Annotated in this window: 53 protein-coding genes and 1 pseudogene (1 of these 54 running past the window's edge); 17 read left to right on the forward strand and 37 right to left on the reverse strand. The window is 58.2% G+C overall.

The window, feature by feature from the left end; genetic code table 11:
• The 4 genes and pseudogenes from ACTIEN_RS08565 to katG all read right to left on the reverse strand — a co-directional run.
• Window positions 1-288 (reverse strand): annotated as a pseudogene (locus ACTIEN_RS08565) (monovalent cation/H+ antiporter subunit D); the annotation flags it as partial.
• The gene (locus ACTIEN_RS08570; protein ID WP_439522710.1) at window positions 288-641 is read right to left on the reverse strand and encodes a Na+/H+ antiporter subunit C; all 354 of its coding nucleotides are present in this window, start codon (window positions 639-641) and stop codon (window positions 288-290) included. The pseudogene ACTIEN_RS08565 and the gene ACTIEN_RS08570, both read right to left, overlap by 1 nt.
• 1 nt (window position 642) lies before the next feature.
• The gene (locus ACTIEN_RS08575; RefSeq protein WP_439522711.1) at window positions 643-3504 is read right to left on the reverse strand and encodes a monovalent cation/H+ antiporter subunit A; all 2862 of its coding nucleotides are present in this window, start codon (window positions 3502-3504) and stop codon (window positions 643-645) included.
• Between the two features lie 196 nt (window positions 3505-3700).
• Window positions 3701-5878: a catalase/peroxidase HPI gene (katG, locus tag ACTIEN_RS08580; RefSeq protein WP_439522712.1), complete on the reverse strand. Its 2178-nt coding sequence runs from the start codon at window positions 5876-5878 to the stop codon at window positions 3701-3703.
• A 116-nt stretch (window positions 5879-5994) separates the two neighbouring features.
• Between katG and ACTIEN_RS08585 the strand changes: the two genes are divergently transcribed.
• The 7 genes from ACTIEN_RS08585 (at window position 5995) to urtE (ending at window position 13899) form a co-directional block, all read left to right on the forward strand.
• Complete coding sequence (locus ACTIEN_RS08585; RefSeq protein WP_439522713.1) at window positions 5995-6894, forward strand: LysR substrate-binding domain-containing protein; 900 nt, start codon at window positions 5995-5997, stop codon at window positions 6892-6894.
• A 152-nt stretch (window positions 6895-7046) separates the two neighbouring features.
• Window positions 7047-7478: a hypothetical protein gene (locus ACTIEN_RS08590; RefSeq protein WP_439522714.1), complete on the forward strand. Its 432-nt coding sequence runs from the start codon at window positions 7047-7049 to the stop codon at window positions 7476-7478.
• A gap of 297 nt (window positions 7479-7775) precedes the next feature.
• On the forward strand, window positions 7776-9062 hold the full coding sequence (urtA, locus tag ACTIEN_RS08595; RefSeq protein ID WP_439522715.1) for an urea ABC transporter substrate-binding protein: 1287 nt from the start codon (window positions 7776-7778) through the stop codon (window positions 9060-9062).
• Between the two features lie 88 nt (window positions 9063-9150).
• Window positions 9151-11109, forward strand: a complete 1959-nt coding sequence (urtB, locus tag ACTIEN_RS08600; RefSeq protein ID WP_439522716.1) for an urea ABC transporter permease subunit UrtB — start codon at window positions 9151-9153, stop codon at window positions 11107-11109.
• Between the two features lie 99 nt (window positions 11110-11208).
• Window positions 11209-12465 (forward strand): urea ABC transporter permease subunit UrtC, encoded by a 1257-nt coding sequence (gene urtC, locus ACTIEN_RS08605; RefSeq protein WP_439522717.1) that lies wholly within the window; start codon window positions 11209-11211, stop codon window positions 12463-12465.
• Complete coding sequence (gene urtD, locus ACTIEN_RS08610; protein ID WP_439522718.1) at window positions 12462-13202, forward strand: urea ABC transporter ATP-binding protein UrtD; 741 nt, start codon at window positions 12462-12464, stop codon at window positions 13200-13202. The genes urtC and urtD overlap by 4 nt, the downstream gene beginning before the upstream one ends.
• Window positions 13192-13899 (forward strand): urea ABC transporter ATP-binding subunit UrtE, encoded by a 708-nt coding sequence (gene urtE, locus ACTIEN_RS08615; RefSeq protein ID WP_439522719.1) that lies wholly within the window; start codon window positions 13192-13194, stop codon window positions 13897-13899. The genes urtD and urtE overlap by 11 nt, the downstream gene beginning before the upstream one ends.
• 6 nt (window positions 13900-13905) lie before the next feature.
• Here the strand turns inward: urtE and ACTIEN_RS08620 are convergent, their stop codons facing one another.
• From ACTIEN_RS08620 to ACTIEN_RS08630, 3 genes are read right to left on the reverse strand one after another with little or no spacing between them, the layout of a single operon-like run.
• Window positions 13906-14643 carry an aspartate/glutamate racemase family protein gene (locus tag ACTIEN_RS08620; protein ID WP_439522720.1) on the reverse strand — a complete coding sequence of 246 codons (738 nt, stop codon included), beginning with the start codon at window positions 14641-14643 and terminating at the stop codon, window positions 13906-13908.
• Entirely contained in the window at window positions 14643-15845 is a 1203-nt protein-coding gene (locus ACTIEN_RS08625) for a DegT/DnrJ/EryC1/StrS family aminotransferase (protein WP_439522721.1), read from the reverse strand. The genes ACTIEN_RS08620 and ACTIEN_RS08625 overlap by 1 nt, the downstream gene beginning before the upstream one ends.
• Before the next feature lie 6 nt (window positions 15846-15851).
• The gene (locus ACTIEN_RS08630) at window positions 15852-16877 is read right to left on the reverse strand and encodes a D-cysteine desulfhydrase (RefSeq protein ID WP_439522722.1); all 1026 of its coding nucleotides are present in this window, start codon (window positions 16875-16877) and stop codon (window positions 15852-15854) included.
• A 105-nt stretch (window positions 16878-16982) separates the two neighbouring features.
• On the opposite strand from ACTIEN_RS08630, the gene ACTIEN_RS08635 reads away from it, so the two are divergent.
• Entirely contained in the window at window positions 16983-17876 is an 894-nt protein-coding gene (locus tag ACTIEN_RS08635) for a LysR family transcriptional regulator (RefSeq protein WP_439522723.1), read from the forward strand.
• A 115-nt stretch (window positions 17877-17991) separates the two neighbouring features.
• On the opposite strand, the gene ACTIEN_RS08640 is transcribed toward ACTIEN_RS08635, so the two are convergent.
• The 5 genes from ACTIEN_RS08640 to pip form a co-directional block, all read right to left on the reverse strand.
• The gene (locus tag ACTIEN_RS08640) at window positions 17992-19536 is read right to left on the reverse strand and encodes an ABC transporter substrate-binding protein (RefSeq protein WP_439522724.1); all 1545 of its coding nucleotides are present in this window, start codon (window positions 19534-19536) and stop codon (window positions 17992-17994) included.
• Between the two features lie 62 nt (window positions 19537-19598).
• A complete protein-coding gene (locus ACTIEN_RS08645; RefSeq protein WP_439522725.1) occupies window positions 19599-21245 on the reverse strand; it encodes an ABC transporter ATP-binding protein in 1647 nt (548 codons plus the stop codon).
• A complete protein-coding gene (locus tag ACTIEN_RS08650; protein WP_439522726.1) occupies window positions 21242-22444 on the reverse strand; it encodes an ABC transporter permease in 1203 nt (400 codons plus the stop codon). Before ACTIEN_RS08650 ends, ACTIEN_RS08645 begins: the two co-directional genes overlap by 4 nt.
• Window positions 22441-23436: an ABC transporter permease gene (locus ACTIEN_RS08655; RefSeq protein ID WP_439522727.1), complete on the reverse strand. Its 996-nt coding sequence runs from the start codon at window positions 23434-23436 to the stop codon at window positions 22441-22443. The genes ACTIEN_RS08650 and ACTIEN_RS08655 overlap by 4 nt, the downstream gene beginning before the upstream one ends.
• Before the next feature lie 83 nt (window positions 23437-23519).
• Entirely contained in the window at window positions 23520-24491 is a 972-nt protein-coding gene (gene pip, locus ACTIEN_RS08660) for a prolyl aminopeptidase (RefSeq protein ID WP_439522728.1), read from the reverse strand.
• A 50-nt stretch (window positions 24492-24541) separates the two neighbouring features.
• Here pip and ubiG point away from each other — a divergent pair, with 50 nt between their 5' ends.
• Window positions 24542-25285, forward strand: coding sequence for a bifunctional 2-polyprenyl-6-hydroxyphenol methylase/3-demethylubiquinol 3-O-methyltransferase UbiG (gene ubiG, locus ACTIEN_RS08665; RefSeq protein ID WP_439522729.1), 744 nt, complete (start codon window positions 24542-24544; stop codon window positions 25283-25285).
• 20 nt (window positions 25286-25305) lie between these two features.
• On the opposite strand, the gene ACTIEN_RS08670 is transcribed toward ubiG, so the two are convergent.
• The 4 genes from ACTIEN_RS08670 to ACTIEN_RS08685 are packed head-to-tail and all read right to left on the reverse strand — an operon-like array spanning window position 25306 to window position 27607.
• Window positions 25306-25755 (reverse strand): MarR family winged helix-turn-helix transcriptional regulator, encoded by a 450-nt coding sequence (locus ACTIEN_RS08670; RefSeq protein ID WP_439522730.1) that lies wholly within the window; start codon window positions 25753-25755, stop codon window positions 25306-25308.
• The gene (locus tag ACTIEN_RS08675) at window positions 25752-26585 is read right to left on the reverse strand and encodes a carbon-nitrogen hydrolase family protein (RefSeq protein ID WP_439522815.1); all 834 of its coding nucleotides are present in this window, start codon (window positions 26583-26585) and stop codon (window positions 25752-25754) included. The genes ACTIEN_RS08670 and ACTIEN_RS08675 overlap by 4 nt, the downstream gene beginning before the upstream one ends.
• A gap of 5 nt (window positions 26586-26590) precedes the next feature.
• Window positions 26591-26848, reverse strand: a complete 258-nt coding sequence (gene grxC, locus ACTIEN_RS08680; RefSeq protein WP_439522731.1) for a glutaredoxin 3 — start codon at window positions 26846-26848, stop codon at window positions 26591-26593.
• A gap of 30 nt (window positions 26849-26878) precedes the next feature.
• Window positions 26879-27607, reverse strand: coding sequence for a ComF family protein (locus ACTIEN_RS08685; protein ID WP_439522732.1), 729 nt, complete (start codon window positions 27605-27607; stop codon window positions 26879-26881).
• Between the two features lie 14 nt (window positions 27608-27621).
• Here ACTIEN_RS08685 and ACTIEN_RS08690 point away from each other — a divergent pair, with 14 nt between their 5' ends.
• A complete protein-coding gene (locus ACTIEN_RS08690) occupies window positions 27622-28443 on the forward strand; it encodes an SAM-dependent methyltransferase (protein WP_439522733.1) in 822 nt (273 codons plus the stop codon).
• A 56-nt stretch (window positions 28444-28499) separates the two neighbouring features.
• Complete coding sequence (gene hemH, locus ACTIEN_RS08695; RefSeq protein ID WP_439522734.1) at window positions 28500-29564, forward strand: ferrochelatase; 1065 nt, start codon at window positions 28500-28502, stop codon at window positions 29562-29564.
• A gap of 78 nt (window positions 29565-29642) precedes the next feature.
• Here the strand turns inward: hemH and ACTIEN_RS08700 are convergent, their stop codons facing one another.
• Both ACTIEN_RS08700 and ACTIEN_RS08705 read right to left on the reverse strand, forming a co-directional pair.
• Window positions 29643-29834, reverse strand: coding sequence for a ferrochelatase (locus tag ACTIEN_RS08700; protein ID WP_439522735.1), 192 nt, complete (start codon window positions 29832-29834; stop codon window positions 29643-29645).
• A 147-nt stretch (window positions 29835-29981) separates the two neighbouring features.
• Window positions 29982-30581, reverse strand: a complete 600-nt coding sequence (locus tag ACTIEN_RS08705) for a L,D-transpeptidase (RefSeq protein ID WP_439522736.1) — start codon at window positions 30579-30581, stop codon at window positions 29982-29984.
• A 173-nt stretch (window positions 30582-30754) separates the two neighbouring features.
• Between ACTIEN_RS08705 and ACTIEN_RS08710 the strand changes: the two genes are divergently transcribed.
• Entirely contained in the window at window positions 30755-31309 is a 555-nt protein-coding gene (locus ACTIEN_RS08710; RefSeq protein ID WP_439522737.1) for a CAP domain-containing protein, read from the forward strand.
• A 64-nt stretch (window positions 31310-31373) separates the two neighbouring features.
• Here the strand turns inward: ACTIEN_RS08710 and ACTIEN_RS08715 are convergent, their stop codons facing one another.
• The 9 genes from ACTIEN_RS08715 to ACTIEN_RS08755 form a co-directional block, all read right to left on the reverse strand.
• On the reverse strand, window positions 31374-31859 hold the full coding sequence (locus tag ACTIEN_RS08715) for a L,D-transpeptidase family protein (RefSeq protein WP_439522738.1): 486 nt from the start codon (window positions 31857-31859) through the stop codon (window positions 31374-31376).
• Between the two features lie 77 nt (window positions 31860-31936).
• Window positions 31937-32701 carry an ion transporter gene (locus tag ACTIEN_RS08720; RefSeq protein ID WP_439522739.1) on the reverse strand — a complete coding sequence of 255 codons (765 nt, stop codon included), beginning with the start codon at window positions 32699-32701 and terminating at the stop codon, window positions 31937-31939.
• 12 nt (window positions 32702-32713) lie between these two features.
• Window positions 32714-33934, reverse strand: a complete 1221-nt coding sequence (locus tag ACTIEN_RS08725; RefSeq protein WP_439522740.1) for a class I SAM-dependent RNA methyltransferase — start codon at window positions 33932-33934, stop codon at window positions 32714-32716.
• 39 nt (window positions 33935-33973) lie between these two features.
• On the reverse strand, window positions 33974-35803 hold the full coding sequence (locus ACTIEN_RS08730; RefSeq protein ID WP_439522741.1) for an ABC transporter ATP-binding protein: 1830 nt from the start codon (window positions 35801-35803) through the stop codon (window positions 33974-33976).
• On the reverse strand, window positions 35800-37653 hold the full coding sequence (locus tag ACTIEN_RS08735) for an ABC transporter ATP-binding protein (protein ID WP_439522742.1): 1854 nt from the start codon (window positions 37651-37653) through the stop codon (window positions 35800-35802). Before ACTIEN_RS08735 ends, ACTIEN_RS08730 begins: the two co-directional genes overlap by 4 nt.
• The gene (locus ACTIEN_RS08740) at window positions 37654-39498 is read right to left on the reverse strand and encodes an ABC transporter ATP-binding protein (protein ID WP_439522743.1); all 1845 of its coding nucleotides are present in this window, start codon (window positions 39496-39498) and stop codon (window positions 37654-37656) included.
• A 140-nt stretch (window positions 39499-39638) separates the two neighbouring features.
• Entirely contained in the window at window positions 39639-40784 is a 1146-nt protein-coding gene (locus ACTIEN_RS08745; RefSeq protein ID WP_439522744.1) for a CCA tRNA nucleotidyltransferase, read from the reverse strand.
• Window positions 40781-41377 (reverse strand): CoA pyrophosphatase, encoded by a 597-nt coding sequence (locus ACTIEN_RS08750; RefSeq protein WP_439522745.1) that lies wholly within the window; start codon window positions 41375-41377, stop codon window positions 40781-40783. Before ACTIEN_RS08750 ends, ACTIEN_RS08745 begins: the two co-directional genes overlap by 4 nt.
• A complete protein-coding gene (locus tag ACTIEN_RS08755; protein WP_439522746.1) occupies window positions 41370-42359 on the reverse strand; it encodes an Hsp33 family molecular chaperone HslO in 990 nt (329 codons plus the stop codon). Before ACTIEN_RS08755 ends, ACTIEN_RS08750 begins: the two co-directional genes overlap by 8 nt.
• Window positions 42360-42445: 86 nt before the next feature.
• Here ACTIEN_RS08755 and ACTIEN_RS08760 point away from each other — a divergent pair, with 86 nt between their 5' ends.
• On the forward strand, window positions 42446-42910 hold the full coding sequence (locus ACTIEN_RS08760; RefSeq protein WP_439522747.1) for an NUDIX hydrolase: 465 nt from the start codon (window positions 42446-42448) through the stop codon (window positions 42908-42910).
• On the opposite strand, the gene ACTIEN_RS08765 is transcribed toward ACTIEN_RS08760, so the two are convergent.
• The gene (locus ACTIEN_RS08765; protein ID WP_439522748.1) at window positions 42878-44143 is read right to left on the reverse strand and encodes a PP2C family protein-serine/threonine phosphatase; all 1266 of its coding nucleotides are present in this window, start codon (window positions 44141-44143) and stop codon (window positions 42878-42880) included. The two genes, ACTIEN_RS08760 and ACTIEN_RS08765, sit on opposite strands and share 33 nt — an antisense overlap.
• 152 nt (window positions 44144-44295) lie before the next feature.
• Here ACTIEN_RS08765 and ACTIEN_RS08770 point away from each other — a divergent pair, with 152 nt between their 5' ends.
• Window positions 44296-44628 (forward strand): Hpt domain-containing protein, encoded by a 333-nt coding sequence (locus ACTIEN_RS08770; RefSeq protein ID WP_439522749.1) that lies wholly within the window; start codon window positions 44296-44298, stop codon window positions 44626-44628.
• Here the strand turns inward: ACTIEN_RS08770 and ACTIEN_RS08775 are convergent.
• From ACTIEN_RS08775 to ACTIEN_RS08785, 3 genes are read right to left on the reverse strand one after another with little or no spacing between them, the layout of a single operon-like run.
• Window positions 44625-45437 carry an SDR family NAD(P)-dependent oxidoreductase gene (locus ACTIEN_RS08775; RefSeq protein WP_439522750.1) on the reverse strand — a complete coding sequence of 271 codons (813 nt, stop codon included), beginning with the start codon at window positions 45435-45437 and terminating at the stop codon, window positions 44625-44627. The genes ACTIEN_RS08770 and ACTIEN_RS08775 overlap by 4 nt on opposite strands.
• Window positions 45437-46663, reverse strand: coding sequence for a threonine ammonia-lyase IlvA (gene ilvA / locus ACTIEN_RS08780; protein ID WP_439522751.1), 1227 nt, complete (start codon window positions 46661-46663; stop codon window positions 45437-45439). The genes ACTIEN_RS08775 and ilvA overlap by 1 nt, the downstream gene beginning before the upstream one ends.
• A gap of 38 nt (window positions 46664-46701) precedes the next feature.
• Window positions 46702-47454: a hypothetical protein gene (locus ACTIEN_RS08785; RefSeq protein WP_439522752.1), complete on the reverse strand. Its 753-nt coding sequence runs from the start codon at window positions 47452-47454 to the stop codon at window positions 46702-46704.
• A 102-nt stretch (window positions 47455-47556) separates the two neighbouring features.
• Here ACTIEN_RS08785 and ACTIEN_RS08790 point away from each other — a divergent pair, with 102 nt between their 5' ends.
• A complete protein-coding gene (locus tag ACTIEN_RS08790; RefSeq protein ID WP_439522753.1) occupies window positions 47557-48783 on the forward strand; it encodes an argininosuccinate synthase in 1227 nt (408 codons plus the stop codon).
• A 54-nt stretch (window positions 48784-48837) separates the two neighbouring features.
• Here the strand turns inward: ACTIEN_RS08790 and ACTIEN_RS08795 are convergent, their stop codons facing one another.
• Window positions 48838-49251 (reverse strand): DUF7282 domain-containing protein, encoded by a 414-nt coding sequence (locus ACTIEN_RS08795; protein ID WP_439522754.1) that lies wholly within the window; start codon window positions 49249-49251, stop codon window positions 48838-48840.
• A gap of 104 nt (window positions 49252-49355) precedes the next feature.
• A complete protein-coding gene (locus ACTIEN_RS08800; protein ID WP_439522755.1) occupies window positions 49356-50075 on the reverse strand; it encodes an HAD family hydrolase in 720 nt (239 codons plus the stop codon).
• Between the two features lie 159 nt (window positions 50076-50234).
• Between ACTIEN_RS08800 and msrA the strand changes: the two genes are divergently transcribed.
• Window positions 50235-50897: a peptide-methionine (S)-S-oxide reductase MsrA gene (gene msrA, locus ACTIEN_RS08805; RefSeq protein WP_439522756.1), complete on the forward strand. Its 663-nt coding sequence runs from the start codon at window positions 50235-50237 to the stop codon at window positions 50895-50897.
• On the opposite strand, the gene ACTIEN_RS08810 is transcribed toward msrA, so the two are convergent.
• Together ACTIEN_RS08810 and ACTIEN_RS08815 are read right to left on the reverse strand one after the other, a co-directional pair.
• Window positions 50894-51769, reverse strand: a complete 876-nt coding sequence (locus ACTIEN_RS08810; RefSeq protein WP_439522757.1) for a ribokinase — start codon at window positions 51767-51769, stop codon at window positions 50894-50896. The genes msrA and ACTIEN_RS08810 overlap by 4 nt on opposite strands.
• Window positions 51770-51771: 2 nt before the next feature.
• Complete coding sequence (locus ACTIEN_RS08815; RefSeq protein ID WP_439522758.1) at window positions 51772-54027, reverse strand: NADP-dependent malic enzyme; 2256 nt, start codon at window positions 54025-54027, stop codon at window positions 51772-51774.
• Between the two features lie 115 nt (window positions 54028-54142).
• Here ACTIEN_RS08815 and mutS point away from each other — a divergent pair, with 115 nt between their 5' ends.
• On the forward strand, window positions 54143-56776 hold the full coding sequence (gene mutS / locus ACTIEN_RS08820; protein WP_439522816.1) for a DNA mismatch repair protein MutS: 2634 nt from the start codon (window positions 54143-54145) through the stop codon (window positions 56774-56776).
• Here mutS and ACTIEN_RS08825 read toward each other — a convergent pair.
• Window positions 56773-57339, reverse strand: coding sequence for a nucleotide exchange factor GrpE (locus tag ACTIEN_RS08825; RefSeq protein ID WP_439522759.1), 567 nt, complete (start codon window positions 57337-57339; stop codon window positions 56773-56775). The genes mutS and ACTIEN_RS08825 overlap by 4 nt on opposite strands.
• Before the next feature lie 4 nt (window positions 57340-57343).
• Window positions 57344-57671, reverse strand: the end of a protein-coding gene (gene hrcA, locus ACTIEN_RS08830; RefSeq protein ID WP_439522760.1) for a heat-inducible transcriptional repressor HrcA. The gene runs 743 nt beyond the window's last position; only the last 328 of its 1071 coding nucleotides appear in the window; its start codon lies off the right edge, out of view; its stop codon occupies window positions 57344-57346.

Raw genomic sequence — 57671 nt, forward strand, 5'->3', positions numbered from 1 at the left:
GTGAAGCAAGACCATCAGCGCGAGCGAGGACGTCAACAGCACCATCAGCGCCGACAGCCTGTCCAGAACCAGCACAATGCCAAAAGGCGCAGGCCAATCCCCCAGACTATAAATATGCGTGTCCCCATCCGCCGCGAGCGCAACCAGGCCAAGCGAAACCGCAAGCAGCACTACAGTTCCAAAGGTCGATGCGACCCGCGCCAGAACGATGTCATAGCGCATGACAAAGCCGATGATCGGCGCAAGCAGTGCCGGCAGGACAACCGGGATGATGATCCAGTGACTCATCATTGGGCAACGTCCTTTTCCGCTTCGGTTTCGTCAATGTCGATCTCATCACTATCGGCCTCAAGAAAGGCCCCCAATGAAATCATGACCAGAACCGCCGTCATCCCGAACGAGATCACAATGGCTGTCAGCACCAAAGCTTGTGGCAGAGGATCTGTGTAGCTGGCCTCTCCGTATTTCGACAGGATCGGCGACATGTCGATGGCCAGCCTTCCGCTTGAGAACAGGAACACATTGACCGCGTATGACAAGAGCGCGAGTCCAAGGATAACCGGAAACGTTCTGAGCCGGAGCAGCAGATACACGCCACCAGCGGTCATTGTTCCGATTGCGGATGCGACAAGAATTTCCATATCAGGTGGACTCCGGACCGTCATCAACCCGGTTGGCCGGGTCGTAGTCCATAGCGGTGACATTCACAGTACTACCGGCGTAACGGGCAATCCGCGACAAGCTGTAAAGCATCAGCATGACCGCCCCTAGAACCGTCAGGAACACACCAAGGTCAAATAGCATCGCCGTCGCAATCTCGAACTCTTCGATCGGGGGCAAATGGATATAGGTGAAGGCGCTGGTCAGGAACGGTCGCCCGACAACCCAGGCCCCAGCGCCAGTCAGGCCGGCGATGATCACGCCAAAGCCAATCATCGTATGGTACTCGATCCTCTGGCGATCCTGAGTCCAGGCAAAACCTGACGCCATATATTGCATCAACAGGGCAATCGCGACGACAAGACCCGCCACAAATCCGCCTCCCGGTTCATTGTGACCGCGCAGGAAGATGAAAATCCCGACCAGCAGGGCAATCGGCATCAGAACGCGGGTGACAACAACCATCATCAGCGGGTGACGATCCTGCGAAATGTCCTTGGAATAATCCGTGTTCCGCAGACGCCGCGCCGCAGGGCCATCAAGCAGGGCATGCATCACTGCATAGATCACGAACCCCGCAATCCCCAGCACGATGATTTCGCCATAGGTGTCATATCCCCGGAAATCCACAAGGATCACGTTCACGATATTGGTGCCGCCGCCGCCTTCGTAACTGTTGGCGACATGGAAGGACGAGATCGTCGATATATCCCGCTGCATAAAGGCGAAGGCCAGACCACCAACACCAAGGCCCGCAGCCACGGCAATCACGCCATCCCGTATTTTCAAGCCAACAGGACTTTCCTTTGGTGTGGTTTTTGGCAGGAAGTGAAGCGCCAGCAACAACAGCATGATGGTCACTGTCTCAACCGAAATTTGCGTCAGCGCGAGGTCAGGCGCGGACATGTACACAAAACCACCTGAAATGGTCAGGCCGATGATCCCGATCAGAACCAGCGCACGGAACCGGTGATGGTGCATTGTCACGACCGAAATCGTTGCCACGACCAGCATGATCCACCCGACAGCGATTACCACCGGAACCGGCAATAGGCCCCGCGTCGGCTCTGACAGACTACCGCCAGAAAAGGCGATTGCACCCAGCACGACAGACGTCACCGTGAAGATCGCAAGGTACCGGCTGATCGCGCCGTTATGTGTGCCACTCGTGAACCGGCCCGTCGCCGCCACAAGACCTGCGACAAGGCGGTCAAAGATCGCTTTCGCTTCGGGCCTTGGTGTCTTGATCCACGCCCGATCGAGTGGTCCATGCAGCGCAAGCAGGACAGCACCTCCGATGACCGCGATCACCGACATGTAAAGCGCCGGTGTCACCCCGTGCCAAATCTTGAGATGCGGATGCAGATCGGCCCCCGTCACGGCGCTTGCCGCTGCGGTCACAATGCCCTCGGCAAGGAACGGCATGACCCCGATCAGAACAACCAGAACCACCAGCAAGGCAGGCGCCGCCCAAAGACCAAAGGGGGGATCGTGCGGCTTGGCCGGGTAGTCGTCCCGGATGGGCCCCAAAAACACATGTTTGATAAAGCGGAAAGAATAGGCGACCGAAAGAAGCGCGCCGATGGTTGCCATCACCGGCACCGCATAGACACTTCCTGCCCAATAGGTGTGCGATGCCTCTTCCAGCATCATCTCTTTCGACAGGAAGCCGTTGAACAAGGGAATGCCCGCCATCGACAAGGCTGCAACCGTGCCAATCAGGAACGTCAGCGGCATCAAATGGCGCAAGCCGCCCAGCCGTTTGATATCACGGGTATGGGTTTCATGGTCAATGATCCCGGCGGTCATGAAAAGAGCCGCTTTAAAGGTCAAATGGTTGATAATGTGAAAGACAGCAGCAACCGCAGCAGCCTCGGTCCCGAAGCCAAGAAGCATGGTCAGCAGGCCGAGATGACTGACCGTCGAAAAGGCGAGCAGCGCCTTCAGGTCGTCCTTGAACAACGCAATCAGCGCGCCCAGCACCATTGTCACCAAACCGGTGGTCGCCACGATGTAAAACCACGCATCCGTGCCGGACAGAACCGGCCACATCCGTGCCATCAGGAACACACCCGCCTTCACCATCGTGGCCGAATGCAGGTACGCCGAAACCGGCGTTGGCGCGGCCATCGCGTGTGGCAGCCAGAAATGGAACGGAAATTGCGCCGACTTGGTGAACGCGCCCAAGAGGATCAGGATCAGCGCAGGCAGATACCAGTCAGACGCGCGGATCGCATCGCCAGCCTGCAGAATATCGGTCAGGTTGTAGCTGCCCACGATATTGCCCAGGATCAGCATCCCGCCAATCATCGCCAAGCCGCCCGCTCCTGTCACCGCTAGCGCCATGCGCGCACCCTGACGGCCTTCTGGCAGGTGTTTCCAGTAGCCAATCAGAAGGAACGACGACAGCGATGTCAGTTCCCAGAAGACCAGCAGCAGCAGGATATTGTCAGATAGGACAATCCCAAGCATCGCCCCCTGAAACAGCAGCAAATAGGTGTAGAACTGGCCGACCGGATCTTCGCCGGACAAATAGAAGCGCGCATAAAGCGTGATCAACAATCCGACACCAAGGATCATGCAGGCAAAAAGCAGGCCAAGCCCGTCGAGGAAAAACGACGCCGACAAACCCAACTGCGGCAGCCAGTCAACTTCGACCGTGATCGTCTCTCCGTTCATCACGGCAGGCGCAAGACTAAGCAGGAGGATCAGGGCGAGCGCGGTGGGAAGGGCCGTGAATGACGCGCAGGCATTCCGCCCGGCACGAATCATAACTCCGGGAACAAGCGCACCGAGGAACGGCAACAAAGCTATGAGAAAAAGAAGGGTGCCTGATGTGCTCATGTTACCTGCTAGTCCAACCCGAAATGCCTCGAAGCGCAATATCGTTAAATTCAGGCGATGTAAAAGCGTAGGTGCAGGCGTCGCAGAGCATTTGTGGCGTTACAGGTGATTTTGGCGGTCGCACCCTGTCGCTGCCAAGGGATGCAGAGCACCCGCAGAACGGTTTCCGGGCAGCAAAGCTGCCCGGAATTCCCTGTTACGCTGCCAGATCGAAACGATCCGCATTCATGACCTTGGTCCAGGCCGCCACGAAGTCGCGCACAAACTTTTCGCCGTTGTCGTCCTGTGCGTAAACTTCCGCATAGGCCCGCAGGATCGAGTTGGAGCCGAAAACCAGATCGGCGCTGGTTGCTGTCCACTTGACGTCGCCGGTCTTGCGGTTGCGGATTTCGTAGGTTCCGTCTTCCACCTGGTGCCAGCTATAGGTCATGTCGGTCAGGTTGACGAAAAAGTCATTCGTCAACTGGCCTTCTCGGTCCGTGAAGACACCGTGCTTGTTGCCACCGTGGTTGGTGCCAAGCATCCGCATGCCACCGACCAGAACAGCCATCTCCCGCGCCGTCAGACCCAGAAGCTGTGTCTTGTCCAGCATCAACTCTTCCATCGAAACGGCGTACTTTTCCTTCTGGAAGTTGCGGAAGCCGTCGACGAGCGCCTCAAGAACCTCAAAGCTCTCGTGATCCGTCATCTCGTCCGTCGCATCACCACGTCCCGGTGCAAAAGGCACGTCGATAGTGTGACCCGCAGCCTTGATGGCCTGTTCCAGACCGACATTGCCGGCAAGAACGATAACGTCCGCCACAGACGCACCGGTCTCAGAGGCAATCGGCTCAAGGATTCCCAGCACTTTCGCCAGACGCTCGGGTTCGTTTGCAGCCCAGTCCTTTTGCGGTGCAAGGCGGATTCGGGCACCATTGGCGCCGCCCCGCTTGTCGGAGGCCCGATAGGTGCGCGCGCTGTCCCATGCGGTGGCAATCATTTCCGCAGCACTCAGCCCGCTATCCGCGATCTTTGCCTTGACGGCGTCCACATCGTAGGACGTGCTGCCTGCCGGAATAGGATCCTGCCAGATCAGGTCTTCTTGCGGCACGAACGGGCCGTGGTAGTTGACCCTCGGACCCATGTCGCGGTGGGTCAGCTTGAACCAGGCGCGCGCAAACGTGTCAGCGAAATACTCGGGATCGGCACGGAATTTCTGACAAATCTCATTGTAGACGGGGTCAACCTTCATCGCCATGTCGGCATCGGTCATGATCGGATTCCGACGCACCGACGCATCGGTGGCATCGACCGGCTTCTTGTCTTCAGGCATATCGACCGGTTCCCACTGCCAGGCACCAGCGGGGGATTTTGCCAACTTCCATTCATAGCCGAAGAGGTAATCGAAATACCCCATGTCCCATTGTGTCGGATGCTGGGTCCAGGCGCCTTCGATACCGGAGGTAAACGCATTGGCCGCCTTGCCATCAAGGCCAGGGTTGTCCCACCCGAAACCCTGAGTGTGAACCGGGCAGCCTTCGGGCGCGTCACCGATAGCATCGACAGCCCCACGACCATGCGCCTTGCCGACGGTATGTCCGCCACAGGTCAGTGCCGCGGTTTCCTCGTCGTTCATCGCCATGCGCTTGAACGTCTCGCGCACATGCAACGCTGTTCGTGCGGGATCGGGTTCACCGTTCACGCCTTCGGGATTCACATAGATGAGGCCCATGTGAACAGCGGCGAGCGGATTGTACATCGTTGCCGGTTCATCAAGGTCGCCATAGCGTTCCTCGGACGGGGCCAGCCACTCTTCCTCGACACCCCAGTTCACATCTTCCTCGGGAGCCCAGACGTCTTCGCGGCCAAAGCCGAAACCAAAGGTCTTGAGACCCATTGATTCGTAAGCGACCGTACCCGACAGGACGATAAGATCACCCCAGGACAGCGCGTTACCGTATTTCTTCTTCACCGGCCAAAGCAGACGGCGCGCCTTGTCGAGGCTCGCGTTGTCTGGCCAGGAGTTCAGCGGCGCGAAACGGATGTTGCCGGTGGCGGCGCCACCACGACCGTCGCCCATGCGATACGACCCGGCCGAGTGCCATGCAAGGCGGATCATCAACCCACCGTAGTGACCCCAATCCGCAGGCCACCAGTCCTGACTTTCGGTCAGAAGCGCCTTCACGTCTTCCCGAACAGCGTTGAAATCAAGCGCCTTGACGGCTTCACGGTGGTTGTACTCGGGGTCCATCGGGTTGGTCCGCGCACCATGCTGGTGCAGGATCCCCAGGTTCAACGCGCTTGGCCACCATTTGGTGACGCTGTTTCCGGTGCCGGTGTTTCCACCGTGCATGACGGGGCAGCCCCCTTTTGGATCGATGTTGTTACCGTCCATGGTCGTTCTCCTTAGCAGTGAATCAGTCAAATCATCAGCTTGATCTAGAATCGTTCTAACCACGCATTTCAATAAATTCCAATTGGATATTTAAAAGGGTGTGATAAGTTATTCTAATGATAGGACTGACTTTGAAACAGCTTCGATATTTCGATGCGCTGGCGCGCCATCAGCATTTTGGCCGCGCTGCTGAGGCCTGCTCAATTTCGCAGCCCGCTTTATCCCTGCAAATCAAGGAGCTTGAAATCATGTCCGGCGCACCATTGGTTGAACGGGGCGCGCGCAGTATACGTCTGACAACCGTCGGAGAGGATTTCATTCGCAAGACGCGCGAAGTACTTGTCGCGGTCGATGAACTTGAAGACCTGATCCGCGCCTCGAAGGGTCCGCTTTCAGGGCGGTTCCGGCTTGGCGTGATTCCAACTGTCGCTCCATACCTGCTGCCCGCGACGATTACGGCCCTGTCAGCGCAATTCCCCGAGATTGATCTGGAACTGCGGGAATCCGTAACCAAATCTCTGGTCACAGACCTGATGGACTCTCGTCTTGATGCCGCGATTGTCGCGCTTCCAATCTCGGAGCCGGCGTTGCGCGAATTTGCCCTGTTCAAGGAAGACTTCCTTCTGGTGCGCCCTTTACAGGATGCCGCCAAACCGGTTCCCAGCCCCGAGATGCTCAAATCCATGCGTCTGCTTCTTCTGGAAGAAGGCCATTGCTTTCGCGATCAAGCCCTTTCCTTCTGCGAGATCACAAAGGCACAGCCGCGACAGCTCATGGAGGGCAGTTCCCTTTCGACTTTGGTACAAATGGTCGGAGCAGGCATGGGCGTCACGCTGATCCCCGAAATGGCGCTGCCGCTTGAGACCCGTTCCGCAAACGTCTCTATCGCCCGGTTCCCGCCACCGCGCCCGACCCGCACCATCGGTATGGTCTGGCGCAAGTCAAACCCCTTGTCTGATCAACTCATGCAGGTTGGCGCCATCGTGCGCGGAGTCGGACAACAGGTCAGCGATTGAAACGGGCAAATTGGCGCTGAATCCTCGCTGCTGCATTAATGACTCACTCGCTCAAAAACACACGCGCCCATCGTCGTTGTCTTGCGAGATAGAAAATCGTGCGACACGCTCAAATTATGGGCGTTTTGAAAACATTCGGATATGCCACAGTCGTGACCGTCCTCGCGGCCACCGCAGCGACGCCAGGTGAAAGCCTTTTGCACCGGGTTACAGAATGCATAGGTCGCCTGTCCGCGCAGATTGAACACAACTGGCTTTTCCCGGAAACACCGACAGATCAGATCGAAACACAGCGCGCGCATCTGGTCGACATCCTTGACGCTCTTGTCACACCCGAAACGTTGACGCACAGTCTTGCTGCCCGGATAGATGCCAAGATGGCTCACGCCGCGTTACTGTCGCAGGCAACTTTTGCACAGGATCAGAGAACTGCAAACTGGGCGCAGAAGCGTGCATCACAAGAACTCGTAAACTGCGATCACATCCTGCTCAAGCGCCCGCCCACCGTTCCGGTCTTGTCCGCACCAAACCGGCGCGAACCGGGCAGCGCGGTGAATCAGGACACATGGCAGGCATCGCAATAGCGTTTGCGTTTCCGCTGCGGCGCCCAAAAAACAGACATAACCGAATTTTGCGCCTAAAACATGTGCGTTCCCTCGGGCCGAACGCTCCGCAATGTCCGAGTCTGTTCCTGCCAGGAAAATCTACAGCCTAGATACCCGCGGCTGATGCTCACCATCAGTTGATAGCGTGCGATGAAGCCGGCCGTTCAACTCCAGGCTCCACCGCACTCCGCAATAGACTTGCGTCAGCGATATCTGGGGCCCAGCACTGCTCTTGGCAACCTCCGCGGCGCAAAACGTACAAAGGACGTTTGCACAATGTCGATGAAATTCCTCAGCACCACGGCAGCTGCCGCGCTTGTTGTTTCCACGCTGCCTGCATTTGCACAGGATGTCAGCTGCCCCATCAAAGTGGGTGTGCTGCACTCTCTGTCTGGTACAATGGCCATTTCCGAAACCACGCTCAAAGACACAATGGAGATGCTGGTCGATATCCAGAATGAAAAGGGCGGATTGCTTGGATGCGAACTCGAAGCAGTTGTTGTCGATCCGGCATCCGACTGGCCACTCTTTGCTGAAAAGGCCCGCGAGCTTCTCACCGTTCAAGACGTTGATGTGATCTTCGGATCCTGGACATCAGTGTCTCGCAAATCCGCCCTTCCGGTTCTGGAAGAACTCAACGGCCTGATGTTCTACCCGGTGCAGTATGAAGGTGAAGAAAGCTCGAAGAACGTGTTCTACACCGGCGCCGCACCAAACCAGCAGGCGATCCCGGCGACGGATTACTTCCTCGAAGAACTTGGTGTCGAAAAGTTTGCGCTTCTCGGCACAGACTACGTCTATCCGCGCACCACGAACAACATTCTCGAAGCCTACCTGAAGGACAAGGGCATCGCGGAAGAAGACATCTTTGTGAATTACACACCGTTCAGCCATTCCGACTGGTCCAAGATCGTCGCGGATGTCGTGGCGTTGGGTGCCGATGGCAAGAAGGTCGGCGTGATCTCGACGATCAATGGCGACGCAAATATCGGGTTCTACAAGGAACTGGCCGCAGCGGGCATTTCCGCCGATGACATCCCGGTTGTCGCCTTCTCTGTCGGTGAGGAAGAACTCTCCGGTCTCGACACCACCAACCTTGTCGGCCACCTTGCGGCGTGGAACTACTTCCAGTCGGCAGATACCCCCGCCAACGAAGAGTGGGTTACAGCATGGAAAGCCCGTATGGGTGACGACCGCGTGACCAACGACCCGATGGAAGCACATTACATCGGCTTCAACATGTGGGTAAACGCCGTGACCGATGCAGGCACCACGGATGTGGATGCCGTTCGCACCGCGATGTACGGTCAGGAATTCCCGAACCTGACTGGCGGCACGTCGGTGATGTTGCCGAACCATCACCTCGCCAAGCCGGTTCTGATCGGCGAGATCACCGCGGATGGCCAGTTCGACATCATCAGCCAAACCGAGGAAGTGCCGGGCGATGCCTGGACAGACTTCCTGCCGGAATCGGCGGTTCTCAAGTCCGACTGGGCTGAACTTGGCTGCGGCATGTACAACACCGCAACCAGCACCTGTGTGCAGATCAAGTCCAACTACTGATCCAAAGCGGTGCGTGGGAAACCACGCACCCTACCCCCACCCCAAGTAGGGTGTGTGCTTGCATGCACCGAACAATACGGATGCTCTGATGCTGCGCCTTGTCGCCGTTCTTCTAACCTGCCTCAGCCTGATGACCCCAGCCACGGCGCAACAGGCCGAGGCTCCGATCCAGCAGATCCTGCAAACCCATAGCGAGATCCTTCTGAAAAGTTCGCGCAGCTCGATAGGTCCGGCGATTGACGCGCTTGCCAATTCCGGCCTGCCTGCGGCCCAGCTTGCGCTGGACAAATGGCAGAACAAGGAGATGTGGATCGACGAGGAGACCGGCTTGTTCGTCTATGCCGAAGAAGTCGACCGCGACACGCTTCGTATTTTCGATTTCGCCGACGGAGCAGAGATTGGTGAAGTACCGGACGACAATTTTGACCAACTCAAACCCAATTCCGGCATCCGGGGTCTCATTGCCACTGCACTGGTGCAGTTCCAACTTAGCGACCCCGACCCCGACACGCGCCGCCGCGCCTTGGATGCGATCGAACGCGGCGCAGAGGAAAGCCATCTTGCCGCGCTCCGCGCCAGCCTGACCTCGGAAACCGAAGTAACGATCCGCGCGCGGAAAGAACGTCTCGAGCGCCTTCTGACCATCCGCTACGGCGAAACCAACGAAGAACGTATCACCGCGATTCAAAGCTTTGATGGCGATTTGGGTGTCGATGTGCGCGCTGCGCTGAACCCCTTGATGGCCGTCCGTGTCGAAGCTGCCGAAACGCTGCCTGACGCCGCCGATATTGGTCGGGTTCTGGAACCCGGCAGCGAGTCTTTCCCCCGCGATGAGGCTTACGCGTTGCTCGTCCGGGCAGACCTCGCCAAACCACGCATCAGCCGCGAAGACCAACGCAATGCGTTGGTTTCCAATATCTCGGAAGGCCAGATCGCGGGTATCCAGGTCGCCACGCTCGATAGCGAAGCGGCCCGCGACATGGCGTATGCGGCGCTTGCCGAACAAGGCACCGTCAGCGCCGTCGCCACAGAAACCGAAGTGGATGACCGGATTGCCAACCACGTTTTCTACGAACGATACATCGGCGCGCCACCCGAGGTGGTTGCGGCCGCACAACTGGCGCTCAAGGCAATCGAGAACAAGGTCGCGCTCAATCAGGCGTTCGATCTGGGCCTCGACGCGCTGTCGCTTGCATCTATCTATTTCCTTGCTGCCATCGGCCTTGCCATCACCTTTGGCGTGATGGGCGTCATCAACATGGCACATGGCGAATTCATCATGATGGGCGCATATACCGGGTACGTCGTGCAGCTCTTCATCCCCGACTACACCCTGTCGATCATGGTCGCGATCCCGCTAGCTTTTGCCGTGACCTTCGGTGCGGGTGTCGCGATGGAGCGGCTGGTGATCCGGTGGTTGTATCATCGCCCGTTGGAAACGCTTCTGGCGACTTTCGGCATTTCGATCGCCCTGCAACAGCTGGCCAAGAACATCTTTGGTACACAGGCGCGCCCACTGACCGCACCCGGTTGGCTGGATGGATCGCTGGTCATCAACGACATCGTGTCGATCAGCTATATCCGCATCGCGATCTTCGTTCTGGCGCTTCTCTTCCTTGCATTGTTCCTTTTCGTGATGAACCGCACACGGTTGGGGCTGGAGGTGCGCGCGGTCACGCAGAACCCGCGTATGGCGGCGTCGATGGGAATCAATCCCGACAAGATCAACATGCTGACCTTCGGCTTCGGCTCGGGCATCGCGGGCATCGCTGGTGTTGCCATCGGTCTTTACGCCAAGGTCACGTCCGAGATGGGCAGCGACTATATCGTGCAGTCTTTCATGACTGTCGTGGTCGGCGGAGTCGGCAACATCTGGGGCACGCTTCTGGGGGCCACGATGGTTGGATCGCTGCAAAAGGGCATCGAATGGCTGAACCCGTCGAACACGCTGGCGGCACAGACCTACATGATCCTGTTCATCATCCTCTTCATTCAATTCCGGCCCAAAGGCATCATCGCCCTCAAGGGCCGCGCGGCAGAGGCATGAGACTATGCATTTTCGCTGCCTTCGGCACCGACCCGCGTGGGGGCCAGCCCCCACACCCCCGAGGTATTTGGAGCCCAAAGAAGCAGAAAGGACCGCGCAATGAGTGATGTTGCTATCGGTTCAACGCGCCAGCCCTTCGCACTCCGCTTTCCGTCGGTGATGATCTTTCTTGCGCTCCTTGCGCTCTTTACCGTCGGGGTCACGATCCTGTCCGAAGGCTTTGGGGTGGGCGTCATCTCGACCAGCTTCATCAAGACGCTGGGCAAGACGCTTTGCCTGTGCCTCGTCGCCCTCGCCATGGACCTCGTCTGGGGTTATTGCGGTATTCTGTCGTTGGGGCACATGGCGTTCTTCGGCCTTGGCGGCTACGCCATCGGCATGTGGTTGATGTATGCCCGGACCGAGATCATCGTTCTGGAAAGCCTTGCAGCCGCTCCCTTGCCTCCGACACCGCAGGAAATCTCTGATGGCATCGCAAGCCAGATTTTCGGCGTTGTCGGCGCATCGGAATTCCCGCCGATCTGGGCCTTTGCCCATTCCCTGCCCTTGCAACTGGCTGCCGTGGTGCTGGTCCCCGGCCTTCTTGCGCTGGTCTTCGGCTGGCTCGCCTTTAGAAGCCGGGTCACTGGCGTCTACCTGTCGATCCTGACACAGGCGATGACACTGGCGCTGTCGCTTCACCTCTTTCAGAACGACAGCGGCTTGCGCGGCAACAACGGGCTGTCGGGCCTGCAAAACCTGCCCGGTCAATCGGACGTGTCGCAGGATATCGTGTCGCTTTGGTTCTTCTGGGCCTCTGCCCTTGCCCTCGCCCTCGGCTACATGCTGTGCGCCTGGGTTGTCTCGGGCAAGTTCGGGTCTGTCATCCGCGCCATCCGCGATGACGAAGCCCGCGTGCGGTTCCTGGGTTACCCGGTCGAGGCGTTCAAACTTGCGATCTTCACGCTTACCGCGGTGATCGCGGGGATTGCGGGCGCGCTTTACTACCCGCAGGCCGGCATCGTGAACCCGGCTGAAATCGCGCCCATAGCGTCGATCTACCTTGCCGTCTGGGTCGCCATCGGCGGGCGCGGGCGCTTGTATGGCGCGGTGATCGGCGCAGCCTTCGTGTCCTTGTTGTCCACATGGTTCACAGGCGGACAAGCCCCCGACATCAATCTCGGGTTCTACACGATCAACTGGGTCGACTGGTGGACGGTCCTGTTGGGCCTGTCCTTTGTCTGCGTGACGCTTTTCGCGCCCAAGGGCATCGGCGGGCTGGTCGATATCCTGATCGACCGCAAGAACCCCAGCCGACACGGAGCTGACCTTGGCCCGGACCAGGGCGCGTTGCGCGAACAGGAGGCCGAGAAATGAAAACGCTTCTTGAAGTCTCCGGCGTGTCCGTGTCCTTTGACGGGTTCAAGGCGATCAACAACCTGTCCTTCCAGATCGCCGATGCCGAACTGCGCGCGGTGATCGGGCCAAACGGCGCGGGCAAAACCACGTTCATGGACATCATCACCGGCAAGACCCGGCCCGACGAAGGGCGCGTCATGTATGGCGACCGGGGCGACAGCCTGCTCAAGATGTCCGAAAGCAAGATCGCGCAGGCTGGAGTGGGCCGCAAGTTCCAGCGTCCCACCGTGTTCGAGGATCAAAGCGTTTTTGACAACCTGATGATGGCTCTCAAGAAAACGCGCGGTCCGCTTGCCGTGCTTTTCTTCAAGCCCTCGCTGGAGGATAACGACAAGGTGGCCGACCTTGCCAAACAGATCGGACTTTCCGGCGCGCTGCATCGCAAGTCCGGCGAGTTGAGCCACGGCCAGAAGCAATGGCTCGAAATCGGCATGTTGCTGGCACAGGATCCGCGCCTTTTGCTGGTCGATGAACCCGCCGCCGGCATGACGCCAGCCGAACGCGAACACACGACCGACATTCTGCGCGAGGCGGCAAAGACTCGCGCCGTTGTCGTCGTCGAACACGACATGGAATTCGTGCGCCGTCTGAATTGCAAGGTGACGGTCCTGCACGAAGGGTCGGTGCTGGCTGAAGGCTCGCTCGACCATGTGACGAAAAACGAACAGGTGATCGAGGTGTATCTTGGCCGATGAAGTCCTCCGCACAAGCGGTCTGACCCTGCATTACGGGGGCAGCCAGATTCTCAACGGGATCGACATGTCCGCCAACAAGGGCGAAATCACCTGCGTGATGGGCACAAATGGCGTCGGCAAGACGTCGCTGCTCAAAGCCGTATCCGGCACGCATGCCTATTCCAGCGGCACGCTGTCGCTGAACGGTGAGGAAGTCAAATCGGCAAGCGCCCATGCGCTTGCCCAGAAGGGTGTCGCCTATGTCCCGCAAGGGCGCGATATCTTTCCGCTGCTGACTGTGCGCGAGAACCTCGAGACAGGGTTTGCGTGCCTGCCGAAATCAGACCACCGGATCCCCGACCACATCTTCGAACTGTTCCCGATCCTCAAGGATTTCCTCAACCGTCGTGGGGGTGATCTCTCGGGTGGTCAGCAGCAACAGCTCGCCATCGCGCGTGCGCTGATCACGAAACCGAAGCTTCTGCTGCTGGATGAACCCACCGAGGGCATTCAGCCCAACATCATCCAGCAAATCGGCCGCGTGATTGCTCTCCTGCGCGAACAGGCCGACATGGCCATCGTGCTGGTCGAGCAGTATTTCAGCTTTGCCTACGATCTTGGCGACCGCTTCTACGTTTTGGAACGCGGCGCGGTGAAGATGAGCGGGCCAAAGGCGGATCTTGATCGAGACGCGTTGCTGGCCGGGGTGTCGGTCTAAGCGATCTCAGCCCGCGGTTGCAACTCCGGATGCGATGCTTCCAGCCTGTTCCAGCGGCGCGCCTGACCGCGAGAATGCGACAGCCGCACCCACCAGCAGTTGAAGCGCATCGAACAGCGGTGCCTTGGCCTCGATTTCCTTCGCCAAAAGCGAAAACTCCGTGCAACAGATGCAGATGACATCAGCCCCGTCAGCGACCATCTGGGTACAAATGTCCGACAGAGTGTGCGCAGCAAATTCGGACGGACCCTGCGCCTTGATCGACCGGATCGTGGCAAGCATCCGGCCCTGTTCACTGGCGTAGACAGGATTTAAATCAACCTTGGCCAAAGCCGCCTCGAAAACACCGACCTGCTGCAACGCGGGTGATCCCAGCAGTCCGACCATACCACCAGGCGCAATGCGCGCCGCTTCGGCACAGGCCATGTCGACCATGTTCAGAAACGGCTTGTCCGTGGCCTCTGTCACCTGATCCGCGTAGAAATGTGCAGTGTTGCACGGCATGACGAGCGCTTCTGCGCCTGCCCCGACCAACCCCTTGGCCATCTGCGCCAAAACTGGGCCGGGGTCTTCTCCACCACCCTCAAGAATGGCCTTGATGCGTGACGGCACCTGCGTGTTGTTGTCCACCACCAACGGGATGTGATCGGCGTCGTCGCGCGCCTGCACGGCATCCACGACCTGCTGCATGAAATAGATCGTCGCTTCGGGGCCCATGCCCCCCAGAACACCAATCTTCCGCATCACGCCGCTCCTTTTTTCTGGGCTTGCCCTAGCACATGCACAAGGATCTCCGCCACATGGGCGCAATCCTCAAGGCTAAAGGTCAAGGGGATGCGCATGTCCAGCAAACCGGCAAGAATGGCATCTGTTTCAGGCAAATCCTGCGCCGCGATGTAGCGCCAGCTTTGATGGTTCGATGTGAACCCAACCGGGCTGTCCGCGCCGAACCACTTGAGTTCGACTCCAAGGGACTTTGCGTTTGCCACAACCTGTCGCATCGTCTCTGCGCTGGCTTCTGGCACCAGAAACTGGAACGACGATCCGACATACTGCTCTTGCTTGGGGCGGTTTGGCACATAGACACCAGACACCCCGCGCAAGCGGTCCGCCACCAGATCATGCCGCGCGTTCCAGCGGTCGATATTCGTCTCTAGACCGCCCAATTGGGTCAAAAGGATGGACGCCCGAAGGTTGTCCATACGACCCGACATGTTCGGCGTGTCCAGACGGATGTCGCGGAAGATTTCTGGTTTCGGCGCGGCTCCGTGCTGATCGTAAAGCATGTACGACCCGGACAGCATGATCGCCCGCGCCATGAATTCAGGATCATCCGAAGTGAGGAAGCCACCTTCGCCGGAATTCATGTGTTTGTAGGTCTGGGTCGAAAAGCATCCGGCGATGCCAAAACTGCCGGACCTGGTCCCGTTCCAAGCAGCGCCCATCGTATGAGCGCAATCTTCGATCAGCGGCACGTCATAACGATCCAGAAGCGCAACCAACGCATCCATATCGCACAGATGCCCGCGCATGTTCGACAAGAGCAATACCTTCGGTGTGGTCGCTTTGATCTTTGCCTCAAGGTCGTCCAGATCAAGTATCAGATCAGGGGTGATCTCGACCAACACCGCTTCTGCGCCGACCCCCGCAATTGCGCCGGGCACCGGGGCCAGAGTGAACCCGTTGGTCAGGACGGTATCGCCAGCACCAACGCCGAGCGCACGCAAAGCAGTCGCCATCGCATAGCCGCCAGATGTGCAGGCAAGACAGTATGCCGATCCCTGATAGGCCGCAAATGCGGCTTCGAGCTCGGCCACAGGGCCAAGCTCGTCACCAACCGTATTGTACCGATGCAACCGACCAGACCGGAGCACATCCACAGCGGACGAAATCGCGTCCTCTGGGATAGGCTCTTGCTGCGTAAAGCTACCGGTGAAAGGCTTCATGGATGCTTATTCTGCCGCCATGCTTGGCGCATCATAGTCAAACGCTGCGGTATATCCGAACAACGCCACACCCCCACCGGTGTGAATAAACACGATGTTCTCGTCACCCTTGAACGCACCTTTGCGCACGAGGTCAATCAGACCCGCAGCGCCTTTGCCCGAATACACGGGATCAAGCAGGATACCTTCCAGACGCGCAAACATCTCGATGGCGGCCAAACCTTCCTTGGTCGGGATACCGTAGCCCTGACCAACATAATCGGTGTTCGCCTCGACATCTTCTCGCGCAACAACACCCGGGCAGCCCAGCTTTTCGGCGGTCTTGACGGCAAGGTTATAGACGTTCTCTTCCTGCTTTGGCTTGGGCGCACGCACCCCGATGCCCAGAAGCGGAATATTGGCGTTGATCGCCTTCAGACCGACGATCAGACCGGCCTGCGTGCCTGCGCTGCCCGTGGCGTGAACGATGCGGTCGATCTTGAGACCCATGTTGTTGGCTTGCGTGACCAGTTCCATCGCGGCGTTGGCATAACCCAGCGCGCCAGTTGCGTTCGATCCACCACCAGGAATGGTGTAAACGTTGCGCCCTTCGGCCCGGAATTTTTCCGCAACGGTTTCCATCTCGGCATTCATGTCGAGACCGGAACCGGGCCACTTTTCGGCAGTCGCACCGTGCAGGAAGTCCAGAAAGACGTTGCCGTTCATGTTGTAGTTCGGGTCATTCGACCCGGTACGATCCTCAAGAAGGATATGGCAGTCGATGCCAAGCTTGGCCGCACAGGCCGCTGTCTGACGCGCATGGTTGGATTGCGTCGCGCCCTGCGTGATGACCAGATCGGCCCCCTGCGCCTGCGCTTCGGCCATCAGGAATTCCAGCTTGCGTGTCTTGTTGCCACCTGTGGACATGCCGGTGCAATCATCCCGCTTGATCCAGATACGCGGGCCTCCAAGTTCTTTGGACAAACGATCCATCGGCTCCAGAGCGGTGGGCAAATGAGCAAGGTTTACGCGGGGGAATCGGGAGAAGTGCATTGAGGCGTCCTTTGATTGGGTTGCGGTATCAATTCTGCATGTTACCGGCCTCGTCAAATAGAAAAACCGGTGTTATTATGCACATCTCGCATAATGAGGCCTTGAATGCGCATAGACTGGATCGAAGATCTTGTGGCCCTGCTCGACAGTGGCGGCGTTGCCGATGCCGCCCGCTTGCGAAATGTAACACAACCGGCCTTTTCCCGCCGCATCAAAGTTCTGGAAGACGTGTTGGGGATCGAGGTGATCGACCGCAGCGTCAAACCCAGTGGTCCGTCCCCCATCCTGCGCGACCGCGAAACAGAGCTGCGAAAACTGGCAACCGAGATGCGGCTTCTGCTTTCCGATATGCGGCAGGAACACAGCACCGGCCTGCGCCAACTGGTCATCGCAAGTCAGCACGCGATCACCACATCGCTGGGCACGCAAATCGTCAATTCGGTTGCGAAACCCAGCCGCACCCATATCCGCCTGCGCTCTGCCAATCGCGACGAATGCGAGACATTGCTGATCCGCAGACAGGCTGCGATTTCCCTGACCTACCGGATCAAATCCGAACCCGTTTCGGAATTGCCCTCATTCCTGACCGAAGCTGTCATCGGCTCCGAAACCCTGATCCCGGTTTGCAGCGCGGATCACGCCGGCGCTCTCATGGCCCAGTTTGAGGGCGGTGCCTTGCGGATCATCGGCTACCCGGCAGATGTGTTCCTTGGCGCAGCTGTCACGCGCTACATCCTGCCCGCGATTGAAGGGCGGTGCGCGGTGAGCATTGTCACCGAAACCGGTTTGTCCACTGCTGCGCTGCAACTGGCGCAATCCGGGCTCGGCGTTGCCTGGGTGCCCGAGGCGCTGGCGCGACCTGCCTTGGATCGACATGAATTGACGGATTTGCAGGACGGCCTGGGCGGCATCGACATGGATCTTGTTGCGCAAAGATGGGCAACCACATCAAATCCGGCCATTCTGGACGCGTGGACTCGACTGACCACGGCTCTTTGAGACCACCGGCCTGAGTAGACCCTCGGTAGTCGCGGCAATCGACCCATTTGCCGATCTCACAAAAGCAAAACGCCCCGCCAAGATGGCGGGGCGTTTCGGTTTCGAATGCTGGGGCTTACGCCATCCACCACCGTTCGGCCATCCGGCCATTGTCCATCTGCCAAAGATTCCCGACGGTATCGCCATTGGCGACCTTGTTGGAAATCGCTTGAACATAGTTGGCGAACATCGGGATGATGACCCCGCCATCGTCCCGCAGGATCTGCTGCATCTCGAAATACATTTCGCGACGCTTGTTGCTGTCCAGCTCGGCGCGGGCAGACAGCAAGAGCTCCTGGAAGCGCGGTTCGTCCCACTGCGTGTCGTTCCAAGGCACACCGGCCTCGTAAGCAGTGGCAAACATCCAGTCTTCTGTCGCACGACCCGAGAAATACGACGCACAGAACGGCTTTTTCAACCAAACGTTCGACCAATAGCCATCCGCCGGTTCCTGCACCACGTTGATGTTGATGCCCGCGCCTTTCGCCGAAGCCTGATAAAGCTGGGCTGCATCGACAGCGCCATTGAAAGCCGCATTTGACACGTTGAGGTCGATGTTGAGTTCGGTCAGACCCGCTTCCTTGAGGTAGAACTTGGCCTTGTCCATGTCATAGGTCAGCGGCTCCATTTCGGAATTGAAATACTGGTTGGCGGGGCCGATCGGCGTATCGTTGCCAACCATACCGTGACCCAACAGGATCTTGTCCACCAGTTCCTGACGGTTGATGCCGTACTTAAGCGCGCGGCGGACGTTCACGTCCGTGAACGGATCAACTTTTGTCAGCATCGGGAAGGTATAGTGCTGGTTGCCCGTCACTTCCTGAATACGGATCATCGGGTTCGCCTTGAGAAGCGCTTCGGTCTTGAAGTCGATGCGGTTGATCGCATCCACCTGACCGGTCATCAGCGCGTTCATCCGCGCCGTTGAATCGTTGATGGCAATGTATTCCAGCTCATCAAAGAAGCCTGCGCTGTCGCCCTTGTAGTGGCTGGCGACGCGGCGCGCGGTCATGCGCACACCCGGTTCGAACGATGTCACTTCGTAAAGACCTGTGCCGATGCCCTTGGCAATCGCCTCTTCGATCTGACCCGCAGGGTACATCAGCAGGTGATAATCGGACATCAGGTATGGGAAGTCGGCATTTCCGGCTTCAAGCGTGAACTGAACCTGATGCTCACCGGTTTTCTTCATCTCGCTGATGGCGGCGACAATAGGTTGTGCCGCAGATTTCGCGCCTTCAGCGACGTGCAGTTGCAGGGATTCGATCACATCATCCGCGCCGAATGACTTGCCGTTGTGAAAGGTCACGCCCTGACGCAGGTTGAAGGTCCAGGTCTTGGCGTCCGGGGTCGCCTCCCAATCGGTGGCCAGTTCGCCGACCAGCGATCCATCCGCCGCGATTTCGGTCAGGCTGTCGAACACCGCACCCTGCGCACAAGAGATCATATAGAGGTCAGAGTGGGTCCGACCATCCCAACTGTCCGACGTGTTTGCGCCGTTCAGACCGGCACGCAGACGGCCGCCGCGTTTCGCCTGGGCAAACACCGGCAGGCCGCTGGCCGCCAATACACCGGCAGCAGCACCGGTGCGAAGTAATCCACGTCTTGAAATACGAGTCATTGTCGTCTCCCTGTGTTTACGAGCGGTCTCAGGCCGCCTGACAGTCCTTCATGGACCGATTCTCATGACATCTTATCAACTGCAGCGTCGCCGATGTTATCAACTCCGCGTTCGTTAAGCAGATTGGTGAGCCAGTCCGGGTCCATTTCGGGGACCGAACTGAGCAATAGGTCAGTATAAGCGTGATGCGGCGGCACGAACATCTCTTGTTTCGGTCCTTGCTCCACCACCTCACCGTCTTTCATCACCACCACTTCGTCCGCGATGGCTTTGACCGTCGCGAGATCATGCGTGATGAACATATAACTGAGTTTGAGGTCGTCCTGAAGCCGCGCAAGCAGTCGCAGGATACCTTCCGCAACAAGTTGGTCCAAAGCGCTCGTCACTTCATCACAAATGATGAACCTGGGTTCGGCAGCAAGCGCGCGTGCAATGCCGATGCGCTGTTTCTGACCACCCGAAAGCTCACCAGGAAGACGGTTGAAATACTGGTCCGCTGGCAACTCGATCTCGTCAAGCAACTCTTCCACACGCTTGCGCTTGGCCTTGCCTGTCAGGCCCATGTAAAACTGTACCGGGCGGCCGACGATTTCTCCGATGGTCTTGCGCGGATTGAGCGCGGTATCGGCCATCTGGTAGATCATCTGGGCTTGCCGAAGCTGATCCTTGTTGCGCTGCTTGTAATTCGCCGGAAGCGATTGACCGTCGAATTGGATCACACCCTTGGTTGGCGGCAAAAGGCCGGTGATACAACGTGCCGTGGTGGACTTTCCCGATCCGGATTCGCCGACAACCGCAACGGTGCGGCCTTCGTGGATATCAAAACTGACATCGTGCAGCACAGGAATCTTGCCATAAGAGGCAGAGACATTCTGTACCGAAACCACCGGTGTCGCGCGGGTGTGTATCGCAGGTTTCTGCGGTCGTTCAAATGCGCGCACGGCCCACAGGCTTTTGGTGTAGTCTTCTTTCGGTGTCGACAGCATGGTGCGTGTGTCGGCCTCTTCGACCTCGTCGCCTTTCAGCAGCACTTTGATCCGGTCGGCCATCTGCGCCACGACCGCAAGATCATGCGTAATGTAGATTGCGGCGGTATCGAACTGTTCCACGATATCCCGGATCGCGGCCAGCACTTCGATCTGCGTTGTCACATCCAGCGCCGTGGTTGGCTCATCGAAAATGATCAGGTCAGGGCGGCACGACATCGCCATCGCCGTCATCGCGCGCTGAAGCTGTCCCCCCGAGACCTGATGCGGATACCGAAATCCGATCTCTTCGGGATTGGGCAGACGCAGACGACGATAAAGGTCGACGGCATCTTCGGCACTTTCGGCACGGCTCATGATGTGATGCTGAACCGGGCCTTCGGTATGCTGGTCAATCAATTTATGCGCAGGGTTAAAGCTTGCTGCGGCAGACTGGGCGACATAGGCGATGCGTTTGCCAAGCAGATCACGCTTCTTTGCAGCAGAGGCCTTGAGCAGGTCGATCCCGTCGAACATGACAGAGCCTTTGGAAATGCGCACGCCATCACGTGTAAATCCCATCGCAGCAAGACCAAGGGTCGATTTGCCCGCGCCGGATTCACCGATCAGGCCAAGAACCTCGCCTTTGTTCAGATCAAGACTGACACCATTGATGATTGGCGACCACGTTTCATCGCTGCGGCCCTCCATCCAGATGTCGCGGATCTCGACAAGCGCGCTCATTCCTTCAACCCCGAACTTCTGTGCAGCATCCAGTCCACCACAAAGTTGACGCCAACCGTCAGCAACGCGATGGCGCCAGCCGCCAGCAGCGGCAAAGCAGCCGTCAGCGGCGAGAATGCGGCGAAGTTGATGAACTGGGCCGAGTCGCGCACCATCGTACCCCAGTCAGCCAAAGGTGGTTGAATACCCACACCAAGGAAGGACAGTGAGGCGATGGTCAGGAACACGAAACAGAACCGCAATCCGAATTCAGCCAGTAGCGGCGCAGTGGCGTTGGGTAGAATTTCCTTGAAGATCAGGTAGGACAAGCCTTCACCGCGCAATTTGGCCGCCTCGATATAATCCATGACCACGATGTTCAAACCCACCGCGCGGGCCAGACGAAAGACACGCGTGCTGTCGATCACGGCGATGATAAGAACCATGTAAACGGTCAACAGCCACCTTTCCGACCCGGCCCACGCGCTGGCGATGGTCATCAGCAGCAGCGCAAAGATCAGCGACGGAATCGCCATCAGAACATCCACAGCGCGGCTCAGCACCTGATCCAGCCAGCCCTGTAGCGTCGCCGCCAGAAACCCAAGCGATCCGCCAAGGAAAAACGCAAGGCAGGTTGTGATGAAAGCAATGCCAACGGTGTTCTGCGCGCCATAGATCAAACGGCTGAGCAGATCGCGCCCGATCTGGTCTGTTCCCAACGGATGCAACGGATCCCCACCTGTGGCCGCATTCCCTCCGGGAAGAACGTTAACCTTGGTGAAAATCTCCTCCTGACCATGAGGCGCCAGCCACACCGCAAAGATCGCGGTAAAGGAATAGAGGATCACCACCAGAACGCCAAAGCTTGCCGTTATCGGCATCTGGCGAAACAGCTTCTTGCTTCCTGCTGTCCCGACCGTCCGGCCCAGAAGGCGGAAAAGATAGGCCACGATGGTCGCAAGGATAAAGAATTGCACCGCCCAACGAAAAAACACGACCCCGGCATTCGGCACACCCGCATCGTTTTGCGTTGGCTGAAAGAAATACCAGACCGAGAACACCAAAAGGCTGGCGCCCAGCACATATCCAAACGCCACGGCAAACGGCATGTCCCGAAAGGTCGGCGCGTTTCCCGTGGCCTTTTGCCCGGCAAAACGCAGCACCCAGCCTCCAGCCGCAATCACCACCAACACGATGGCCAGTGTCAGAAGCATGCTCATTTCGGATGCCTCAGACGCGGATTGGACAAGATAGACATGATATCCGCCAACAGGTTGAGCATGATATATGCCGCCGCAAAGATCAGGCAGCAGGCCTGCACCACCGGGATGTCCCGGATTTTCACGCTGTCGACAAACAACTGACCGATGCCCGGATAGACAAACACCACTTCGACGACGACCACACCGGTGATCAAGTAGGCCAGGTTAAGCGCAACCACGTTGATGATCGGAGCCAACGCATTGGGAAGCGCATGTTTCACGATCACCCGCATCGGCGACATCCCCTTGAGTCGTGCCATTTCGATATAGGGTGACGCCAGCAGGTTGATGATCGCCGCGCGCGTCATGCGCATCATGTGGGCCGTCACGACCAACGTCAGGGTCAGCGCGGGCAACAGCGTTTTCTCAAGCCGCTCGCCAAATGACATCCCGTCAAAGATATTGGAAAGCGACGGAAGAACCGGGTTCAGCACGGCAAGGAACAGGATCAGAACATAGGCCAGAAAGAACTCAGGCGAAGAAATCGAAGTCAGCGTTGTCACATTGGTCGCCCGGTCAAAGACGGAATTGCGAAACAGCGCCGCAAGTATTCCAAGGGTCAGCGAAAACGGAACGGCTATGGCCGCCGTCACCGCCGCAAGGAACATTGTGTTTGCGAAACGCGGCGCGATCTGCTGGGCGACGGTTGTACGCACCCCGCTGTCAGCGCCAACAAAGCTGGCAAAGTTGGCCTGCGCAAAGGAATTGCCCAGATCGCTCTGAAGCGCGCCACCAAGCCACTCGAAATATCGCGCGACCGGCGGTTGATCTAGCCCCAGATCTCTCCGGATGGATTCAACGGCTGCGGGTGTTGCACCTTGCCCCAGAATGGCCTGTGCAAAATCTCCGGGAAGCAGGTTTACGGCTGTGAAAATGACAATCGACACAACAAAGAGCGTGAGAAGCCCAAGCGCAAGTCGTTGTAAAATGATTCGGATGACAGATTGCAACTTCTCGGCTTAACCTCGGTTCCCGTCAGAAACATAAGTTAACCACGGGGGCTACTGTGTAAACATCTAATAGCGCCCAAATTCTAAGAAGTTGAAATTTCGTCCATAATTCGAACAAGTTCTGCGCTGATACCGGGCTCGGAAAGCGCGTGACCCGCATTTCGGATCATGCGCAGGTCACATTCAGGCCAGACACGGGCCAGTTCCCACGCCCTCAGCGGCGGGCAAATCATGTCGTAGCGTCCCTGAACGATGGAACCGGGGATGCCCGACAGGCGATCCATGTTTTTCAGGATCCAGCCATCTTCTTCCAGAAAGCCGTTGTTGATGAAGTAATGGTTCTCCAGCCGCGCAAATGCGCGCGCATAATCACCCGGAGATTCCCCACCCGACCCGCTGGAATAAACCGACGCCAAGGCATTTTCCCAAGCCGACCATGCCCGCGCAAACCGCGTCTCGGTCCTCAGATCGCCGGAAAACAGGCGACGATGATAAGCACCGATCAGATCATCGCGCTCGTCCTCGGGGATCATGTCGACAAAGCGCGCCCATGTTTCCGGCCAGAATTGCCCAGCGCCGCCGCCATAGAACCAGTCCAGTTCGGCCCTTGTCATGGTGAACACGCCGCGCAAGACCAGGTGACGCACCCGGTCGGGATGACTGATGCCATAGATCAGGGCAAGCGTGGCACCCCAGCTGCCGCCGAAGACAATGAATTCGTCAATCTCCAGCGTCTCGCGGATCAGTTCTATATCCGCGACCAGATCCCACGTCGTGTTGTTCTTGACGCTCGCATGGGGCCGCGACCGCCCGCACCCCCGTTGATCGAACAGGACGACGCGAAACACCTTGGGATCAAAATACCGACGCATCGACGGGCTGCACCCACCGCCCGGTCCACCATGCAGCACGACCACGGGAATCCCGTTTTCCGCACCACATTGTTCGACATAGACAGTGTGCCCATCACCAACCGACAGCATACGCTGGTCATACGGGTCGATTGGGGGATAAAGGTACTGCACTGCGCGCTTATGGCTCGGGAATTTATCCATACCCAATCTATATTGGCAGCAAATACCAAAAGACCATGGGGAAATGTCTCATGACAGCCACGACAACCGTTGATCCGTCTGAAATCGCCAAGTTCGAGGCGATGGCCGCCGAATGGTGGGACCCCAACGGCAAATTCAAGCCGTTGCACATGATGAACCCGGTTCGGCTCGATTACATCACGTCACAGATCGCCGCCGAGTTTGACCGTGACCTTGGTCGGCCGCGGACGTTCGAAGGTCTGCGTGTTCTGGACATCGGATGCGGTGGCGGGCTTTTGTGCGAACCGATGGCCCGGCATGGCGCGACGGTCGTGGGTGTTGACGCCGGAGGCAGCAACATTCCGGTCGCTCAGGCGCACGCGCGGCAGTCCGGGCTCGAGATCGACTATCGGCACACAACAGCCGAAGCCTTGGCAGAGGCCAGCGAACAGTTCGACGTGATCCTGAACATGGAAGTCGTCGAACATGTGACCGATCCGTCGGCCTATCTGACGGCCTGCCAGCGCCTGCTGAAGCCCGGTGGGCTGCACCTGTGTTCAACGATCAACCGCAACGCCAAAAGCTTTGCTGCAGCCATTGTCGGTGCGGAATATGTAATGCGCTGGTTGCCCAAGGGCACCCACGACTGGGCCAAGTTCATCACGCCGGACGAATTGTACGATCTGCTGCGCCGGGCCGGGTTTGATCCCGTGGATCGCAAGGGATTCCAGTTCAATCCGGTGTCGTGGAAATGGAGCCTTTCTGACCGTGATCTGAGTGTGAACTATGTGACCGCCGCCCTGAAACCAGCCTGAGTCGACAAGAGCGGGTTCGCTCAGGACCGTCCGTCCGGCTCTTCCAGCTTGACCCGCAATTCACGCAATACCGGGATCGCCGCCCGCACCTTTGCGTCGCCCAATTCCTGTACCATCTCGTTGATCAGCGGCGTGATCGCCGCCACCGCAGCATCGCGCGCGGACAACCCGGCTGGACTGATCGACACCTGCTTGCGCCGGGCATCGTCCCAGTCCGGTCGGATATGCACATACCCCGCCGCTTCCAGCTTGCCCAAGGTGTTGGTCATCGCGCCGCGCGTGACGTGGAACGTCTTGGCAAGCTGCGCCGGGGTCTTTTCCGACCCACCCCGCGCCAGCTGGTTCAAAACCGAGAAATGCGAGATTTCCATCTTGTTGGGAAGCACCCGTGTCAGCCGGTTCCGCAAAAGCTGATCCGCCGTCAGCAATTCACTGAACAGGGATATGGCGAGGGGGCTGCTTTCGCTCATACCGGGCCAGAGAACTCTCTATCATGCTGTAAAGACGGGATTTTCTGACGCACTTTTGCCACGTCCGAAAGTTCGAGGTCAACAAGATGCACACCGGGTTCCTGCCCCGCATCCAAAAGCACCTCTCCCCAAGGCGACACAACAAGAGAATGCCCATGCGTCGTGCGCGGTTTGCCGCGGCTGATCCTGTGCTGACCCGCCTGCGCGGGGGCGAGAACGAAACACCCGGTCTCGATCGCGCGGGCCTTCAAGAGCGGCTCCCAGTGCATCGGGCCCGTCGCGGGCGAAAAGGCGGCGGGAACCGTCAGAACGTCCGCCCCGGCCTGTGCCAACGCGCGATACAGATACGGAAACCGGACGTCGTAACAGACGGTCATGCCAACCGTCCCAAAAGGCGTTTCCGCCACAACCGCACGGTCTCCGGGCGCGAACCCAGCGGATTCCCGAAACGTCTCTGTTTCGGTCACCTGAACGTCGAACATATGGAGCTTGTCGTAATGCGCAGCGATGTCACCATCCGGGGTGATCAGGAAAGATCGGTTGAGAAACCGTTCCTCGGGTGGATCGGCCCTGAGCGCCAGCGACCCGATGAGAATCCAGACACCCAAACGCGCTGCTTCCTCGCGCAGCCCAGCCAGCGTGGGATCATCGTCCTGATGACACAGAACGCCCTGTTGATGCGTGCGGCTGTTGCTGATGCAGTTGGTCACTTCGGGGGTGAGTATGAACGTTGCCCCATCCTTGTCCGCCTGCCGAACAAGGTCTGACGTGACCCGCAAATTGTCTTGCGGATCATCCGACGAGGTCAGTTGCAAGAGTGCCGCGCGCAATGTCATCAGGCCGCCAGTAACGGATCAAGCTTGCCGGCCCGTTCCAACGCATAAAGCTCATCGCAGCCGCCGACATGGGTGTCGCCGATGAAGATCTGCGGCACGGTCCGCCCACCATTGGCGCGCTGAATCATCTCGGGCTTGCGGCTGGGGTCAACAAGCACGTCGATTTCGGTAAAGCTGGCACCCTTCTGCGTCAGCAGGCGTTTCGCAGCGTGGCAGAATCCGCACAGCGGTGAGGTGTAGATTTCAATAGTCTTCATGGCATTTCCCCTAACGTGATTGTCAGGGATTTAGGCAGCCTTTGCAACGCGCGCCAGAACCATGACATAAATCTCTCGGCTCTGTGCGGTGTGGCAGGCAAGCGCACAGGCCGCAAGGGTCGCGCCCGATGTCATGACATCATCCACCAGCAGAACGGGACGGTCACGAAGGACCAAGGCATTGCGCCCACTTGGGGAAATCGCATCGGACAATTCCCTGAAACGCGCCTCGCGCGACTTTCCGTCCAGCGATGACGTCCGCCTGTTTCGGCAAAGCGCGTCGGGGCAGAATTCAAGGTCCAGCCGCGTCGCCATCGCCTGCGCCAGCAGGGCGGACTGGTTGTACCTCCGACGCAACAGGCGGGTCAGGTGCAATGGCACCGGGACAACCACGGTGCTGTCAGGCAATACTTTCGGCACCGCGCTGACCATCCAATCTGCAGCGGTGCCGACAATTTCATGCCGATCCCCGTGCTTCAGTCCAAGAACAAGCTTTCGGGCTACACCTTCATATCGCAGCGGCGCACGTCCTTGTATCCAAGGTCGCCCAATGGACAGGCAATCGTCACAATGCACCGCGTCGTCTGACGCACCGGGCAAAGGCACACCGCAAAGGTCGCAAACAAGCCCCGTGATAAAGGGGGTTTCCGCGAAACACCTGGCGCAGAGACCGTTGTCCTGCTCGACCAATCCACCGCAGGCAAGGCAGCGTGGCGGATAGATCATGCGCAGCACGGTTTGCAATCCTGTCTGGAGCATCCTATCTGCCGCTCATGTCCGAGACTCCCATCCTCTTCGACCGCACCGCGCTGATCCGGCATCGCTCCCGTGCGCGGTCAAACCCCGCACTCTTCCTGCACGAGGAAGCGATGGCGGACGTTCAGGATCGCCTGTCTTTGGTTAATAAAACCTTTCAGAAGCCTGCGATTGTGACGCCATTTCCGGCGGTTTGGCAGAATTCGTTCCCCGACGCGCACATCATTCCGGACGACGATGTCCTGGACCTGACCGAAGACGCTCATGATCTTGTCATCCACGCGATGGCTTTGCATTGGGCCAATGATCCGGTCGGGCAACTGATCCAGTGCCGTCGCGCGCTTGGCCCGGATGGGCTGCTTCTGGTTCTGGCGCTTGGGGGCCAGACCTTGCAGGAATTGCGCGCCACGCTTGGGCAGGCCGAAATCGCTGTGACCGGCGGTCTGTCACCCCGCGTTGCTCCGATGGGTGAAATCCGCGATCTCGGAGCCTTGCTGCAACGGGCGGGACTGGCGCTTCCCGTGGCGGACAGCGCTGTCCTGACGACCAGCTATCAGACTCCCTTGCACCTGATGCACGATTTGCGGGCCATGGGCGAAACCAACGCGATGTCCGGACGGATCAAGACCGCAACCCGACCAAGCGTCCTGCTACAGGCGATGGCGCTCTACTCGGACGCGTATTCGGACGATGAAGGCCGGATCACGGCGACGTTTGAAATGATCACACTCACGGGTTGGGCACCGGATTCGTCCCAGCCACAGCCTTTGCGACCCGGTTCCGCGACACAACGACTTTCAGACGCCCTGAATACGGTGGAAACGCCGCTGAATGATTGACCTGACCCTGATAGAGGTTAGTTAGCCCGTTAAACGACTTTAAGGATGCAGGCCCGATGTTGGACGCTATCAAAACAGCACAACGCCCGACGAACGCCCCGACCGACCACCCAAAGGTGCCGGCGGAACGAGTCGGGATTCTTCTGGCCAATCTTGGCACACCCGATCACTACACATACTGGCCGATGCGCCGCTATCTGAACGAGTTCCTGTCGGACCGCCGGGTGATCGACTACAGCCCGTGGCTTTGGCAGCCTCTCCTGCAACTGATCATCCTGACGAAACGTCCGTTCAGTTCGGGTGAAGCGTACAAGTCCATCTGGAACGAGGACCAGGGCGAAAGCCCGTTGATGACGATCACCAAGGATCAGACAGCCAAGATCACGAAGTCCATGCAGGACCGCTTTGGCGATCAGGTCATGGTCGATTTCTGCATGCGCTACGGCAATCCGTCGACCAAATCCAAGGTCCGCGCGATGGTCGAGGCAGGATGTCGCAAGATCCTCTTTTTCCCTCTGTATCCGCATTATGCCGGCGCAACATCCGCAACTGCGAATGATGAATTTTTCCGTGCCTTGATGAGTGAAAAGTGGCAACCGACGGTGCGCACGGTTGATCCGTACTACCAGCACCCGCTCTATATCGAAGCATTGGCCCAATCCATTGAACGCGCGTATGACAAGATCGAAAAACGTCCCGATATCCTTGTCTGTTCGTACCACGGGGTGCCCAAGCGATACCTCATGGAAGGCGATCCTTACCATTGCCAGTGTCAGAAGACGACGCGCCTTCTGAAAGAGCGGCTGGGCTGGGATGATTCCGAGATCATGACCACCTTCCAGTCCAAGTTCGGTCCCGAAGAATGGCTGAAGCCCTATACCGTAGAAGAAGTGGCGCGACTGGCCGAAGAAGACGGCAAAAAGAACATCGCCGTCTGCGCCCCGGCATTTTCAGCCGACTGCATCGAAACGCTCGAAGAGATCAACGAAGAGATCAAGGAAAGTTTTGAAGAGGCGGGCGGCGAGCATTTCACCTATATTCCATGCCTCAATGACGACGACGCCCACATCGTGGCTTTGTCAGCCGTGATCGAAGAAAACCTGAACGGCTGGCTTGAGTGATCCAGGATCACCCCAATCCGAAAACAAAAAAGGCGGTGCTGATGCACCGCCTTTTTCGATAGTGTAATCCGCCGTGGATTAGTCAGCAGCAGCAGCAGCCAGCAGGGCGATAACGACCAGCGGGATGATGAGGCCAGCGGACGAGGAGCTTGCTGCGGCTTCTTCAACCACAACTACCGGCTCCATGACCACGTCATTTTTTGCGTAAGAACCGGCCATTGCTGTCGAAGCAGCACCAGCAAACGCAGCGGCGAGAACGAGTTTCTTCATGTTAACCTCCAGAAATTTGCATGTCGGCGCGCAAAAGCATCACACGACAGGCACCCAAGACTTACCTCGTAAGACTCTCTAACCAGTATATCGCGCCAAATGCAAACCTATCTTATCGCACAACTTTCCGGCTTCGCCTGCATGTCGTCAAATTAGCAACACCTGTGTGCCGACTTTCGCCAACGCGTAAAGTTCTTCGATATGTTCATTGTAAAGACCGATGCAGCCATTCGAAGAACGGCGTCCGATTTTGCGCGTATCGTGGGTGCCGTGAATACGGTAATAGGTCCAGCTCAGGTGCAGCGCGCGGGTGCCAAGTGGGTTGTCCGGCCCCGGCCCGACATAGTCCGGCCATTCGGGATTGCGGATTTTCATCGACGGCGTCGGGCGCCAATCGGGTTCGGGATCTTTCAGAGTGACTTCAGTGCGCCCACGGCGCGTCAGGTCTTCGGTCAGCGGCACAGACGACGGATACAGGCGGTAATCGCCGTTCTCGGTCCAGAAGTGGAGCGCACGCGAATCGATGTCCACAAGGATCGCGCCGTCGTTCAGATTGCTGAAATAAGGCTGCCATTCCAACGTCCGAAAGCTCGAGATATTCCGGCGGACGGCCTGCGACAGATCGCGCTCCATCTCGACCGTAGAGCCATCATTGACGTCTTGCGCCACAACAGGCGTTGCGATCATGGCGGCAGAGCCTGCCAGGAAATTGCGACGGTTCACGGGAAAACGCGGAGAATTTGCCATTTGATGGCCTCTTTGTATGCAAAAGTTACGAAATTACGACTCCAGTGTATATGGCGTGAATGCCTCAGTCGCAATTCAAAGGTCTGTCATATCGGCAAATCTCGGCTTTGTGTGTTTGATCCCACCCTTGACTGAGGCTAAGCCCGGACTCGATCTAACTTGGGTAGCTTATCATGAAGCGTTCGACATTTCTTCTGGGTGCAGCGGCAATGGCACTGACGGCCTGTGCTGGCGCACCTGCGACACCGACGCTTGGGCCTGATGGAAAACCACTTCCCCGCGTGTATCGCATCCGGGCGGGCGACACCGGTCGCATCCAGTTCCGCATGCTCGACGCGATCAATGCGCTGCGTCAGGCGTCCGGCGCGCCCGCGCTTGAATTGAATGCCCGCCTGAACGCCGCCGCGGCCACGCATGCTCAGGACATGAGCGTTCAGAACCGTCCTTGGCACTTTGGGTCCGACGGGTCTTCGCCCATCACACGCATTCAGCGCGCCGGATACAACGGCAAGCTGGTTGGTGAGGCAATCTCGGAAACATACGAATCCGAACTGGAAACGCTGGGGGCGTGGATGGAAGCCCAGAACACGCGTTCCGTATTGCTTAACCCATCGGCCCGCGACCTTGGTTTTTCCTGGTATCAGGAATCAAACGGGAAAATCTGGTGGAATCTTATCCTTGGCACACCGGAAGAGACCGGCTTTACACCCGTCAACGCGCCCTTTTGATTTAGGTCCGCCCCGGACCAATTGTTTCGCGCGCGAAACAATTGGTCAGAACATCTGACCTTTGTCACGGATTGATCGTAATCGGTGTTCCATTCCGAACCATCGAATAAATCTCACGGATTTCGCGGTTCGACACTGCAATACATCCCCACGTCCAGTCGCGCCCACCCTTGCGGTTCGCCCAGGGTCGTCCGTGAATAAAGATGTCACCACCGGGGGATTTTCCCATCGTGCTGGCGATCTCGATATCGCGCGGCCTTGGGTAGTCTATGCCGATCGACAGATAGAAGCTGCTGTTCGGATTGCGACGGTCGATCAGGTATTCGCCTTCAGGCGTTTTGCCATCACCCTCGACCTGCTTGTGACCTTCAGGGGCGAACCCCAATCCGATGTCATAGGTCTTCAGAATGGCGTTTTCATGCAGAAGATACATCTTGCGATCCTCTTTCTGCACAACAACGCGCGTGACCTCGGGGCCATTATAGGTCTGAAACTTGCCGCAGGCCGTCAGACCCAACAGAAGCGCCAGAAGACACAGGATTCTATTCATTGCAAACTCACTGCCCGGTTGCTTTTTTTGGGCACTGTACACGACTCTGCGGCAAACGGGAAAACGAAACCGTGAGATTATCGCTGATCCAGACGCTTTTCGATCGCCTCCAGCCGCACAAGCACCTGATCACGATACGCATCGGTTCTTTCGTTGGATTCCTCGGCATGGGCGTCTTGCATGGAATTCACGATCAGACCGACCAGCAGGTTCACAACGGCAAAGGTCGTGACCATGATGAACGGAACAAAGAACGCCCACGCCCATGGGAACACCTCCATCACAGGCCGCACAATCCCCATTGACCATGATTCGAGCGTCATGATCTGGAACAGCGAATAAGCAGACCGACCCAGATCTCCGAACCATTCGGGAAAGGCGTCGCCAAACAGCTTGGTCGCCATCACCGCGCCGATGTAAAAGATCAGCGCCATGAGCAGGAACACGCTGCCCATCCCTGGCAGCGCGGTGATAAAGCCTTCGACAACCCGGCGCAGCCGCGGCGTGGCCGAGATAACGCGCAGAACCCGAAGGATACGCAGCGCCCGCAACACCGAAAAGCCCTGAGTGGCCGGAACAAGCGCAATACCGACGATGAAAAAATCGAAAAGGTTCCACCCGTTCCGAAAGAACCGCCAGCCGTGGGCGAACAGCTTTAGACCGATTTCGATGACGAAGATGGCAAGGCACAGATTATCGAGCGCAAGGATCAGCGGCCCGGCATTTGCCATGGCATTGTCGGATGTCTCCAACCCCAGCAACACGGCGTTGAACAGGATCACCCCGATGATAAAATTCGTCACCCACGCCTGTTCCAGAAAGCTGGCCACCTTGTTGCGCATTACGCCGCCTCTTCAATTGCCTCGACGCAGAAGCGCCACCAGTTCCACATGGGTGGACCATCGGAACTGATCAACCACCTTGATCCATTCAACATCATACCCCGCACGGATGAGTGTGGCGGTATCCCGCGCAAAGGTGGCCGGGTTGCACGACACATGGGCAATCCGAGGAACATGCGCCTTGGCAAGCTCTGCAACCTGAGCGGCGGCACCGGCCCGTGGCGGGTCGATCACGACGCCATCACATTTGGCAAGCTCTTCGGGTTGAAGCGGGTTGCGAAACAGGTCGCGCACCTCGTGGGTGATGCGCTTCAGGCCGTCGGCATTGCGCCAGGCATGATCCAGCGCGTTGACCATGTCGCGGTCCCCCTCAACAGCATGAACCATCGCGTCCTGCGCCAGCGGAAGGGCAAAGGTGCCACAGCCCGCAAACAGATCAGCCACCCGTTTTGCCCCTGTCAGAGCCTGTTTTACCGCGTCGATCAGGGCTGTTTCACCCTCTTTCGTTGCCTGCAAAAATGCGCCGGGTGGCGGTGTGACATCGGCTGGACCAAGGCGCAGGACCGGCGCGCGACGTTGCAGCGCGATCTCTCCGTCCCATGCGATGCGGGCAAGATCGTACTCGCGCGCCAGATCGGCAAGCGCCTGATGCAGTTCCACGTCCATCTGTTTGCCACCGTTGACCGATACATCCAGCCCGGTATCCGACCGGGTCAGCAAGACGGACAATTCAGCTTTGCGCGAGGCACCCAGAACGCCCAGCGACTCGACCATCGGCAGGGCTGCCGTCAGATCGGGATGCACCAGCTGACAGTTCGGCACCGCGATGATCGTGTCCGACGCTTTCATGTGAAACCCGGCCAGCGCGCCTTTCTTGGTGCGCCTGACGGAAAACGTTGCGCGTCTCCGGGACTTTGGCGACGAGGTCACAGGCTCCTCAAGGTCCACGGCTATTCCTTGTGCCGCAAGCGCCTGTCGCACCACATCTCGTTTCCAGTCGGAAACAAAGGCATCCGAAGCGTGCTGCAACTGGCATCCGCCACAGGATTTCGCGTGACTGCAGGGCGGTTTCACCCGATTTTCAGAGGGCGTATCAATCTTCGGATCGCGCATGTGTTCGCCATCCACGGTCCCGGTCACCACCTCACCCGGAAGCGCGGAGGGCACATAGATCGGGCCATCGGCAATGCCGTCGCCCAAGTGGCCAAGTCGTCTGATCGTCACTGTTGTCATAGCGCGGCTTGTGCCCCAGTCAGACGCGCGGGTCGAGGGTTATTCTGCGGCCTCTGAACCGATGAACCCGCCCGACTGCCGGTTCCAGTATCGCGCATAAAGTCCACCCTTCGCGAGAAGCGATTCGTGGGTTCCGATCTCTGCGATGCGCCCTTCTTGCATCACCACGATGCGATCCATGCTGGCGATGGTGGACAGCCGGTGCGCGATGGCCAGAACGGTCTTGCCGTGCATGACGTGACCCAGCGCCGACTGGATCTCGGCCTCGACCTCGGAATCAAGCGCGCTTGTCGCCTCATCCAGCACAAGGATCGGCGCGTCCTTCAGAATGGCGCGCGCAAGGGCAACGCGTTGACGTTGACCGCCCGACAGTTTGACCCCCCGTTCCCCCAGATGCGCCGCATAGCCCTTGCGCCCCCGATGATCGACAAGTCCGAGGATAAAGTCATGCGCCGATGCGCGACGGGCTGCTTCGTGGACCTCTTCATCAGTGGCTTCCGGTCTACCATAGCGAATGTTCTCGATCGCGGATCGGTTGAACATCGACGTTTCCTGCCGCACGACCGAAATATCCGTCCGAAGCGCAATCTGCGTGATGTCGCGAATGTCGGTCCCACCCAGCGTTATCTGGCCTTTCTCCACGTCATAGAGCCGCAACAGAAGCGACACGACCGTGGATTTGCCCGCCCCAGACGCGCCCACCAGCGCGATCTTCTCGCCCTCTGCGATCCGTAAATCGAACCCGGTCAGCGCATGATTTGGGCCACCATAGGCAAAGGTTACATGATTGAAGTGAATTGGCCCCTTCGGCGCGCGCGACACGGCCTGCGGACGGTCGGTGATACCGTGCGTGGGCGTCAACGTGCCAATTCCGTCCTCGACCTCTCCGATATTGGTAAAGATCGACATGGCCACGCGCCCAAGCCGGTTGGTCAACATCGACAGGCGGGTTGTCACCATTGCGGTCATCGCAATATCACCCGCCGTGGCGCTTCCTGCGCTCCAAAGCCAAAGCGCGCCGAGGATTGCAAACAGGGGCAACATGCCACCCAGTGTCATCAGAACCATGCGGAAGACCGCCGAAAGCGTCCCGAACTCGAGCGACCTGTTCCGATAGGCTTCCAGCGCAGCACGGGTGGCGGTGTCTTCGTCGGCATCGCGCGCAAACAGTTTGACCGCCGCGATATTGGAATAGATGTCGACAACCTGTCCCGTGACCTGTGTCCGCGCCCCTGCCCGCGCCTTGGACCGCTTTTGCACGCGCGGAATGAAGTACCGCAGCGCAATTGCGTAAAAGACCGCCCAGACCACGAAGATGAGCAACAAACGCGAATCGATGGCGGCCATCAGGAAAAAAGCCCCGACAAACATCGCGAAGGAGTAGATCACCACATCCGACACTTCGATCACCATGTCGGTCAGAGCGCGCGCGGTCTGCAAGGCCTTCTGGCTAAGTCGCCCTGCAAAGTCGTTTTCGAAGAATTGCATCGAATGGCCCAGCGTATGCTGATTCAGACGCGCAAGCACCATTGGATACAGGTTCGGCCCCAAAAGGATGCTCGTTACGCCCGCATCCATCACATAGATCAGCGGCCGGATCACGAGGAAGAAGGCCACACCGACAACGACCACAGGCCAGAATGTTGCCCAGAACGCGCCCTGACCGGCGGCGGCCGTTTGATCGACCACCCAACCGGTAAAACGCGCGGCAACCAGTTCGGAAATGCCTGTCACAAAGGTGATCGCAAAGGCAATCAGGATCGCCCGTTCCGCCCCGCGCAGAGCCCAGCGAATAAACGGCAACATGGCCTGTGGCGGTGGTCCCTCTGATGGCTCAAACGGGCGGATCAGATTTGCAATCGCTTTCATTCCGCCGCCTGCGCGCCAATGAACCCGCCGGATTGCCGATCCCAATAGCGCGCATAGAGGCCTTGTTTGGCCAACAGCGCGTCATGCGTCCCAATTTCGGCAATGTGACCCTGATCCATCACAACAATGCGGTCCATGCTGGCAATCGTAGACAGACGATGCGCAATCGCAAGCACGGTCTTGCCCTCCATCACCCGGCCCAGCGCCGACTGGATCTGCGCCTCGACCTCGGAGTCAAGCGCGCTGGTTGCTTCGTCCAGCACCAGGATCGGTGCATCCTTCAGGATGGCGCGGGCAAGGGCGATGCGCTGACGCTGGCCGCCGGAAAGCTTGACACCGCGCTCGCCAAGATGAACGTCGTATCCCATCCCGCCCATGTGATCTTTGAGAGCCTTGATGAACTCATGCGCCTCGGCCTTGCGGGCCGCCTCGAACACCTCTTCTGTGCTGGCATCCGGACGTCCATAGCGGATGTTGTCCAGCGCAGAGCGATTGAACATCGCGGTTTCCTGCGTAACCATCCCGATCTGCCCCCGCAAGCTTTCCTGCGTGACGCCGGACACGTTTTGCCCATCAATGCAAATTGTGCCTTTTTCGGTGTCATAGAGCCGCAACAACAGCGAAACGAGCGTCGATTTCCCGGCCCCGGAAGCCCCCACAATGGCAAGCTTTTCGCCCGGCGCGATGTCAAGCGTCACATCGTCGATCCCACCATCGCGCTGACCATAGGCAAAGGACACCTTGTCGAACCGAATGTGTCCTTCGGACACGTCCAATTCAGGCGCGCTTGGAAAATCCTCGATCCGATCTGGCGGAGCCAGTGTGTTCATGCCGTCTTCGACCTCGCCGACATGGCTGTAGATCACCATCATCGTGTAGCTGATCCATCCGGTCATCTGCGACAGGCGTATCCCGACGGCCCCAACAGCCGCCACTTCGCCCGGTGTGACCCCTGTCCCGCGCAGGGCAATCGCCATGCCGACAAGAACAACAGGCAGAACGCCGGCAATGAACATAAGACCAAGGCGAAACAGGGTCTGCGCCTCACCAAACCGCAGCGCAGTGCGGCGCAGCTCTTCCATCGCGCCGAGCGCCTTGCCGTCTTCGTGGCGATCCCCGGCAAACAGTTTGACTGTCTTGATGTTGCTGATCGTATCCACAACTTGCCCTGTGACCTGCGCCTTGGCTTCGGCGCGCGCGGCAGAGCGGCTGCGGATGATCGGCAGCATGACACGCAGGAACAGGACATAGACCGCGAACCACAGAACGAGGGCCAGAACCATCCAGAGGTTCACCGCTCCGACAAGGACCGCGGTCCCCAAGACGGTTGCCAAACCAAAGGTGACAGCATTGACGGTTTCGATGACGATTTCCGTCAGCGATGTCGACGCCTGCATCTTTTTCTGCGCGAGGCGGCCGGCAAAGTCATTATCGAAAAAGGTCACCGACTGACCAAGGGTCCATCGAAACATGCGGGCCATGACCTGCATCCCGATGTTGGGGCCGATCATGACAGACTGTGTCAGAGCAAGTCCGCCGAACAGGACCGGCCGCGCCACGAGCAAGACAAACAGGCAGGCCAGAATCAGCCAACCGTTCCTGGCCAGAAAGTCGCCGGACGGTGTTTCGGCCACCGCATCAACCACGCTCCCCAAAAGCTGCATCGATACAACTTCCGTGAGACCGGCCAGAACAGAGATTGCGACGCCCAGCCAGACAACCCGCCAGCCACCACGCAGGCACCACGCCATGAATGCCCGCAGATCGAGCGGGGGCACACCAACGGCCGGCGAGTCGGGATCAATCTGATTGCCGGCACGTAGAACCAGTGACTGAAAGAACTGCCGCATTTATTCTGCTGCCTTTGTATCCGGGTCTATGAACCCGCCGGATTGACGCGCCCAGAACCCTGCATATAGCCCACCTTGGGCCAAAAGCGCGTCATGCGACCCCTGTTCGACGATCTTGCCCTGATCCATCACCAGAATGCGGTCCATATGCGCGATGGTCGACAGACGGTGCGCAATCGCAATCACGGTCTTGCCTTCCATCATGCCGTAAAGCGTATCCTGGATCGCCGCCTCGACCTCGGAATCAAGCGCACTGGTCGCCTCGTCCAGCAGCAGGATCGGCGCGTCCTTGAGGATCACGCGGGCCAGCGTGACCCGTTGGCGTTGCCCGCCAGACAGCTTGACTCCGCGTTCACCCACCTGGGCGTCATAACCATTGCGACCCTGCGGATCCTGCAGGTTCAGGATGAATTCATGCGCCTGTGCCTGTTCGGCAGCGGCTATCAGCTCGGCCTCAGACGCGTCGGGTCGGCCATAAAGGATGTTGTCCCGAACAGAGCGGTGCAGAAGCGAACTGTCCTGCTGCACCATGCCGATGGCCAAACGCAAACTGTCCTGTGTGACCTTGGTGATGTCCTGACCGTCGATCAGAATGCGCCCGCTCTCGGGGTTGTAGAACCGCAAGAGCAGCTTGACCAAGGTCGATTTTCCGGCCCCGGATCGGCCGATCAGACCCACTTTTTCACCCGGCGCGATGGTCAGGTCGATTGCGTCCAGACCCCCGGAGTTCCGCCCGTAGTGGTGTGTTAGAGACTGAATCTCGATCTTGCCCTGACCAAGTGTCAGGGGCTTTGCGTCAGGGACGTCGACCAAGGTGATCGGCTGTGCGATGGTTTGCATCCCTTCAGCCACAACACCCAATTGCCGGAAGAACGATGTCAACGCCCACATGATCCACCCGGTCATGGCATTCAGACGCAGCGTCAAGGCGGTTGCAGCGGCAACAACCCCCACACTTGCCTGCCCCTGCATCCAGAGCCAGAACGCCCAGCCGACAACAGCCACAATGAGCAGACCGTTCAACGTGACAAGCACAACGTCCATGATCGTGAACAGCCGCATTTCATACTGAAAGGTCAGCCGCGTTCGTTCAATGGCATCCTTGGCGTAGTCGAGTTCAGTCGCGTTATGCGCGAACATTTTGACCGAGTGGATGTTGGTATAGCTGTCCACCACGCGACCTGTCACTTCGGACCGCGCATCCGACGCCGCCTGTGACGCAGGCCCAACACGCCGGACAGTCCACATGACCAGCGTGCCATACAGGAACAGCCACCCGATCATCGGAATCGCAAGTCGGGGATCTGCCTGTCCCAGCAAAACAAGCGCGCCCACGACATACGCCAGCGAAAAGGTGATCGCGTCGAACACCTGAAACACCGCTTCACCTGCTGCGGGTGGGGTTTGCATGATCCGGTTCGCGATACGACCGGCAAAATCATTCTCGAACCAGCCCACCGATTGACGCAACACATGCTTGTGCGCCCGCCACCGGATCAGGGTGCCAAAGTTCGGCAGGATGGAATTGTTGAGCAACAGCACATCCAACGCCTGCAACACGGGCCGGACAATCAGGATGAACACCGCCAGGGCAATGAGCCAGGTTCCATAGGTGTCCCAGACATCGGCGGGATCCCCCGCAAGGATGTCGACAACCCACCCCATCGCCCAGATGAGACCAATCTCGATCGAGGCAACAACAACCGACATGAGCGCGGCATAGGCAAACACCCGTTTGAAAGGGTGCGAATACTCCAGCATGAAGGGTAACAACCGCGACGGCGGCGTGTCTTTTTCATCGTAGGGGCCGTAGGGGTCCACCAGATTTTCAAAATAACGGAACACCGACCGGTCTCCTTGGAAAAACGCGACAAGCTTGCTGAACGCGTTTTGGCGCGCGACCCGTCAATTCAGTTGATGCAATGTTCGGTGTTGTCCGTATGACAACGGGACATTAGCGCGGCTTTTTGTCTTAGGAAACCCGCTCAGTCGAGAAGGTCTGCCTTACTGAGAGTGAAGCCCGACGAAATCCAACGGTCTTCCACCTCTCGCAGTTTGTTGCCCAGCGCCACCCCCGAATAGGCTGGCATCAGGTCACCGGCCTTGACTGGACATCTGGCGTCGGCCCCTGTCTCTGCTATCTGGATACCATCCAGGTCAAATGGCGATTCCAGAAGTACCGCGCGCAGCAACAGCACGTCCTGCGCGATTTCCTTACCGTATCGGTAACCCAACTCCAAAGGCGGCTCGTTGGTGGAAATCAGGCTCTGATACTGCGCAAGTCGCCTTTGGTCTTTCTTTGAAAGACGCAGGTCGGTGCCGTCAAAGACCCCGAGACTGGCAAGCCGCCGCAACGGGTCCGGCCCAAGTTCCGCCAACTCTTCAAGGTGGATCAGCGGCGCGAACGCCCGCGGCGTGCTTCCCGGCAGGACCGCCTGCAAAACGCCAGTTTGCGCCATGGATCCGACCGCCGGGGCCGGGTCCGGGGCCGACAGTAGCTTGACCACCTCTGCACCAATCCGCTCTTGCGACAGGCCGCCCAGACCATCGAGCGTCTGCGCAATGGCCGCCAAAGCATCGGCATCAAAGCCGTGACCTGGATCGCCGTACCAAGCCGCAAAGCGAAAGAAGCGCAGGATACGCAAATAATCTTCGGTGATGCGCGCATGGGCATCCCCAATGAACCGAACGCGACGGGCATCAAGATCAGGCAGGCCGTTCAACGGATCAATCACCATGCCGTCCGCATCCGCGTAAAGCGCGTTCATCGTGAAATCCCGGCGCGCCGCATCTTCTGCCATATCGGTCGAAAAGCGCACAATGGCATGCCGACCATCGGTTTCGGTATCCGCGCGATAGGTCGTCACCTCATATCCGGTGCCGTCCGACACAATGGTGATCGTCCCGTGGTCGATACCTGTCGGAACGGATTTGAGGTTTGCCGCCTTTGCCAATGCCTCAACCGTCTGCGGGGTCGCGTCAGTGGCGATATCGACATCCGTGACCGGCACGCCCATCAGCGCATTGCGAACACAACCGCCCACGGCAAAGGCGCTATGACCCTCCGCCTGCAACGCTGCAAACACCGCCTGCGTGCCGTCCGACGTCAGCCAATCACCCGTGATGTTCATACGGTCTCCATCCGTTGGGTCAGACCCCGCAATATACGAGCGGTCGCGCCCCAGATGTAATAGGGGCCAAACGGCACGGTATAGTAATGCCTGCGCGATCCGCGCCACCGCCGCGATTGGACTGTGAACTGGCTGCCATCCGTGACCTGCACCAAAGGCACGCGAAACACTTCGGCCACTTCGCCGGGTTCCGGGACAATCTGGAACGGCTGATCAATCCACCCTATGACGGGCGTCACGAGAAAGCCCGTCACCGTTTCATGGGTTGGCAACGTGCCCAGAACATCGACATGCCCACGCGGGAGACCAACCTCTTCTTCGGCCTCACGCAGGGCGGCTGCAATGGCGTCCGCGTCGCCATCATCCTGCCTGCCGCCCGGAAATGCGATTTGGCCGGGATGATGCTTGAGCCGGGACGACCGTTTGGTCAGCAAAAGATCTGCGCCACCCGCCGTGGCCAGGACAGGCACCAAGACACCGGCCGGGCGCAGTTTGCGCCCCACCGGCAACTCAACTTCGGGATTCAGATCGAAATCGGAGGATGCCGTGCTGTTTTGCGCCAAAGCCGCTTCAAGCCGGGCGCGGTCATTCACCCGGCACCTCTTTGGCCTCGAACCCGACCGTTGCGGGATCAAGGTCATAATGCGCGCCGCAGAACTGGCAATCGGCCGTCACGCGCCCTTCATCCGTGGTCATGGTTTCGATGTCCTTGGCCGAATAGATCGACAGGCTTTGGCGCACGCGGTCTTCCGAGCAGCTACACCCAAACCGCACCGGCGACGCATCGAACACACGCAGGCCTTCTTCGTGGAACAGGCGAAACAGAAGATCGGTCGTCGGAAGGGAGGGGCCAATCAATTCCATGGCCTCAACTGTCGCGAGGTGAAAATTCACCCGCTTCCAGTTTTCGCCTTCTTCATCGGTCAACAGATCGTCCGCCAGAAGCAATCCACCCTCGCCGGACCCACCATCCTTCGCAAAGGGGGACGCCTCTGGCATGTGCTGAATCATGATCCCACCGGCACGCCAGCGCTCCGCCACCCCCGGTTCCGAGGATCGACCAAAGCTCAGGGCGAATTTGGTGGGCAGCTGTTCGGATTGTGCGAAATAGGCTTCCGCACAGCTCGACAGTGTGTCTCCGGACAAGGGCGTAATGCCCTTGTAGGGCTGCATCCCCTGACCCTGATCCAGCATGATCGCAAAATAGCCTTCGCCGATCTGCTCCATCGCCGGGCCGTCTGTTACCCGGTCGGGATCGAAACTTGCGTAGGCGCGGATACGGGCCGGTTCACCCTCGACCTCGGGCGCATAGAAATCGGTTGCGATCATGCGCACTGCGCCTTTGGACTGAACCTGTAGCGACAACTTCCAACGCAGCTTGATCGTTTGTCCAATCAACGCGGTCAACAGGGCCATCTCGGCCACCAATGCTTCAACCGACGGAGGGTAATTGTGCTGCTTGAGAATGCCGCTCAACACCCCGTCAAGTCGGGTCACCCGGCCACGAATGTCCGAATGGTCAAGTTGGAATGGCAGGACAGTATCGTCCCAGGCGAGTTTCGAACCGAGTGTCATGGAATTTCCTTGCTTGCCGCCCTCCGGCATGTGCGGGACTATATAAGAGACGAATGGGCAGGTCCAAGGGGCAGAAGGGAATTGGCATGATGCGCAGGTTTGGAGAACCGCCGGAATCGGGGCGAACCTACACGCTTCGCACCGGGGCATACGCAATTCTTCCAGCCGCAGACGGATTGCTATTGACCCATCAGGACGCCCCCGAACCAGAAGTGCAACTGCCTGGCGGCGGGATCGACCCCGGCGAATCACCGGTGCAGGCACTGATCCGCGAAGTGTACGAGGAAACCGGCTGGCACATTGCTCGGCCGATGCGACTCGGCGCTTATCGGCGGTTCACCTATATGCCGGAATACGATCTGTGGGCCGAGAAGATGTGCCTGATCTACATGGCCTTGCCGGTGATCCAGTACAGCGACCCGATAGAGCCGGATCACACCGCCCTCTGGATGCGCCCTGCAGACGCGCTTGCGCATCTTGCGAATTCCGGTGACCGGGATTTTGTCGAACGTTTTGCGTCACGCACCGCCGTATTCCAGAAACGCCGCTGAAATATCATCATCAAAATCCTGTGTGCCACCGGTCTTTGCCTTGAGCGCATCGTAAAGCGCATCAAGAAAATCCGGGCCTGTGCGTTCTCTTGGAAGTGTCAGCACCAGTTCCAGAAGCCCCGCTTCTTCAAGCATTGACCCGTCGGCAAGCAAAGCTTCGGTAAATCCGTCAGAATAAAGAAGCATTCGATCACCCGGACGCAGTTGAAAGGAACGGTCGCCATACGGCGCGTCATCAATAAGTCCGATGGGCAAACCCCCATCACCAAGGAACTCTGCCTCACCGGTTTGGCGCAGCAACAATGGCGGCGGGTGACCCGCCTGAACAAACCGTGCAAGCCCGGTTTTCGCATTGATCTGGACATAAGCCAGCGTCAGGTATTCCGTGACACCCTTCTGACCCACCAGACGCGTGTTGAGCCGCGCCGCGACCTGTTGGGGAGGCAGGAAATCAAATCCCGACTGCGTCCGTGTCAGCGCAAGATTTTCGTCAGGGTAGTCCGGGCTCAGATATCCGGCCACACGGGCCGTCATCATCGCAGACGTGATTCCGTGACCAGAGACATCGAGACTGAACAGGCCAAAGTCGCCATTTTCGATCCCGAACATCCCGGCAAGGTCTCCTCCGACATGCCCACAGGACCGAAGCAGAACGCTCACTTGGCTGTTTCCAAAAGACACGGACCGCCTTGGCATCAGCGATTGCTGCAACACGCGCGCCTGCTGCAAGTCCTTGTCGATGGACGCGTGCACGATCTGCAATTCGGCCAGGGTGTCGGCGATCACGGCATTCTTGGACTTCAGTTCCCGTTCCATGGACAAAATGCGCGCGCCGGCATTGATCCTTGCGCGCAATTCGTCACCGTTGACGGGTTTGGTCAGGAAATCATCTGCCCCGGAGTCCAACCCCGACGTCACCGCCGCCTTTTCCGATTTGGATGTCAGCAGGATAAAATACCCGTAGGATGCCCTGGGGCTTGCCCGAAAAGCAGCACAGAAATCAACGCCGCTCATGCCGGGCATCATCCAGTCCGAAATGATGAAGTCAGGTTGAAAACTGTCGCACAGATCCAAACCGCGCTCGGCACTTTCCGCCTCTGCGACCTCGAACCCCCAACGCGCAAGCATCAGGGTGAGGATCCGACGCTGCACAAGACTATCATCCACCACGAGTACGCGGTGAAGATCACTGTCCTGCACATCGGGGAACGCAAATTTCACGTTCTGCAACATACCTATTCACCAACCCATGCGTCGGCCCCCAAGTCTGGGTTAGCCGCAATTCGTGAATCAAACATGAACGTTCAAATTTAAGGCAATAGGCGTTTGGCTGTTGCAGGTTGTTCATCTTTCCTTGGTAGGCAGGGCCAACAAAGGAGGGTTCCATGATCGACTGGACACGCGTGGCAGAACTCAGGGCTGAAATCGGTGCTGAGGATTTTGATGAGGTGGCTGAACTTTTCCTGATGGAGGTTGAAGATACGCTGTCCCGGCTAAGCCGCGCGTCTGCGGACGTAACCCAGATGCAGGAATTGTTGCACTTCCTCAAGGGATCCGCTCTCAACCTTGGCTTTTCGGACATGTCCGACATGTGCAGTCAGGGTGAATCGGATGCGGCTAACGGCCTGATCACCGTCGATATCCAGACACTGAAAGACCTGTATGTTCAATCGCGGGCGTTTTTCGAAGCCGAATATGCGCAGCGTTTCGCGGCCTAGATAAACCGATGAAGTGACGCGGGGTCTGTGCCCTCTGTCTGTTGCGAAACCCGTGCGCGCAGTCGCTGCATCCCGGCAATCCAGCGATCCGTATCCGCCGCGCGCTGTGTGAAAAAGGTATGCGCCTCTGGATGGGGGAAGATCAGAAACTGCCCCTCTGCCACACCACGCAAAGTTGCCTCTGCCACCGCTTCGGGCGCAATCACGCCCTGAGGGTGGTCTGTTTCGTCACCGTCATAGCCCAATAGCGGCGTTGCGACGTAAAGCGGGCACACCACGGACACCTGAACACCGTCCGCGCCATGTTCAATGGACAATGACTGCGCCAGACTGACAGCAGCGTGTTTGGTCGCGGAATAGGCGGCATCCCCAATCTGCGACAGAACGCCGGCTGCCGAGGCCACGTTGACCAGAACCCCTGATTTGCGATCAATCATCTGGGGCAAGAGCAGGCGCGACGCGCGCAGATGGGCCATCACATGCAAATCCCAGCTTTTTTGCCAATGGCTATCGTCTTGCGATGTCGGGCCATCCGGTTCGCCCAACGCAATACCCGCGTTGGAAAACAGCATGTCAATCGGGCTAAACGCCCTTTGCGCTGTGTCGATCATCGCGGCAATGGCGGACGGATCACAGAGATCACCGTGATACGCAACGCCGCCAATCTCGTCTGCGACATGATGGGCGAGATCCCTGGATAGATCACAAACCAGAACCCGTACACCCCGCGCGGCCAACGCGCGGGCAAAGGCGGCACCTATGCCCTGCCCTGCGCCGGTAACGATCGCGCTTGCGCCGTCGAACTGCATCAGATCACAAATTGCGACAGCAGATCGTCGTCAGTGATATCCTGATAAGTAAAGCCCTCGGCGTCCAACTGACCAAAAAGACGCTTGAAATTATCTGCATTCCGCGTCTCGATCCCGATCAGAACAGACCCGTAATTGCGCGCCGACTTCTTGAGGTACTCGAACCGGGCAATGTCATCTTCAGGCCCAAGAAAGCTCAGGAAATCCTTTAGCGCGCCGGGCCTTTGCGGCAGGCGCAGGATGAAGTATTTCTTCAATCCCAGGTATTTTTGCGCACGCTCCTTCACCTCTGGCAGGCGTTCAAAGTCAAAGTTGCCGCCTGTCGTCACGCAGACAACGGTGCGCGCCTTGATGGATTGCCCAAGATCCTGCAAGGCGTCCACCGATAACGCGCCCGCGGGTTCAAGAACGATTCCTTCGACATTCAGCATCTCAAGGATCGTCGTACACAGCCGATCTTCGCGAATGGTCAACGAATTGGCGAGTCCGATCCCGCTCAGCCGTGCAAAGGTCTTTTGCCCGATCTGCCCCACAGCCGCACCATCTGCAAAGGTGTTGACCTGATCCAAACGCACCGGCTTGCCCGCTTCCAACGCCGCGCGCAGACACGCACCACCTGCCGGTTCAACAAAGGTATATTGGCACTCTGTCCCAAGATAGCTGAGCATCCCGGCCGACAATCCACCGCCGCCCACCGGAAGGACAAGGTGATCCGGAACCTTGCCCAGTTGCTCTACCATCTCGACAGCCACGCTGGCCTGCCCCTCGATCACGTCTTCATCGTCGAACGGTGACAAGAAATGCCCCCCCGCTTCGGCGCAATAGGCTTGGGCAGAGGCCAGCGTGTCGTCAAAATAGTCCCCGGTCAGGCGAATTTCGATACTGTCTCCGCCGAACATCGAGGTCTTCTGGATCTTCTGCTGCGGTGTAGTCACCGGCATGAAAATCACGCCCTTCTTGCCGAAATGCCGACACATGAACGCAACGCCCTGCGCATGATTTCCCGCACTTGCACAGACAAACAGCCCAGCCTCGGGCCGTTTGCGCATTGCATTGAACGCGCCGCGCAATTTGTAACTGCGGACAGGAGACAGGTCTTCACGCTTGAGATAGATGTCCGCCTCATAACGGTCGGACAGATGTGCATTTCGCAACAAGGGCGTCGGCGGGAACACATCGCGCATCGCCAGCGTCGCATCGCGCGCGGATTGGGCAAAATCAGTCATACACCACCCCTAGGCATATTGCGTATGTTCGCAAGCGATCAGTCAATGGAGCGATTCTCGATAAAATGACCGTAAAGAGTGGTCAGAACCGATATTCCAATGATTGTCGCGAACCAGTTCACCACCAACGAATAAACCACGTTGAGAACCGAAGTCGGGTCGTCGTTGAACCACGAGGGCAGTTGAATCACGATGCTCGCACCCACCACAATAAGAGCAAGTGTCAGGATTGTTCCAGACTGGCCCCGTGTGGCATCCCACGCCGCCCCAAGGGTCAGTTTATCGCCCAGCGCCGCAGCTGGCAGCATCACACCCAGCCGAAAGAACAGGTACGCCGCAAGCCCAATCAGCATCAATGACATCACGCCAGCCAGCGCAGGCAGACCGATCGAGATGATCCCAACCGGGATCGACACAACCACAATTCCCAGAATTATCAGAATCACGATCAGGATCGACCGCCCCAGATAACCCATGATCTCTGACCCGTGAAACCTTGGCAGCCATCCTGGCGCGGTTTCGCCCGTAAGAGCAAACCGATGCCAGGCAACGGCGATCCACAGGCTGGCAATAACCGCCAAAACCCCCAGAATGATCGTCGGTAAAATCGTCTCGGGTGACATCATCGGAATATCGGTCCCTTCAAACTCCGTCATCTGTGGCGGGTTGAGAAAACTGTAGACGGTATAGGCACTTTGAATCAGGTAAAGAACCAGTGACAGGCGCAGCGCCTGATCCAGATTGGCCATCACCAGATTGAACGAATGTCGGAAAATCTGCCAACCCTTCATCACACACCTCTTTTTTGTTCCACTGCCCCGTTCAGCGGCCACTTCTTGCCCCTGCCCAGAAAAACAAGTAATCGCCCCGGCAAACCCGTTAAAGGAAAACCCATGTCTGCGCCCAAAAAAGTTGTGCTGGCCTATTCCGGTGGCCTCGATACCTCGATCATTCTGAAATGGTTGCAAACCGAATATGGCTGCGAGGTTGTGACCTTCACCGCCGATCTGGGCCAGGGCGAAGAACTGGATCCGGCGCGTGAAAAGGCGATCATGCTGGGGATTGATCCCTCGAACATCTATATCGAGGATGTCCGCGAAGAATTCGTGCGTGATTTCGTCTTCCCGATGTTCCGCGCCAACGCGCTTTACGAAGGGTTGTACCTGCTGGGCACCTCTATCGCACGCCCGCTGATCTCCAAACGACTGGTCGAGATTGCCGCCGAAACCGGGGCCGATGCTGTTTCGCACGGTGCCACCGGCAAAGGCAACGACCAGGTGCGTTTCGAACTGGCCGCCTATGCATTGAATCCGGATATCAAGGTGATCGCACCCTGGCGGGAATGGGATCTGTCCTCGCGCACCAAGCTGCTGGACTTTGCCGAACAGAACCAGATTCCCATCGCCAAGGACAAGCGCGGCGAAGCGCCGTTCTCGGTCGATGCGAACCTGCTGCACACTTCGTCCGAGGGCAAGGTTCTGGAAGACCCGGCGCAGGAAGCACCCGATTACGTCTATCAGCGCACCGTGCACCCCGAAGATGCGCCCGATACGCCGGAGATGGTCGAGATCAGTTTTGAAAAGGGTGACGCCGTGGCAATCAATGGCGAAGCGATGTCCCCCGCCACGATCCTGACCAAGCTGAACGAACTTGGCGGCAAACATGGCGTGGGCCGCCTTGACCTCGTCGAAAACCGCTTTGTCGGCATGAAATCTCGCGGCATCTACGAAACACCCGGCGGCACAGTCCTGCTGGAAGCACATCGCGGGATCGAACAGATCACGCTGGACAGCGGCGCGGGTCATCTCAAGGATTCGATCATGCCGCGTTATGCGGAACTGATCTACAATGGCTTCTGGTTCTCACCCGAGCGGGAAATGCTGCAAGCCCTGATCGACAAATCGCAGGAGCATGTCACCGGAACCGTTCGCGTTAAATTGTACAAAGGCTCGGTGAACACTGTTGCCCGCTGGTCAGACCATTCGCTTTATTCCGAAGCGCATGTGACTTTCGAGGAAGACGCCGGTGCCTATGACCAGAAAGACGCACAAGGCTTTATCCAGCTAAACGCGCTGCGCCTGAAATTGCTTGCGGCGCGGAACCGTCGTCTGAAAAAGTAAATCAGTCTCTAATCAGGTAGAAAGGCCCGCCAAATGGCGGGCCTTTTTCATTCTTCAATTCGCGGTGACAACCTTCATCACCAGCGCATCATCGACGCGAATGGGGCCATCTTCCTTGGCGCCCAGAGTGTATTCGAACACGCCGGTGGACATGCCGCCGTCTTCGCCATGAACCATCAGCATCAACATATCACCCGAGGCCACGTCCTCTTGCAGGATCGCGGCGACATCCATGTTTTCACCTTCCTTGAGCGGGGCATAACCCACAACCGGGCCCGGCTTCATGTCCGCGCCGGTGCGGTGGACAACCAGCCATCCGTTGGCGGGTGCCATCACGCTGGACGCTGTCACTGTTCCACCCGAGACATCCTGATCCATCGCATCGACGGACGGAGCCATCGAGTGGCCGGCCGCCATCAAGCTTGTCGAGGACAGGGCAAAAATCATCGTTGCTGTTGCAAATTTCATCGTCATTCTCCTGTTAACCGCGGGGGCTTGTGTCCCGCTTGCATCAACAATCACGAATGCCTGAACGCCAAAGTTTCATCGTCCCGAAAATAAAATCGAATTTATCAGGTCGACAGCTTTGCCGCTTTCAACCTGCGATAAGCCGGCAAAGAGCAGGAAACCAGTTCCGCCAGCTTTCCGGTCAATTCGGGTAACGGCCCTTCTGGCCCGGCAAACCCGGTTGTTGCGTGCAGCGATGTGTACCAATGCGGGGCCCATACGCCATCATAGGGTTTCGCCCCGGCAGGCCAGGTCAACATGGCCGGATCAAAGGACAGACCAACCGCCTCGCAAAGTTTCTGTAACATCCCTTCCGGATCATCCCGGATATCCGCACTGTCGATGACAATCGGTGTCTGTCCCAAAGACCGGACATGATCGAACAAATCGGCCTGTACCTCAAAGCCGATATCGTCAGCGGTCAATTTCGGGTAGCCTTTTGCAAAACTGGCCACCACACGCGCCGGATGACGGATCAGGAACACATTGACACAGTCCGCCATGGCTCCGCGCGGAATTCCGTCGATCATATGCTGGCACATATGCTTGTGATAGACATGCGGCGTCCCATCGGAAATCGGCCCGAGCAGAGACTGTTCAACCTCAAGTGCGTCCTCTGGCCTGCTTTGAAGCACCGCATCCCGCATCGGATGATCCAGCCCGGTCATCCGAAGATAAGGTCCGTAAAACGGCTCATCGACAACGGAAAAATCCGCACGCTGTGCAAACGCATACATCATCGCAGTCGAAAGATTACGCGGGCCGGACCACATTGCCAATCTCATACTTACGATCTCCGCCCCTGCAAAACAGCGGAACGGTAACGCCTGCGACACCCGGCGCAAGCGGTAACTCTTGCTCACCTTCGGGTGAAGTCGCGTCGGATGATTTGCGCTGTGCCTGCCTTTTATCGCAGGATGCTGGCGTCAATGAGGAGATCCATCATGCGCCCGCTGCGCCGTTCCCGACCCATCATTCTGTCTCTGGCAATTCTCGTCGGGATTTGCCTGCAATCCACCAATGCCCGCGCGGGCGAAACTCGCGATATCGTTGTTGCGGGCGGCTGCTTTTGGTGCGTTGAGGCCGATTTTGAACGAGTGCAGGGTGTGAAAGAAGCCGTGTCAGGATACACCGGAGGAACAACGGCCAACCCGACCTACAAAGACGTCACTCGAGGAGGTACCGGGCATTACGAGGCGGTAAAGATCACCTACGACAGCGGAATCGTGGATCGCGCGCGCCTTTTTGATCTGTTCTTCCGGTCAATCGACCCAACTGACGCGGGTGGTCAGTTCTGTGATCGCGGCCAAAGTTATGCAACGGCGATATTCGTCTCTAACGCGGCAGAACGCGCTGCTGCAGAGAACGCAAAGGCGCAAGCCGAGGCGGAACTTGGACGCAAGATTGTCACTCCGATTCTGAACGCAAAAGCCTTCTATGATGCCGAAGAGTATCATCAGGACTACTACAAAGGCACAAAACGCGTGCTGACCCGGTTTGGGGCAATTTCGCAGAAAGACGCGTATAAACGCTACCGCGAAGGCTGCGGCCGAGATGCGCGTATCAGGGATCTGTGGGGTAGTAACGCGCCTTTTGTCGGCAACTAACCCAAGCGGGCATCCTGCACGTCTTTCAGGTCGGGGATCACATCTGCCGTGCCATGGCGCGTCACCATGATCGCCCCGGCCTGCTGACCCAGCGAAATCGCCTGCTCCATCGGAAGACCGCGGTCCAGCCCCGCAATCAGGAATCCGGTAAAAGTGTCGCCGGCGCCCGTTGTATCAACCGGAGTCACCGGGATTGCCGGAAACCGCTGGTCAGTAGCAACATCGGTGTTCAACCACCGGCATCCATCGCCTCCCAACGTCACCACAATATCCCGAACCGGCAGATCACCCAAAGCAATGCCAGTTGCATCGGTCAGCTGCTTGGCCTCAACGGCGTTCATCACCAGAATGTCAAGAAGCGGCAAGACGGCCTGAACCGCCCCAGCGTCGAACGGGGCCGCAGCATATACGACACGCATTCCCCTGGACGACGCCAGCGTTGCACCTTCGACCTGCGCGGAGGTTTCATTTTGAAACAGGAACGTGTCCAACTCGGTCGCGGACTTCAGAGCATTGTCGATATGTGTCTCTGTTATTGCCTGATTTGCCCCAGGATAAAGCAGAATCGCGTTTTCGCCCCGCGTGTCCACCATGATCACCGCGTGGCCTGTCGGTTCGGTCATGGTGATGATGTTGCGCGTATCGACGCCGTATTCCAACAACCGATCCACGGCCCAGCGCCCATCAGGACCAACAGCACCGATATGCACAGCGCGCGCGGCAGCCCTTGCAATGGCCACGGACATGTTCGCGCCTTTACCCCCAAGGCCGCGGCTGTGTTGTGTCGAGGCCAGAGTTTCCCCCGGCGACAGCAAATGCGGCACCTGATAAAACAAATCCGCGTTGATGGAGCCGAGGTTAAAGACCGCCACGATCAGCCCCCTTTACATGCCGCCAGAACCGCCATGTTAAGGATGTCACTTGCTGTCATGGTTGTCGAACAGATCTGGATCGACTTATCGACGCCCGCCAGGATTGGACCAATCACCGTTGCTCCTGCCATTTCCTGCATCAGCTTGACCGAGATCGACGCAGAATGGCGCGCCGGGACAACCAGGATATTCGCCGGACCGGTCAGGCGCTGAAAGGGGTAAAATTTCTGCGAGTTGCGGTTCAGAGCCACATCCACTGTCATTTCACCTTCGTATTCGAAGCTCACACCGCGACGGTCCAGAACACGGGGTGCGATGTGCATCTTTTCGGCGCGTTCCGATACTGGATAGCCGAAGGTCGAAAACGACACGAACGCCACGCGTGGCTCAAGCCCAATCAGGCGCGCCACTTCGGCAGCGCGTTCGGCAATGTTGGCCAGATCTTCCTCGTCTGGCCATTCATGCACCAGCGTATCTGCGATCAGAACAATCCGCCCCTTGACCAGCAACGCCGTCACACCCGCCGCACCATGGGCCGCATCCGCGTCAAAGACGTGATTGACCAACTCCATCACATGCGCAGACTTGCGCGTTGCCCCCGTGACAAGCGCATCTCCATGCCCCTGTTGCAGCATCAGCGCGCCAAAGACATGCCGATCCCGCGCAGCAAGTCGGTGAATGTCCTGATGGTCATATCCTTTGCGCTGTAGACGGCCATAAAGAACGTCCTTGTAACGCGCCAGGTGCTGGGTGTTGGCAGCATTCACGACGTCGATCTCGCGGACCGCGTCGCCCAGTCCTGCCTCCTCCAGCTTGGCCTTGACGTCGGCCTCACGCCCGACGACCAGCGCTTTTCCAAACCCAGAGCGCTGATACATCACTGCCGCCCGCAAGACCCTAGGATCATCGCCCTCGGCAAAGATCATCCGTGCCTGCGCGGTCCGTGCCCGCGCGTTGATCCCGCGCAGAATGCTTGCGGTCGGGTCCATCCGCGATTTCAACGATTCCTCGTAAGCCACAAGATCAATGATCGGCCGGCGCGCCGCGCCTGTGTCCATGCCCGCCTTGGCCACGGCAGGCGGAATACGGTGGATCAGCCGCGGATCAAACGGCGTCGGAATGATGTAGTCCCGCCCAAAGGTCAGGCTTTTGCCATAGGCCAGCGCAACTTCGTCCGGCACATCTTCGCGCGCCAGATCGGCCAGCGCTTCGGCACAGGCGATCTTCATCTCGTCATTGATCGCGCGTGCATGGATATCGAGCGCCCCGCGAAACAGATACGGAAACCCCAGAACGTTGTTCACCTGGTTCGGATAATCGCTGCGCCCTGTGGCGACGATGGCATCCATCCGCACCTCGTGCGCCTCTTCGGGTGTGATTTCGGGGTCGGGATTGGCCATCGCGAAAATCACCGGGTTGTCGGCCATCGACCGCACCATGTCCTGAGTTACCGCGCCCTTGACGCTTACGCCTAGAAAGACATCGGCGCAGATCATCGCTTCTTCCAGCGATCGCGCGTCGGTCTTGACCGCGTGCGCCGATTTCCACTGGTTCATGCCTTCGGTCCGGCCCTGATAGATCACGCCCTTGGTGTCCGCGACGATGCAATTGTCATGCCGTGCGCCCATCCGCTTGAGCAGTTCGATACAGGCAATGCCGGCCGCGCCCGCGCCATTGAGAACGATCTTCACATCTTCGATCTTCTTGCCCGAGATATGCAGCGCGTTCAGCAGGCCCGCCGCACAGATCACAGCCGTTCCGTGCTGGTCGTCGTGGAAGACAGGGATGTCCATCTCTTCCTTGAGGCGCTGTTCAATGATAAAGCACTCTGGCGCCTTGATATCTTCGAGGTTGATCCCTCCAAAGGTCGGCCCCATCAGGCGCACGGCCTTGCAGAATTCATCCGGGTCTTCCGTATCAAGCTCGATATCAATGGAGTTCACGTCCGCGAACCGCTTGAACAGAACCGATTTGCCCTCCATCACCGGCTTGGAACCGAGCGCCCCCAGATTGCCCAGACCGAGGACCGCTGTTCCGTTCGAAATCACCGCGACGAGGTTGCCCTTGTTGGTGTAGTCATAGGCCAGACCGGGGTCTTTCGCGATATCTTCGCAAGGCACCGCAACACCGGGGGAATAGGCCAGCGACAGGTCCCGCTGCGTGTTCATCGGAACAGTGGCCTGCACCTCCCATTTGCCGGGGGTCGGTTCGAGGTGAAACGCCAGCGCTTCTTCGCGGGTGAACTTCGGATTGGACATGCGGTAAGGACCTTGTAAGTCAAAATCGGGTTTTCCACCCGGGTCGGTCGCCTTAATGTCACGCCAAAGCACCGAGGGGAAGCTTGTGAACGCGAATAAATCACCCGTCACACCCATGATGGCGCAATATCTGGAAATCAAATCCCAGTATGCGGATGCTTTATTGTTCTACCGAATGGGCGATTTTTACGAATTGTTCTTCGATGATGCTGCAGCTGCAGCAGAGGCGTTGGACATCGCGCTCACCAAGCGCGGCAAACATGATGGTGACGACATTCCGATGTGCGGCGTCCCGGTTCATGCTGCCGAAGGATACCTACTGACCCTGATCCGCAAAGGGTTTCGCGTCGCTGTTTGCGAACAGATGGAAAGCCCGGCTGAAGCGAAAAAGCGCGGGTCCAAGTCGGTCGTCAAACGCGATGTCGTGCGATTGGTCACGCCCGGCACGCTGACCGAAGAAACACTGCTCGAGGCGCGACGCCATAACTTTTTGACGGCTTTGGCATGTGTCAGAGACGAATGGGCGCTGGCATGGACGGATATTTCCACTGGCGCTCTGCATGTGCTTCCCCTGTCCCTGGCGCGAATTGGCCCCGAGCTTGCACAGCTTGCGCCTGCGGAAATCCTGATGGCCGAAGGCACGGAGTCCAGCGTCTATTCCGTGCTCGAGGATCTTGGGCTGGAGCCGACATGGCTCGGTAAATCCAGCTTTGATTCAACCGGCGCGCACACCCGTTTGACGCAGCAATTTGGCGTGGCGTCGCTTGATCCCTATGGGCAGTTTTCACGACCGGAACTGTCGGCCCTGGGCGCGTTGATCGAATATCTTGATCTGACCCAAAAAGGCCGTCTGCCCCTTCTGCGCCCGCCGCAGCAGGAAAAGCTTGGCAATTCGATGCATATCGACGCCGCCACACGTCGGAACCTTGAACTGACACACAGCTTGAATGGCGGGCGCGCCGGATCGCTTTTGTCCGTGATTGATCGCACGGCAACCGCCAGTGGTGCGCGGCTTCTGGAGCGGCGTTTGTCCACGCCGTCCCGTGACTTGGATGTGATCCACAAACGGCAGGACGCGATCACTTGGGCCATTTCCCAATCATCCATCGCCGGTGAGATACGCGATGCGCTAAAGCGTGTACCTGATCTGGATCGCGCCCTGTCACGCCTTGGCCTTGACCGGGGTGGACCACGCGACATGGCTGGAATCCGGAACGCCTTGGCCCAGGCAGAGGCGATTTCAGGTGTATTAGAGCCACATTCACTTCCCCTATTCCTGCAAATAGCTGTCGAAGCTTGCAAAGGGCACGAGTCCCTGGTGGCGCTTCTTGACGATGCTTTGGTGGCTGAACCGCCGCTTCTTGCGCGCGATGGGGGATTTATCGCACCGGGCTACGACGCCGAACTCGATGAAGCCCGCAAGCTTCGGGACGAAGGGCGCGGCGTGATTGCCGGGTTGCAGGCGCAATATTCTGAAATGGCCGGTGTTTCGTCACTCAAGATCAAGCACAACAATGTTCTGGGTTACTTCATCGAAACCACATCGACTCATGCCCAGAAAATGATGGCGCCGCCCCTGAACGAAACCTTCATTCATCGCCAGACCACCGCCAACCAGATCCGCTTTACCACCGTGGAGCTGTCTGAACTGGAACGGCGGATCATGAATGCAGGGTCAGAGGCGATTGAGATTGAAAAGCGTCTCTATGACGGCCTAAGGCGATCCATTCTCGATCAACAACCCGCATTGAACGCCCTTGCAACTGGTCTGGCGGAACTGGATCTTGCAACCGCTCTGGCCGATCTCGCAACCGACCTGGATTGGTGCCGCCCCACCGTTGATGACAGCCGTACATTCGAGATCGAATCGGGACGTCATCCCGTTGTCGAGAAGTCGCTGAAGACCCAGGGTGACACGGGATTCGTCGCAAATGATTGCCAATTGTCCGCCGAAGGCGACAGCGCGTCCATCACGCTTCTGACCGGTCCGAACATGGCTGGTAAATCTACCTACCTTCGGCAAAACGCTCTGATCGCGCTGCTGGTCCAAATCGGTTCTTATGTTCCTGCGAAATCAGCGCATATCGGCCTTGTCAGCCAGATCTTCAGCCGTGTCGGCGCGTCCGACGATCTGGCGCGGGGACGGTCCACATTCATGGTGGAAATGGTTGAAACCGCCGCAATCCTGAACCAGGCAGACGAACGGGCGCTGGTCATTCTGGATGAAATCGGGCGCGGAACAGCCACCTATGACGGTTTGTCGATTGCCTGGGCGACGTTGGAACATCTGCAATCCGCAAACAGGGTGCGTGCGCTCTTTGCGACGCATTACCATGAACTCACCGCGCTTGCCGCGACCTTGGAGGGCGTCAAGAACGCGACTGTGGCCGTGCGCGAGTGGGAAGGCGAAGTGATTTTCCTGCACGAAGTCCGCGATGGCGCGGCAGACCGTTCTTACGGAGTTCAGGTGGCACAACTTGCGGGACTGCCCCCAGCCGTCATAACGCGGGCCCGGTCAGTTCTGGATGCATTGGAGAAAGGGGAACGTGAAAAGACGTCGCCCAAAGCCCTGATTGACGATCTTCCGCTGTTTTCGGCAGTGGCCCGTACGCCCCAACCGACCAAGCCCGCAGGCGAAAACAGGATCGAGGCACAGATCAACGATCTGCACCCCGATGAAATGACGCCTATGGAGGCGCTACAGGCTCTGTACCACCTGAAAACGCTGGTTCAGGGCGACGGCAGTTAAGATTTTGGCGTCGAACTCACGCCAACCTGCGCCGGACGCAGAAGACGGTCATACAGCATGAACCCTTCGGTTGAGACCTGAATGATGTCGCCAGCCTTGGTTCCCGGAACCGGCGCTTCAAACATTGCCTCGTGCTGCTGCGGGTCGAACTTGTCCCCGACTTCTGGCTTGATCGCCTGCATCCCGTGTTTGCTGAACACGTTAAGCAATTCACGCAGGGTCAACTCAACACCCTCGATCAGCGCAGCTGACGCCTCCCGCTGGTCTTCGGATATTGCATCCAAAGCGCGGTGAAGGTTGTCATACACCGGAAGCAAATCCCGTGCCAAACGTGACCCGCCATACTGTTGTGCCTCGCGACGATCCTTGTCGGACCGCTTGCGCGCGTTCTCGGCATCAGCCAACGCCCGCATGAATTTATCTTTCAGATCATCCCGCTCGGCGCGCAGGCTGTCCAGGTCAGCATCTTCATCGCTGATCTCTTCTTCAAGCGCTTCGTTTTCCTCTGCCTCAGCCTCAGCCAGGCTGTCGAGAAAATCTTTTGTGTGATCCGTTTCCGCCATCTCGTTACCCTTGGTTGCGGTCGCCGAGAAGTTTCCCGACGAGCTGCGCTGTGTAGTCGACAATCGGTACGATCCGTCCGTAGTTGAGCCGCGTCGGCCCAATAACACCAACCGCACCGATAATTTTACGATCAGCGTTCATATATGGAGACACAACCAAAGAGGAACCCGAAAGTGAGAAAAGTTTGTTCTCGGACCCGATAAAAATGCGCACACCGTCGCCTTGTTCCGTCAGTTCCAGAAATTCTGCGATATCGCGCTTGCGTTCAAGATCGTCGAACAGTTCCCGGATGCGATCCAGCTCCTCTGCATGGGCATCCTCGGCCAAAAGG

Source organism: Marivita sp., from assembly GCF_051859345.1.
Classification (GTDB): domain Bacteria; phylum Pseudomonadota; class Alphaproteobacteria; order Rhodobacterales; family Rhodobacteraceae; genus Marivita.

Excerpts from the sequence above, each read along its gene's own strand:
- ACTIEN_RS08570 (WP_439522710.1), bottom strand. The coding sequence starts at position 641 with ATGGAAATTCTTGTCGCATCCGCAATCGGAACAATGACCGCTGGTGGC.
- ACTIEN_RS08575 (WP_439522711.1), bottom strand. The coding sequence starts at position 3,504 with ATGAGCACATCAGGCACCCTTCTTTTTCTCATAGCTTTGTTGCCGTTC.
- katG (WP_439522712.1), bottom strand. The coding sequence starts at position 5,878 with ATGGACGGTAACAACATCGATCCAAAAGGGGGCTGCCCCGTCATGCAC.
- ACTIEN_RS08585 (WP_439522713.1), top strand. The coding sequence starts at position 5,995 with ATGATAGGACTGACTTTGAAACAGCTTCGATATTTCGATGCGCTGGCG.
- urtA (WP_439522715.1), top strand. The coding sequence starts at position 7,776 with ATGTCGATGAAATTCCTCAGCACCACGGCAGCTGCCGCGCTTGTTGTT.
- urtB (WP_439522716.1), top strand. The coding sequence starts at position 9,151 with ATGCTGCGCCTTGTCGCCGTTCTTCTAACCTGCCTCAGCCTGATGACC.
- urtC (WP_439522717.1), top strand. The coding sequence starts at position 11,209 with ATGAGTGATGTTGCTATCGGTTCAACGCGCCAGCCCTTCGCACTCCGC.
- urtD (WP_439522718.1), top strand. The coding sequence starts at position 12,462 with ATGAAAACGCTTCTTGAAGTCTCCGGCGTGTCCGTGTCCTTTGACGGG.
- ACTIEN_RS08620 (WP_439522720.1), bottom strand. The coding sequence starts at position 14,643 with ATGCGGAAGATTGGTGTTCTGGGGGGCATGGGCCCCGAAGCGACGATC.
- ACTIEN_RS08625 (WP_439522721.1), bottom strand. The coding sequence starts at position 15,845 with ATGAAGCCTTTCACCGGTAGCTTTACGCAGCAAGAGCCTATCCCAGAG.
- ACTIEN_RS08630 (WP_439522722.1), bottom strand. The coding sequence starts at position 16,877 with ATGCACTTCTCCCGATTCCCCCGCGTAAACCTTGCTCATTTGCCCACC.
- ACTIEN_RS08635 (WP_439522723.1), top strand. The coding sequence starts at position 16,983 with ATGCGCATAGACTGGATCGAAGATCTTGTGGCCCTGCTCGACAGTGGC.
- ACTIEN_RS08640 (WP_439522724.1), bottom strand. The coding sequence starts at position 19,536 with ATGACTCGTATTTCAAGACGTGGATTACTTCGCACCGGTGCTGCTGCC.
- ACTIEN_RS08645 (WP_439522725.1), bottom strand. The coding sequence starts at position 21,245 with ATGAGCGCGCTTGTCGAGATCCGCGACATCTGGATGGAGGGCCGCAGC.
- ACTIEN_RS08650 (WP_439522726.1), bottom strand. The coding sequence starts at position 22,444 with ATGAGCATGCTTCTGACACTGGCCATCGTGTTGGTGGTGATTGCGGCT.
- pip (WP_439522728.1), bottom strand. The coding sequence starts at position 24,491 with ATGGATAAATTCCCGAGCCATAAGCGCGCAGTGCAGTACCTTTATCCC.
- ubiG (WP_439522729.1), top strand. The coding sequence starts at position 24,542 with ATGACAGCCACGACAACCGTTGATCCGTCTGAAATCGCCAAGTTCGAG.
- ACTIEN_RS08670 (WP_439522730.1), bottom strand. The coding sequence starts at position 25,755 with ATGAGCGAAAGCAGCCCCCTCGCCATATCCCTGTTCAGTGAATTGCTG.
- grxC (WP_439522731.1), bottom strand. The coding sequence starts at position 26,848 with ATGAAGACTATTGAAATCTACACCTCACCGCTGTGCGGATTCTGCCAC.
- ACTIEN_RS08685 (WP_439522732.1), bottom strand. The coding sequence starts at position 27,607 with ATGCTCCAGACAGGATTGCAAACCGTGCTGCGCATGATCTATCCGCCA.
- ACTIEN_RS08690 (WP_439522733.1), top strand. The coding sequence starts at position 27,622 with ATGTCCGAGACTCCCATCCTCTTCGACCGCACCGCGCTGATCCGGCAT.
- hemH (WP_439522734.1), top strand. The coding sequence starts at position 28,500 with ATGTTGGACGCTATCAAAACAGCACAACGCCCGACGAACGCCCCGACC.
- ACTIEN_RS08700 (WP_439522735.1), bottom strand. The coding sequence starts at position 29,834 with ATGAAGAAACTCGTTCTCGCCGCTGCGTTTGCTGGTGCTGCTTCGACA.
- ACTIEN_RS08705 (WP_439522736.1), bottom strand. The coding sequence starts at position 30,581 with ATGGCAAATTCTCCGCGTTTTCCCGTGAACCGTCGCAATTTCCTGGCA.
- ACTIEN_RS08710 (WP_439522737.1), top strand. The coding sequence starts at position 30,755 with ATGAAGCGTTCGACATTTCTTCTGGGTGCAGCGGCAATGGCACTGACG.
- ACTIEN_RS08715 (WP_439522738.1), bottom strand. The coding sequence starts at position 31,859 with ATGAATAGAATCCTGTGTCTTCTGGCGCTTCTGTTGGGTCTGACGGCC.
- ACTIEN_RS08720 (WP_439522739.1), bottom strand. The coding sequence starts at position 32,701 with ATGCGCAACAAGGTGGCCAGCTTTCTGGAACAGGCGTGGGTGACGAAT.
- ACTIEN_RS08725 (WP_439522740.1), bottom strand. The coding sequence starts at position 33,934 with ATGACAACAGTGACGATCAGACGACTTGGCCACTTGGGCGACGGCATT.
- ACTIEN_RS08730 (WP_439522741.1), bottom strand. The coding sequence starts at position 35,803 with ATGAAAGCGATTGCAAATCTGATCCGCCCGTTTGAGCCATCAGAGGGA.
- ACTIEN_RS08735 (WP_439522742.1), bottom strand. The coding sequence starts at position 37,653 with ATGCGGCAGTTCTTTCAGTCACTGGTTCTACGTGCCGGCAATCAGATT.
- ACTIEN_RS08745 (WP_439522744.1), bottom strand. The coding sequence starts at position 40,784 with ATGAACATCACGGGTGATTGGCTGACGTCGGACGGCACGCAGGCGGTG.
- ACTIEN_RS08755 (WP_439522746.1), bottom strand. The coding sequence starts at position 42,359 with ATGACACTCGGTTCGAAACTCGCCTGGGACGATACTGTCCTGCCATTC.
- ACTIEN_RS08760 (WP_439522747.1), top strand. The coding sequence starts at position 42,446 with ATGATGCGCAGGTTTGGAGAACCGCCGGAATCGGGGCGAACCTACACG.
- ACTIEN_RS08765 (WP_439522748.1), bottom strand. The coding sequence starts at position 44,143 with ATGTTGCAGAACGTGAAATTTGCGTTCCCCGATGTGCAGGACAGTGAT.
- ACTIEN_RS08770 (WP_439522749.1), top strand. The coding sequence starts at position 44,296 with ATGATCGACTGGACACGCGTGGCAGAACTCAGGGCTGAAATCGGTGCT.
- ACTIEN_RS08775 (WP_439522750.1), bottom strand. The coding sequence starts at position 45,437 with ATGCAGTTCGACGGCGCAAGCGCGATCGTTACCGGCGCAGGGCAGGGC.
- ilvA (WP_439522751.1), bottom strand. The coding sequence starts at position 46,663 with ATGACTGATTTTGCCCAATCCGCGCGCGATGCGACGCTGGCGATGCGC.
- ACTIEN_RS08785 (WP_439522752.1), bottom strand. The coding sequence starts at position 47,454 with ATGAAGGGTTGGCAGATTTTCCGACATTCGTTCAATCTGGTGATGGCC.
- ACTIEN_RS08790 (WP_439522753.1), top strand. The coding sequence starts at position 47,557 with ATGTCTGCGCCCAAAAAAGTTGTGCTGGCCTATTCCGGTGGCCTCGAT.
- ACTIEN_RS08795 (WP_439522754.1), bottom strand. The coding sequence starts at position 49,251 with ATGAAATTTGCAACAGCAACGATGATTTTTGCCCTGTCCTCGACAAGC.
- ACTIEN_RS08800 (WP_439522755.1), bottom strand. The coding sequence starts at position 50,075 with ATGAGATTGGCAATGTGGTCCGGCCCGCGTAATCTTTCGACTGCGATG.
- msrA (WP_439522756.1), top strand. The coding sequence starts at position 50,235 with ATGCGCCCGCTGCGCCGTTCCCGACCCATCATTCTGTCTCTGGCAATT.
- ACTIEN_RS08815 (WP_439522758.1), bottom strand. The coding sequence starts at position 54,027 with ATGTCCAATCCGAAGTTCACCCGCGAAGAAGCGCTGGCGTTTCACCTC.
- mutS (WP_439522816.1), top strand. The coding sequence starts at position 54,143 with ATGATGGCGCAATATCTGGAAATCAAATCCCAGTATGCGGATGCTTTA.
- ACTIEN_RS08825 (WP_439522759.1), bottom strand. The coding sequence starts at position 57,339 with ATGGCGGAAACGGATCACACAAAAGATTTTCTCGACAGCCTGGCTGAG.